The organism is Anaerotignum sp. (assembly GCF_017483025.1).
GTDB lineage: Bacteria > Bacillota > Clostridia > Lachnospirales > Anaerotignaceae > Anaerotignum_A.
The window spans coordinates 1-57,671 of record NZ_JAFUMA010000124.1; the positions used below are offsets into that span (position 1 = coordinate 1).

A 57,671-nucleotide genomic window follows, 5' to 3' on the forward strand; every position below is an offset into this window, starting at 1 on the left:
CGCTTCAAGATTTCCTATGCCAACTACACACGAACAGCCGGATTTTGCTCATTGCAAATTCCTTGTCTTTTGTAGCTTGCAGCCCACAAAATCCGCCTGTTCTGCTGCCGCCGAAAAGTGTCTGTCTGGCGTGGGCCAGCCCCTTTCCAGTGCATTTCTGCGAAATGCGGCGGTCGCAAAAGGTATAACACACTAGACTTTGCAAGCAAAATCGTGTGCCTACAGGGATGCTTCTCGCCCCTATTGGAAACCCAGAGCCGAGGGATTGCATCCCTCTGGACACCCACATATTTTCCTCGAAAATGGTACCCAAACTGTAAAAATGCAGTTTGACACCATTCCTCAGAAAATACAAAACCGCTGCAACTTCCATCCTTGCGAGGATGAAAATTACAGCGGTTTTATTATGGCTCAGACAAATCCACAACTCGTGTGGCAATTCTCTGAGCCAAATGCCGGTTATGGGTAACGGCAATAATACCCATGTTTTGCTTTTTGGCTTCTTCCAAAACAACATTCCAAATCTGTGCTTGCGTGATGACATCCAGCATAGTGCTGATCTCATCACAAATCAAATAATCAGCTCCGCTCAAAAGTGCTCTTGCCACGCAGAATCTTTGCAGTTCGCCGCCGGAAAGCTCTCTCGGAAAGCGATCCAGCCAAGCACGTTCGATCCCGAAAGCATCAAGCATATCTTCACGAAGCTGTCCGCTCTCCTCCAACACTCTTCGCAGACGCCAACGAGGATTGATTGCTTTTTCTGGATGCTGATAAATCAACTGTACCGGACAAACACCTTTTGAGGAAAGCGGGTTTCCGTCCAGCAATACCTCTCCCTGTGTTGGCTGCAAATATCCTGCCAGAAGCATGGCAAGCGTTGTTTTTCCGTAACCGCTGGGGGCAAACAGAGCAAGGCGCTCTCCCTTGCTGACAGTAAGACTTCTGTTTTCCAAAACCCACGGCATTTTTTTATCATAGCGAAAATAAATGTTTCTTGCTTCAAGTGACATGATAGCACCTCACTTCTCCACCGCGCACTTCTGTAACTGGCGGTATTCCTTCTTCGCACTTTGACGTCTTATAGGGGCAGCGAGGAGCAAACAAACAGCCCTTGGGAAGATTTCCCGCATACGGTTGGAAACCCTCGATGGAGTGAAATCCGTTTTGCGGCAACGCTCTCCACAGTGCCTTAGAATATGGATGACGCAGTGCATTCGGACCTTTTTTGAAATCAGAAGCAGGAGCTGTTTCCACAGTAGTACCGGCATAAAACACAGCAACCCGGTCGGCAAACTCAAAGGCAAGGTCAATATCATGGGTGATCAAAATAACTGCTTTCCCCTCATTCGCCATTTCCCGAAACATTTTAAGTGCTTCCAACGCCTGATTCAAACTCATGCCCGGTGTTGGCTCGTCAGCAATAATCAGTTCAGAATCGGTTATCAATGCTGTAGATACCAGCACACGTCTTGCCATACCGCCGGATAGTTGATAAGGATAAAGCTGCTCTGTTTTGTCCGGCAGACCAAAACGCTTGAACAAGCTGCGCCTTTTTTCGGTTGGATAAGGCTTCTTGTGTCCGTCTGCCTGTTGGCCGACTTTTAGCAGCGGGTCAAGATAGGCAACCGATTGAGGCACAAGTGCTATTTTAGTTCCACGAAGCTGTCTTTGTCGTTCGGCAGACAGTTGCTGCCCTTTGTAGCTAATATGACCGTAAACAGTGGCATTACCGGGAAGTATCCCCAGAATTGCTGACGCAAGGAGGCTTTTGCCGGAGCCGGAAGAACCGGCAATTGCTACGATCTCGCCGGGGTATACTGTCAGATGCAAATCTGAAATCACTTTCAGGTCTGTTTGCTCAAGTCCGTGATCATACATACGGAAAGAGACAGACAGATCATGTATTTCAAGTAGAGTTTCTTTTTTCTGTATCATGTACTGCCTCCTATTCCTGTGCGCTGTACGGATCTAAAATCGTGCGCAGATTGTCGCCCAACTTATCCACAAGAAGAACAATCAGTACCAATGTCAGACCGGGCAGCACAGCTTGCCACCACATTCCCGTGGAGATATAACGCATACTCTCAGACAGGATTATTCCGATAGCCGGCTGCTCCGGAGGCAGACCGAATCCAAGGAATGATATCGATGCTTCGTGAAGAACAGCATGAGGGAACAATAAAATCAAACCGACAAAAAACTGCGGCACAAGATGCGGTAATAAATGGTGAATCAAAATCCAACCGCTGGATTTTCCTAACTTTCGGGACACAGCAACATACTGTTGAGACCGCAGCTGCAAAACTTCTCCACGGATCAACCTCGCAAGACTGCACCAATGAGTAGAAGCAATTCCAACGAGAAGACCCTTCAATCCTCGTCCCAGCGCAAAAGAGATAAGAATAACCAAAATGGTATGTGGAACACCCATAACAAGGTCAATGCACCAGTTAATGAAGGCATCAAGCCGTTTTGAGCCTGTGGCTGCTGCAATACCAACGAAAACAGCAATCACAGCACTGATGACGGAAGCAGCAATGCCTACAGTGATACTGACGGACAATCCTTTCAGTGTCCGCATCAGCAGGTCTCGCCCCAATGCATCTGTTCCAAAAGGATGTTCCCACGAAGGCGCCTTTTTTGCATTGAGGAAACTGCCGGCAACTGCTTCCTCGGGAATGAATATCCCAAAAAGATAGATGGCAACAAAAACAATCGCCATGATGACAGTTAAAATCAAAACTTTGGTGCGGCGATTTATCTTTTTCATTCGCCCACCTCCCGAATCTGCGGGTCAATAATGCCGTAAAGCAGGTTGGCGATCATGTTACCCACACAAACAAACAATGCCGAAAACAGCGTGACACCCAAAAGCAATGGTACATCTGAATTAAGACCGGCTGCTGCAACCGCACTGCCAAGCCCAGGATAGCTGAACACATTTTCTGCCATAACCGAACCGCCAAACAACTCTGCAAAAGAAGCAAACTGCAAGGTCAATGCAGGAAGCAAGATATTCCGCAAACCGTGTCGGCACAGGATTGTCCATCTGCCTTCGCCTCGTGCTTTAGCAAACAATACATATTCGCTGTTCAATACATCCACCAGTTTTTGGCGGGTATGTAATGCGATATTGGCAAAGGACATCAGGCTTAATGTAAATGCCGGTAAAATCAGATGATGCAGCTTTTGCCAAATGGTGACATCTTTGCTGAGTACACCGATAGGACTGGAAAATCCAATAGGAAACCATCTGAATCCCACAGCAAAAATCAACAGAAATACAAGTCCCAACCAAAATGTCGGAACCGAACTCAAAATATAACATATCTTTTTCAGAATACGGTCCGGAAGCTTGTCCTTGTACATTCCCATGATACAGCCAAGACTGAAACCTATGATTGCTGACAAAATCCATGCACACAGCATCAATGCAAGAGAATTGACAAAGCGTTCCCCGATAATATCGGCAACCGGTCTGCGGTAAATTGCCGACTCTCCGAGATTGCCTTTAAGCAGCTCGGAAAGCCAGCTGAAATAGCGTTCGATCGGCGGTTCGTTTACGCCCCAATAATCTTCTATTTCAGCTCGCTGTTCCGGCGAAACTGCCGTTCCCAAGCCGAGAATATACTGCTGCACCGGATCTACCGGCGATGCACTGACCAACACAAAGGAAATGATGCTGACAGCCAATAACAGTGATATTATTTTTATACTGTATGTAAAGAAAATACGGATAACCCGTTTTAAGGTTCCGCTCATAAAAACACCTCACATTCTATCGGTTTTTATAAAGAAACGAGCCCCATTCCCTCATAAAAGCCGATAGAAAAATTTTAGAACAGCCTGCCACACCGTTTGTAATGCGGCAGGCTGTCCATTTGCTGATTCTAATTTATTTTTCCCAAGCCCAATCCTGCAGATTCTGAATCAGAGGCAGACCGTGACCATGACCGTGAATCGGCTGATCACCAATGGACAGACCGTCACGGACGTAGGTGACATGGTCAAGGTTGACGATCCATACCCAAGGGCATTCACCCTGCATAGCTGTGCCGGTAGTGCCGTCCCACTGAGCCTTCTGCCAGTTTTCATTCGCTTTTTCAACAGTGAGAGCTTCCATTGCAGCGTTCAAATAGCCGTCGGTCACCTCGTTCATGTAGCCTTCCGGATTATAGAAATCGTCCAGCAAAGCTCCCTCAGAGCGATACAGATAGTAGGTCTCATTCGGGATAGCAGAACCCCAACCCATCAGTACAGCTTCGGAGAACATGACATTCATGATTTCATCCCAGCCCATACCTTTGATGTTGACCTTGATACCGATCTCAAGCAACTGCTCAGCAGCAGCCATACCCACCGTCTGACGGACAGAGTCACCGGAAGGATATACGCAGTCAAACTCTGCTTTCAGGCCGTCTTTTTCAACGATTCCATCACCGTCAGTGTCTTTCCAACCTGCATCTGCAAGCAGTTTTTTGGCGTGCTCAACATCTGTTTCAATCTTAACTTCGGGGTTATTCCAAGGCATACCATCATTCTCGGAGTAAGCAGGACGACCAAAGCCGTTCAGAACAACATCAGCAATTAACTGACGGTCAATGGCATAAGCAATCGCCTGACGGATTTCAATGTTGCAGGTTACATCGTTGCCGATCGGAGCACCGCTCTCCGTAGTCTTACCTTCGGCAGGCAGAACAGGAAGTGTGAAACCACGGTTATCGGCAGAGGTAATTGCTTCTACATGATAACCTTCCACTTCCGTGGTGCCGAGAGTAGCAGTAGAGTAAGCAACATCAACCTGTCCGGCCTGTACAGCAGCCAGAGCAGCATCTTCGGACATAAAGACTACAGTTACATTCTTGATCGCAGGAACGCCGTCATAGTAATCTTCGTTGGCAGTGAAAATGATCTGTTCCTGTGCTTTCCACTCGACAAACTTGTAAGGGCCGGAACCGATCGGATTCATTCCGTAATCATCGCCGTAGGCATGCTCGGGAACGATACCCACAGAAGCAAGCGTGTTGAGGAAGATAGATGTGGGCTTGGACAGGGTGATCACAACTGTTTTGTCATCCTGAGCCACTGCACTTTCCATATATGTAAGGTCAACGGCACCTTGTGCAGCCTTTGCAGTCTCAAGCGTGAATGCAACATCGGAAGCGGTCAGCTTCTCGCCATCGGTGAATTTGACATCATCACGAATGGTAAAGGTCCAGGTCAATCCGTCAGGGGAAAGCTCATATCCGGTTGCCAGATCGTTTTCGAAAGACAGGTCGGAAGTATATCTGACCAATGTACTCTGCACGATCGGTGCGTTTCCGTGTCCCCATCCCTGTGTGGGGTCAAGGGTCTCCGGCTCAGATCCGATAGCGATCACTACGCTATCTTTGGTTTCTGCGGCTTCATTGCCGCAGGCTGCAAGGCTAAAGCACATAAGAACTGCCAGAAGCATTGCAATTAATTTTCTTGTGGTTTTCATGGGAATACTCCTTTCATTTTCAGGCAGTATCCACTATAATATAAGTGTCCGCCTGTTTTTGTTGTGATTTCGGGTGCGACAGCCCCGGTTTGGTGCCAGCCAGCCGGGGCATTTTTGCTTGTATATCGTCAGTTCTCGCCAATATCAGAAAGAATATCTGCAATTGAAATATCTTTGTTACGGGCAATATCAGCAAGATCCTCATACTCATATTTTTCTCGACGTACGCCATACCCACTGGATATCTTTTTTCTTACCGTGCCATGACTTGTCTCGACCGATTCAATGCTGCGTTTTAATGTGTAGCGATAGCTAATCTGTTCCCGTATACCGATGGTTGTGGTGTGCTTGAAAATAAGACGGATCATCTTGTCCTTATCGTCCACACGGCACATCGTACAAAGCAAGGTTCCCGGTCTTGATTTTTTCATGCCGACAGGAACGGTATAGACTTCCAAAGCCCCGGCAGAAAATAGTGCTTCCATTGCAAAGCTGATAGCTTCTGCTGTCATATCGTCAACATTGCAGGAAAGCTCAGCTATCGTATCTCCAGTGTCAGCAGTTTCACCGAGAAGAACACGGACACAGTTGGCGGCTTCAAAATCTTTTTTACCCATACCGTAGCCGATGGCCTTAGTGGTCATAACCGGCATATCGCCGAAGCGAGCCGCAAAGTGCTTGAGCAGGGCGGCGCCTGTTGGGGTACAAAGTTCTCCGCGGATATGTCCTCCGTAAATCGGTACATCACGCAGGATGTGTGCAGTTGCCGGAGCAGGCACGGGCAGAATACCGTGAGCGCATTTGACCTGTCCACTGCCTACATGAACAGGAGAAACCACTACCTGGTCAGGTGCGATCTTATTCATCAGCATACAGACTGCCGTAATATCCGCAATAGCATCCATCGTCCCAACTTCATGGAAATGTACTTCTGTGACAGGCTTGCCATGCGCCTTGCTTTCAGCCTCGGCTATCAGCATGTAGACGGCCATAATATCATCCTGCACCTTTTGAGGAAGATTCAGATGACCTCTGACGATATGCTCAATGTCATGAAGCCCACTATGATGGTGATGCCCATGGTCATGACTGTGCTCATGGTCGTGATGGTGGTGTTCGTGGTCATGACTGTGTTCATGGTCGTGGTGGTAATGTTCATGCTCATGGTCACCGCCGTGTTCATGGTCGTGGTGGTGGTGTTCATGCTCATGGTGATGGTGTTCATACTCATGGTCATGACTGTGCTCATGCTCGTGGTGGTGATGAACATCCATGCTTTCTTCTTCCTCACCGTGAACAGTCACAGAAATGTGCGTTCCGGTAATACCGCATTTCACCGATGTCTCTTTCTTCACATGAACACCCGGAATGCCAAGAGCGTTAAGTTCTTCGATAAAAGCTTCCTGATCGGGGATTAACTCAAGGAGAGCTGCGGTAAGCATATCACCGGCTGCACCCATTGAACAATCAAGGTATAAGGTTTTCATTGTCATCCTCCGTTATTTCTTTGATATATGATTGATCATACTGGCCAGATAGCCTGCACCAAAGCCGTTGTCGATATTGACAACAGAAACACCGCTGGCACAGGAATTAAGCATCGACAATAGAGCTGATAAGCCGTTGAACGATGCACCATATCCTACACTGGTAGGAACTGCAATGACCGGGCAATCTGCCAATCCGCCGATAACACTCGCTAAAGCGCCCTCCATACCGGCGATGGCAACGATAACCCTGGCACTCATGATCTCATCCAGATGAGCCAGTGTACGATGCAATCCGGCAACGCCCACATCGTACAGCCGCACCACTTCATTGCCGTGGACTTCCGCAGTCAGGGCAGCTTCCTCTGCAACCGGAATATCGCTTGTCCCTCCGGTAGCGACAATAATTTTGCCAATACCGCTTGGCGCAGGTATCTCACCGATAACGCCGCAGCGGGCATCCTGATGATATTGCAACGGATGCGCCGCACTGACGATTCCCGCTGCTTCCGCAGACAAGCGGGTGATCAATATGGTTTTCTGCCCGTTTTTCAGCATTGCATCTGCAATACCGATGATCTGTTCCGGCGTTTTGCCCGCACCGTAAATAACTTCTGCAGCGCCTTGCCGCAGTTTTCGATGCATATCCACTTTGGCATAGCCAATGTCCTCAAAGGGCTTCATTTTCAATTTCAGCAGTGCTTCATCAATAGAAACAGTGCCGTCACTGACACCCTCCAGTATGTTTCTGATATCGCTCATCATCTCACCTCCAAATCGAGAGAAATCGACTTGTAATACGGTTTCAGCTTGTCAAGAATATCCGTTCGATGGGAAAGTACCGTCTGAATCTGCTTTTCCGGCACCTGCAACCGTGCATGACCGTTTTGGGAACGCACCCGAAAATCCGTAAGTCCAAGGGAGAACAGGTAGTCCTCCGCAAGCTCGGTGGTTTGCAATTTATCGATTGTGATTTCCTCGCCTGTTGGGATTCTTGTAGCAAGACAGGCATAAGCCGGTTTGTCCCATGTAAATAACCCGGCTTCCTTGGAAAGTTCACGGATCTGCGCTTTTGTCAGCCCGCACTCACGCAAAGGAGACCGGACGGACATTTCTTGCAACACTCGCATACCGGGACGATCACCTGCATCGTCCGAAGCGTTTGAGCCGTCTAATATGAGGGAAAAACCATCCTCTGCGGCTGCTTTAACTATGGCAGAGAATATCTGCTTTTTGCAGTAGTAGCATCGGTCAGAAGGGTTTGCACGGACATTTTGATCGCATAAAACCTGCAAAGGTAGAATCTGCATATCTGCGCCAAGTTCTTCTGCCAGCCGTAAGGCGTCTCTCTTTTCAAACTCCGGTTGAAACTCCGATGCTACGTAGTAAGCCTTAACTTCTGCACCGAACGTCTTGGCAGCATACAATAGATAGGCAGAGTCCACGCCTCCGGAAAAAGCAATGGCTGCTTTGTGATTGTTTTTGAAAAAATCTTCAAGCTTCATACAAAACCTCAAAAAATAAAAGGTATATGAGCCACCCATTCTGGGAGGTCATATACCTTCGTAGTATACATTGAGAAATATAGTTTTCTGAATTATTGAAACCCGATTCTTCAGAACCGTTTAGCCAACTCGTGTTGGCCTCAAAACCAGATATTTAATTATAACATATTCTGCGTTGAAAGTCAATCAGCGCAATCAAGACAGTTTTGAATTTCAGTTATAACTGCCTCAATCAGTTTGCTGGTATTCAAGTCTTCAACGCCGACAATAATATTATTACAATGATTAATTGGAATTAAAATGCGTTTTGCATTGCTTTGACCAACAGCAGTTGCCATTTTAGGGGTAATTTCACCGAGCAAGGAATCCGCAATGGCAATGCCGACCGGTCCGACAATAATATCTGCTGATCGACATCCCACCACAACAGCGTTTTCACCTGTTGCTGCATGATCTGCTCCGGCTTTCAGCATTGAAGATGTTGCAAGACTATTTGCGCCAATAGCTGTAATGACCAACTCAGGAAGTCGTTTTTTTACAGCGGCAACAACTTGTTTTCCGATACCGCCGCCTTGTGCATCAATGACTAATATATTCATGGCTACCTCATTTTGAAAATCTTTTTATCATTATAGCAAAAAAATGTGAATTCTTCTACCTATAAATCCCGTTTGCTCTGTATAAAAGCATGAAACAAGGCAGACGGGATTGAGTTAATCAAGCGGTTTATATTCTGTGACAGTTTTCAGATATGTCTCCGGATCACCGTTCAGTATCAGCTCCGCATACGCCATCGGATCGTTGTAAATCAGATAATCCAGTTCTGACCGCTGATACATATTGTCGGCAACCTCGTTCTCCACGGTGATAGTATCAATGGCAATCATGCTGCCATCGGTAAATTTCAGCTCAACGCAAGCAGTATCTATGTTAAACTCACAAGAAATCAAATGCGTCATATCCGCCCTCCTTAAATCATGCCGAAGTGCTGGAGTGCCTCCTTGATTGCTTTTTCTTTATCCGGCGGGCATTGGGGCTGTTTAGCGTCCTCAGACTTCGGCTTGTTGTAATTCTCTCGCTCAATGATACCGCACTGCTGCTTTACCTGTGCGATATACAAGCTGCTGACTCTCAAGCCGCTGTGCTCCAGCACATAATCCTTGATTTCTTGATAGGTAGCTTTCTTCTCCGCATCGGTCAGATCCAGCTCGTCCATATCCAAGTTTATCTCGATATGTTGCTTTGCATTAAGTTTGGACAATAAACATACCGTCTCCACATGGACGGTTCTGGGGAACATGTCCATCAGTTTCACCTTTTCCACGCGATAGCCTTCCTGTTGGAAGATCTCCAGGTCTCTCGCCAGAGAAGTAGGCTTGCAGGAAACATATACGATCTCAGGAGCGCCAAAATCGATGATCTTACCGATGGCTTTGGGATGGATACCATCTCTAGGGGGGTCTACGATGATGAGGTCGGGCTTGTCCTCCAGTTCATCCACCATTTTCAGCACATCCCCTGCAATAAATGTGCAGTTTTCCAGACCATTGCGTTTTGCGTTTTCGTTGGCAGCCACAACCGCTTCTTCGATCAGCTCGATGCCGACCACCTTCTTGGAGCCTGCTTCCGCCATGATCTGACCGATGGTGCCTGTGCCACAGTAAAGGTCAAATACCATCTTGTTTTCCACATCGCCTGCAAATTCCTTTACGATGGAATAGAGCTTTTCAGCCCCTGCGGAATTTGTCTGGAAGAAGGAATATACAGAAACCTTAAATTCCAGATCGAAAAGTTTTTCCATGAAAAAGTCTCTGCCGTAGAGCAGGTGCATTTCATCGCTTTTTACTACGTCCGCCAGACCATCATTCACAGAGTGCAGGATGCCGCCGATCTTGCCTTCCAGTTGCAGCGCCAGCAGCATATCTTTGAACTCTTCCACAGAGAAATTCACTTCGGAAGAAGTCACCAAATTCACAAGGATCTCGCCCGTTGCTGCGCCTTTTCTGACTACCAGATGGCGCAGACAGCCATCGTGGCGGGCTTTATGATAGAAGGGTACGTTTCTTTCCTGGAAGAAAGCCAGTGTCCCTTCGATGACCTTCAAATAATCCTGATCGATGATATTACAATCTTTCAGGGTAACAACTTCGTAATAGCTCATGCGTTTACGCATACCCAGCGCCAGCGCGCCGTCTTTTTCTTCATCCCCAAAAGAAAATTCGCACTTATTGCGATAGCCTGTTTCAGAGGGAGCAGGCACGATACCTTCCCAGCTGTCGATATTGATGTTTGCGTTTTCCAGCAGGCGTTTTACCTGTCTTTCTTTCAGCTTCAGTTCTTCTTCGTGGCGCATGGTCTGATAGGTACAGCCGCCGCAAAGTTCATAATGGGAGCACATGCCTTCTGTCCGTTCCAAAGGGGATCGTTCGATGACCTCCTGCAGGCGGGCTTCCACCAGATTCGGTTTCTTTTTGAATACCTGGGCCTGTACCTTCTGCCCGGGTACAGCATTTTTTACAATGACCTTTTCCCCTTCGCATTCACCGTAGGCCTTATTGGGAAAATTCACATCCTGGATCTCCAGGGTGATGATATCTTTTTTCTTCATGGTTGCCTCCAAACTATATTTGAATTTTATTTGTATTCCGATTTCTTATATGGTATAATCAGTCCTGTATGTGATTTCCACATCCGCAATCATAAATCAATTCATAATTTCGAACAGGAGTGTATACAGGAATGTCTGAAAAATTAGAAGTAGGCAGTATCGTAGAAGGTAAAGTTGTCCGCGTGAAACCCTTTGGTGCCATCGTTTCCCTTGGCAATGTACAGGGTCTGGTGCATATCTCTCAGGTAGCCAACAGCTTCGTTCAGGATATCAATGATCATGTAAAGGTTGGCGATATGGTAAAGGTAAAAATCCTTTCCATCGATGAAGAAAATCATAAAATCGCTCTTTCCATCAGAGATGCTCTGCCGAAAGAAGAACGTCGCCCCAAAAATGACAAACCCTTCAATAAACCCCGCAGACAGCATAGCGAACAGGGTTCCAGCAATCCCGCTCAGGAATATTTCCGTCCCCAGTCCTCCGTCAATGCTTCTTCCGATTTCGAAGAAAAGATGAAGGAATGGATGAAACAGGCGAACGACCGCCAGACCAGCCTGAATAAGAGAGCCAACAAACGCTCTTACTGATTCCTGCCACACAATTATTTATTTTATCATGAAATAGGCTTGGGTGCAAGGTTTTGCCCCGCCCGAAAGGAGGAAAGAACGTCATGAGTCTGCTGTTTCTCGCAGGTATTTATTTCTATGCCAGAGGCGTTTTTGCCCTCTTTGGTCAAACAACTTTTTATACCAAACGGAATCTGGAAAACATCACAGAGGAAATGCTCCCCGCTTACCTGAAAGAAATCGGTCGAATGCATATGGTAGTCGGCACTGTTTTCGTGGGGAAAGCCCTGTTAGACGTGCCCTTTCCCGGCAGCCGTCCCATCCTGTATGGCTGGTTATTGCTGCTTTTGGTATGCGTATATTTCTTAAACAAAATCGATACAAAATATAAAAACCAATAAAAATGGAGCATATGGATCATCGGTCCATATGCTCTTTTTGCATCTATCCAAAAACGCTAAAAAGAATGGAGGTATCTCTATGCAAAAAACATTCAAAAAAATATTTGCTGCTCTTCTGACCTTCTCTTTGCTGTTTACCGCTTCCTGCGGCAGCGCAGTAAAGATCGAAGAAGAACAGGCACTGACCACCACCGTGGCAGAGATCGAAAAATACGGCAATCTCGTCCTTTCCATTTCCGGCACGGAATTTATGGCCGAAGGCTATACCTACGGTGACATCATCACCGCCGAAATCAATGACAAATCCTACGACATGCCCGTGGGCTCCAGCTATTCCGATGTAGACGACGGCGACCCCATCTGCCGCATCAAGATCGATGAAGCAGAAGAAGCCGATCATGTCATCCTCGCCTTTAATATGGGCGACCTGGCTACAGACACAGGCATTGCCACAAAAACAGAAATCGAAGAAGAGCCCGGCTTTCGCTGGGATTACAATGAAGGCGTGGAAGAGCCTGCAGAAATCACCATTTCCATGAAATCCCAGGGCGGCTATTATGAAGAATATGTCATGCATCATCTGGAACGCAGCAATGAAAGAGCCGACTATCCTCACCTGAGCGATGCAGAATTTGCCAACTTCCGCCCCATCACCACCACAGGCATGGGCGAAGGGAAGCTCTACCGTTCCTCTTCCCCTGTGAACCCCAAAATCGGCAGAAACAGCTACGCTGACGCGGAAGTAAGAGCCGCAGGCATCAAAACCATCATCAATCTGGCAGACACTGCCGAAGGCATGAAGGCCTACGAGGGCTGGGCAGATACCTATTACTCCACCTGCAATGTGATCGGTCTGAATCTGGGCATCGACCCCGATTCCGATGATTTCCGCCAGGGCTTTGCGGAAGGCATGCGTTTCCTTGCCGCTCAGAAGGAAGGTCCTTATCTGGTACACTGCACCGAAGGCAAAGACCGCGCAGGCTTCACCAGCGCCCTGCTGGAATGTCTGATGGGCGCTTCCGCCGAAGAAGTGGTTGCTGATTATATGACCACCTACTACAACTATTACGGCGTAGAAGCAGGCACCACCCAGTATGATGTCATTGCTTCCAGCAATATCGAAAAAACACTGGCGACCGCCTTCGAAATCGAGGATATCCACGCAGAAAGCATCGACCTTTCTGTCGAAGCCACAGAATATATGACAGACCGCCTGGGTCTGACAGCGGATGAAGTGGCAGCCATCAAAGCAAATCTTTCCTGAGCAAACAAAAAACCCTCTCCGATTGGAGAGGGTAATTTTTTGCTTTTAAAATCAGCCGTTGATGATCTTTGTCAGTGTTACGGGATCAACATATTTGCCGTCTTTGTAAACACGCATGTTGCCGGATGCGATTTCGTCGATCAGGATAACTTCATCATTGTTGAAACCGAATTCATATTTGATATCGTACAGTTCCAGACCCAGTTTTGCCAGTTCAGCAGCAACGATCTTTGTGATCGCCAGTGTCTGTTCTTTCATGCTGTCATACATTTCAGCGCTCATGATGCCCAGAACTACCAGACCGTCTTTTGTTACCAGGGGATCGCCCAGTGCGTCATTTTTGAATGTTGTTTCAACATAGCCGCCTTCGATGGGTGTGCCATCTTCGATATACTGGCCATAACGACGGATGAAGCTGCCTGTTGCTTTCAGTCTGCAGATAACTTCCAGGCCTTTGCCGAATACTGTTGCAGGCAGAACTTCCATTGTAGCATTATCTAAATCAGCGGAAACATAATGTGTTTTGATACCAGCTTCTTTCAGGATCTCGAAGAATTTGATGGATGTTTCCAGGTTTGCTTTACCGATGCCTTCGATTGTCAGGCCAACAGAGTTTTCACCGGGATCGAATACGCCGTCTTTACCTGTGCAGTCGTCTTTAAATTTCAGCAGCACATTGCCGTTTTCCAGTTTATAAACGTCTTTTGTCTTGCCCTGATAGATTTTTTCCATTTTGTTTCCGTCCTTTCATATTCTAAAAAAACACGATTTTTAGAGGGCTCATTTGCCCTAACATATTTACTGTACTGCAAAATTTCTCTATGTTCAAGCTTTTTTTAACCCTGAAGAAAAATCTTGTCAAATTCAGCAGATGATGGGTTTTCAGAAAAAAAAATTTTACAAACTGAAATTTTAAAAACGTCATTTATGCCAAAAAAACCATCAAATGAGGGCCTTTTTTTGTCGAATTCCAACTATATTATTTTTTCAATTTTTGCCATAAAAAAGGCTTATTACAGGCTCTTTGCGTCGCCCCAGACATGGTCCAGACCATAGAAATCTCTTTCTTCTCTGTTGAAGAGATGGATCAGCAGATTGCCGAAATCCAGCAAAATCCATGTGCCGCCGCTGTAGCCTTCGCTATGGTGCAGTTTAATGCCTTCCTTAAACAGCTTCTGTTCCACTTCATCAGCCATGGCGCGCAGCTGGTTCACGTTTTTACCGCTGGCGATGACGAAACAATCGGCGATATTGGACAGACCTCTCAGATCCAGCACTTTGATATCTTCACCCAGTTTATCTTCCAAAGCAGCCTGCGCCACTTTTGCAGCTTCCAATGCGTTCATTCTTTTTCCTCCTTCTCAACGATTTTTATAATATTCCAGCGCTTCCAGAGACAGGGGATGCAGCAGTCTGCCCCTTGCCTTCACGTAAGAGATGGTGTTTTCCAGGATATATTCCATTGCCTGATCCAGATCCAGATAAGCCAGACGTCTTGCTTCATCCAGCCCCGCAAATTTTTCGCGGTTGGGCTCGATATAATCGGCAATGAATACGATTTTTTCCAGCAGGGACATGCCCGCACGCCCTGTGGTATGGAAACGGATGGCATTCAGGATATCTTCATCCATCACCTGATATTCCCTCTTGGCAACCTCCGCGCCCAGGAAAGGATGGATCAGATCCGTCTGCTTCTGCATAATCTCGTCCGTTTTCACTTTATATTCCTTACAGAAACGCAGTCGCATGTTTTCGGGATAATCCTTGGCACAATCATGCAGCAGGCCGGCAACTCTTGCCTTCTGCTGATCTGCAGATGTACCATAAATTTCCGCCAGCTTCACCGCTTCATCCGCCACGCCCATGGTATGGATATAGCGTTTTACGGAAATGGCAGACTGCAGTTTTTCCTGCATTGTTTCAATAGGCAGCATAAATTTCACCTCATCTTTTGCATCATCCTGATACAGCCCAAATTTATGGATATAATCCTCTACCTCCTGGGGAAGCAGATACTTGATGGGCTCGCCCTTCCGGGCTCTTTCGCGGATATCGGAGGAAGAGATAGCCAAAGCAGGCACTTCCATATAGTGGATACGTGTGGAAAATTTTTCTCTGATCTCACCGATATCTTCAAACAATTTATTTCTATCGTAACCGGGTCTTGTTACCGCCACGAAGTCGCACAGGCTCAGCAGACGTTCCGGTTCTTTCCAGGTCATGATCTGATGGATGGCATCGGCACCAGTGATGAAATACAGGCGCACATCGGGTCTGCACATTTTTTTCAGGGCTTCGATGGTATCAATGGTATAAGTCACGCCGGGGCGGTCGATCTCGATACGGGAAACTTCAAAATTCTCATTTCTCATAGTCGCCAGCACCGTCATCAGGTAACGATGTTCGTTATGGGTCACCTTTTTATTGGTCTTATGGGCAGGCTGGCCTGCGGGCATAAAGATCACGCGTTCAACCTTGAATCTGTGCCGCACCGCTTCCGCTGTCACCAGGTGGCCATTATGGATCGGGTCAAAGGTGCCGCCCATGATGGCGATACTTTTGCAATCCTTAAAATTTGCGATTTCATTTCTCATTTTCGTTCCTTCTTTCCCAATTGCCTAATTTCGGCAGGGTATACTCTTCAACGGTTTTTCTTGCCGCCTGTATCAGCAGCTTCAAAGAATCCCCAATGAGCTTCTTCGTTTCCACATCCTCATCGCCCCAGGCCCGCAATGCCTGCAAAGCGCCTTTCGGAGAGATCTGTATTTCCCCAAATTCATCCATGGGCAGGATGGAAATGCCCTCATAAACGGTATCCACAAATTTTTCCCGCTGTTCCTCTGGCAGGCCGTTCAGCCATGCTTTCACCGTTTTATCCAGCAGACGGCTTTCTTCCGAAAGTGCCTCCAGCCGCACAAAATCCTTCCCGATGATCTTCCAGGAATAAGGATCATGCTGCATGATACCCTTCTGGCTGCTTTGGATGACGGTATATTCTTCCTCATGCTCCAGCAGCATACCGATGACAGAAGACCGGGGCACAAAGGTCTGCACGCGGGGCAAAATGGCACGATATCCTTCCCTTTGCAGCATCCCTTCCCGAAAACCAGGGCCATCATGGTTATAGACTGCCACGATGCGTTCCTGCACATCCTTCGGGCACATCGCCGCCGCAAAAACCGCCAGATTGCCACCCTTGGAATGGCCGCCTACCCGCAGCTTTCCGCCGAAATGCTCCGCCGCCTGGCAAAGATAGATGCCAGCATCCTGCTGGGCAGGAACCGTATCCATAAAGCTCATGTTAAAATCCTCTTTCCAACCCACGGAAGAGGAATCTGTTCCGCGATAGGCCACGAAAGCCATATCGTCCCCTGTCTGAATCGTCAGAGCAGAAAACTGCTTCTCTGCCGCAAAATCCAGCCTGTTCACATAGCCGCATAATTCCATTTTGGAAAAGCGCTCGCTTTCCGCCAGATAAGCCAGCAGCTCCAGATCCTGCTCCACTCTGGATCTCCAGGCTGTCTGGGGGCGGGCAAAATATAATTCCGATGCCTGGGCAATGGTAATGGTCTCTTCCCTGCTTTCCGGCACGATACCATCAAAAAATACATATGCCAATGTGGATAAAATCAAAGAATCCACATCCTGAAAGGGAGACTGAGACAATGTCAGGTCTCCCCGCCAAGTCAGATAGTCAAACATATTTGCCATAGTCTCCCCCTCTTTTCTGCTTTTATTACTTCTTTGCGGGAGGCAGTTCGATCACGGGTTTCTTTGCAGCTTTATACAGCACGAATTTGTTGCCGATGACCTGAACCACTTCGGCGCCTGTTCTGCTTGCCAGCATTTCAGCCGCTTCTCTTGCGCCCAGCATGTTGTTATCCAGCACGCTGATCTTTACCAGTTCTCTTGCTTCCAGTGCATTGAACACTGTGTCTCTCAGTTCAGGTGTTACGCCGTTTTTGCCCACCTGAAAAATTGCATCGATGCCATTTGCCATTCCGCGCAGGAATGCTCTCTGTTTGCTTGTTAACATAATATTCTCCTTCTGTACAGTCTTTCTCAATATAATCTTTCCTATCATAGCACAGAAATCCCCCATTTGCAACGAAAACAGGGAAAATCCCCCTCTGCCATGTTTCTGTAAATTCCTTCCACCTTCTTATAAAAAAGAGTTGTTCCGTTTTTTTAAAAGTGATAAAATATCATTAAGCATATTTTACCGAAGACAAGGGGGAGGCATTTATGGAAATTTTAATCGGCGGAAAATTAAAACAATTACGAACAGAAAAAAAATTGAGCATTGCCGAACTTTCCAGGCTCTCCGATGTCAGCACAGGCCTCATCAGCCAGATTGAACGAGATCTGGTCGTTCCTTCCGTCACCAGCTTATGGCGACTGGCAAAGGCGCTGGATACCAATATCAACTATTTCTTCCACGAAGAACCCCAGGAAGAGCATTTCATCACCCGTAAAGGGGAACATCGTACCATCGTCATGCATAACGACAGCAGTTATTATAAACTGCTTCATGCCAATAAGGATGACCGCTCTCTGGATATGATGGTCATTACCCTGAAAAGTGGCTATACATACGATCGTAAGCAGATCACCCATGAGGGGGAAGAATGTGGCTATGTGCTGAAAGGCACTCTGACCCTGCTGCTGAACGGCAAGGACTATATCCTGAACGAAGGAGACAGTATCTATTTTGACAGTACCCTGCCCCATAAATACATCAACAATGGTGAGGAAGACTGTGTCTCCATCTGGGCTATGACGCCAAAATTTTTCTGATATAAAAGCAAAGACCTCCGAAATTCGGAGGTCTTTTTTATGTCTTTTTCGATGCTTAGCCCATCACTCTCTGAATCAGGTTCAGCCAGTTGCCGCCGCTTACCATTTCCAGATCTTTATCTGTAAAGCCTGCTTTTTTCATCTTTTCGATCAGTACAGGAACTTTGGAGCAGTCTTCCAGTCCTTTCAGCAGGGAATCATCCTGGTCGCTGTAGCTCTTCATGAAGTCTGTGTTCAGGAATTCGAAGAAGTCAAAGCCGAAGCCCAGATGTTCCACACCGATCTTATCTGCGATGTAGGAAGCGTGTCTTACCAGACCGTCTACAGTCTGTTCTTCTCTGATATCGCTGACAAAATCATTGAAAGCATTCAGACCAACCAGACCCTTTGTATCTCTGATTGCCAGCAGCTGATCGTCTGTCAGGTTTCTCGCTGCGCTTGCCAGTGCCTTCGCATTGGAATGAGAAGCCAGGATAGGGCCATTAGAAACATCCATCACATCCCAGAAGGATTTTTCGTTGATATGGGAAACGTCCAGGATCATTTTCTTATCCTGAATTTTTTTGATAGCCTGTTTACCCAGTTCTGTTACGCCTCTGTCGGGGTTGCCCTTTACGCCTGTTGCCAGTGCGTTTTCTTCGTTCCATGTCAGCATGGCATGGCGTACGCCCAGATCATACAGTTCGTCGATCTTGCTCAGGTCTTCGCCGATACCAGCCAGACCTTCGATACCCAGCAGTACAGCAAATTTGCCTGCTGCTTCTGCCGCTTTGATTTCTGCTGTATTATGTACCAGAACGAAATCCTGTGTTTCTGCCATTTCTTCTTTCAGGCCTTTGATGATAGCAGCCATTTCATCCATGGGATCCAGGCCATTGAATGTATCTGCCCAGATTACGAAGCATGCGCCGCCGATGCCGCCCTTCTGCAGTCTTTCCAGATGACGGTTTTTCAGAACCTGTGTTTCGCCCGCTTCTCTTTTATATCTAACGTCACTGAAAATATCGCTATGTCCGTCAAAAATCATACTTATCCCTCTTTCCTCTTTCGTGTCAAAAAAAGCCGGAAAACAAAATTGTTCTCCGGCTTTTGGATTTTGAAGTTATTGCTTAGCCAACGACTCTCTTGATCAGATCAAACCAGTTGCCTGTGCAGATCATTTCCAGTTCTTTGTCGCTGAAGCCGGCTTCTTTCATTTTTTCGATCATGAAAGGAACATGAGATGCGTCTTCCAGACCTTTTGTAAATGTGTTTTCCTGATCGGAAAAAGCACCAGCAGCTTCATCATCCAGGAATTCACAGAAGTCAAAGCCCAATGCCAGATGTTCTACACCGATCTTGTTTGCGATGTAGTCAGCGTGTCTGATCAGGCCTTCTACTGTCTGTTCTTCGATTCTATTTGCTACCAGTTCATTGAAGGAATTCAGACCAATGATACCATTTGTATCTCTGATTTCCAAGAGCTGGCAGTCTGTCAGGTTTCTGGTATGGTTTTTCAGCGCCCATACGTTGGAATGGGAAGCCATCAGAGGGCCGCCGCCGATTTTTGCCATATCCCAGAAAGTACGTTCATTTGTGTGAGAAACGTCAACGATCATATGCTTATCATGCAGTTTGCGAACTGCTCTTCTGCCCAGTGCAGTCAGACCTCTGTTGGGGTCAGCTTTTGCGCCTGTTGCCAGATCGTTCTGTTCATTCCATGTCAGCATAGCATGACGTACGCCAAAATCGTACAACTCATCGATCTTATCCAGATCTGTGCCGATACCGGAAAGACCTTCCATACCGGGCAGGATATAGAATTTACCTGCTTTTTTCGCTTCTTCGATTTCTTTGTAATTTGTTACGATAACAGCTTCTTCACATTCAGCCATTTCGTCCTTGATGCACTGCATCAGTTCACCCAATCTCTTGGGAGGATTTGCATCGTGAGGAGGATCGATCCACAGAACGAAGCAGCTGCCTTCGATGTTGCCCTTTCTCAGACGAGGCAGGTGATGATTTTTCAGTACCTGTGTTTCGCCTTTCAGTCTACGAACGGTCACGTCCGTAAAAATATCACTATGTCCGTCAAAAATCATGTTGCTTGCCTTCTTTCTCATTCAGTCCTGTTGTTCAGCATATGCTTATGCGCCCAGGAACTGACCTACGAATGTACCGAAATATGTACCGATTACATAGCCCAGTGTACCAACCAGCATGATGGGGCCAATCAGTTTTACCCAGCCTTTGGAGATAGCCAGGGCTGCAGCTGTTGTGGGGCCGCCGATGTTTGCGTTAGAAGCCAGGATGATGTCTTCCAGGTCGAATTTAAACAGTTTACCGAATACAAAGCAGAACAGCATGTTAACGAATACCATGATTGCACAGAATACCAGCAGCAGGGGAGCATTCAGGAAGATCGCTTTGATGGAAGCGGGTGCACCTACTACGAAGAAGAACAGATAGATCAGGTATGTACCGATTTCCTGAGAACCGCCCAGGTTTTCCAGAGGTTTGGAGAATGCTGTTGCGATGATCATTGTGATTGTTGTCAGAACCAAGTATTTGTTACCCAGCATACCATTCAGCAGAGCCAGAACGGGGTTGCTTGTAGGGATCACAGCAGCCAGAACAGCAGCGATTTCTGTGGAAACCCAAACGATGATAACGGAGATTGCGATGTTGATAGCGATATCCTGCAGGGAGATGGGTTTTTTGCCCCAGTATGCAGCAGCCTGTGTTTTTGCTTCTTCATCCACGCCTCTTGCGTTTACTTCGTCAATGTGAGGATGTGTGAATTTGTTGTAGAAGAATTTGATGCTGGGGATCATGATCAGTACGAAGAAGTACAGAGTCATCAGCAGGTTATCAGCTACTACTGCAGCAGATACTGTTTCGCCAGGAACTTCGAATGCACTGGACAGAGCAGCAAAGTTTACTGTACCGCCAATGTAGGAACCTGTCATCATCGCAGCTACGCCAGCCAGGTTTTCAACGTGGTCGCCCAGCAGCGCGAAGCCCAGCAGCGCGCCTACGGTTGTACCAATGGAGCCGAACAGGAAAACGATCAGGATCTTGCCGGCTTCTCTACCGATTTTACGGATGTCGCAAGTCAGCAGCAGCAGAGGGATAGCCATAGGAACTACGAAGCCCCATACGATATCATCGAACCATACACAGTTTGTAGGGATGATACCCAGGTTTGTCAGGATCAGAGCGCCCAGCAGCGCAACGATCGCACCGGAAATTTTAGATGCCCATGCCCATGTCTGTTCTGCATAGATAGAGAATGCAGCCCAGCCACATGTGATAGCCATCAGTGCCCATGTGTTGTCAGCACTAATCAGTGGTGTACTCATAATATTACCTCCTTATCAAAATATAAAATTTTTTGTTGCAGTTCAGGAGATTATGTATAATAGCGCTATTCATTATGTTGAATTTTTTCAATATCCTGAATCTACACACACTATGTTAACATTCCGTAAAGATTTCGTCAATCCGCCATTTTGACAAAAAACTCTATGAAATATAGTATTTTTGGACAATTCTGCCATTGTGTTTTTTATCTTGTGCTCACAATTCAAAAATTTATTCATAATTTTGAACAAAGCAAAAGAGACCTCCCAAGGAGGTCTCTCTATTTTTAATCTTCTTTTGGAATACCCTTGTAAACAAAGCCTTTTTCTGCATCAACCGTGATCAGGGAATGGGCAGGAATAAAATCCACTACCTTGGCATTACATACGATGACGGGAATATCCAGCGCGCTGCCGGAAACTTCCGCATGGCTGTTCACGTTCTGATCCAGTGGTCCAACAACGATCGCCCCTGCCTTTCTGATATAGGGCATGAAACTGCTGTCAGTGGCCGTTGTTACCAGAATGTCCCCCTGATGAAAGGTACGTTCCACGCCGTCACGGGAGGTGATAACTCTGGCTGTGCCGCTGACTTTCTTTGTGCCAACGCCTTTCCCCTTGCAAAGGACATCGCCTACAATATCCACACGCAGGGTATTTGTAGCACCGCTGAAGCCCAGAGGCATGCCTAAAGCAGATACCACTGTATCGCCATTTTTCAAAAGCCCGCTGCTGATAGCAATCTTCAGAGCTGTGTCGAATACACCGCCCTTGGGCAGCTCTCCTGTATAGTGCATGGGCTTGCAGCCCCAGATCAGGTTCATCTGTCTCCATACTCTTTCGTCAGATGTGCTGGCGATCAGAGGACAGATAGGGCGATGTTTGGAAATCATTCTGGCTGTAAAGCCGGATCTTGTGATGGTGCTGATGGCTGCTGTGTTCAGCTCTGCCGCCGTGGCACAGGCTGCCATACTGATGGCATTGGTGATATTCACTCTGGCAGGTTCCGTGTTTACCATCTTTGTAGCATAATCCACGCCGCTTTCTGCTTTCACAGCAATACGCGCCATAGTTTCCACTGCTTCCAGAGGGTATGCGCCGGCTGCCGTTTCCCCTGAGAGCATGATGGCGTCGCTGCCATCAAAAATCGCATTGGCAACGTCATTGGCTTCCGCTCTTGTGGGGCGAGGGCTGTGTACCATGCTTTCCAGCATCTGTGTGGCTGTGATAACAGGCTTGCCGATGCGATTCGCCTTAGCGATCAGCATTTTCTGCACCAGAGGTACTTCTTCAGGGGGGATCTCCACGCCCAGGTCGCCTCTGGCAACCATGATACCGTCGGAAACCTCCAGGATCTTATCGATATTTTCTACCCCCTGCTGGTTTTCGATCTTGGAAATGATATGGATATTTCCGCCGCCGTTTTCCTCCAGCACCTTGCGGATCTTCGCAACGTCCTCAGCGGAACGGATGAAGGATGCCGCTACGATATCAAAGCCATTTTCCACACCAAATTTCAAATCTTGGATATCTTTTTCCATCAGGGAAGGCAGATTCACCTTTACACCGGGCAGATTCACACCCTTACGGGATTTGACAATACCGCCGTTGATAACTTTACAGATTACGTCTGTTTCCGTGATATTTTCTACCTTCAACTCGATCAGACCATCGTCGATCAGCACGCGGGAGCCCCTGCGCAGATCCTTTGGCAGATCTTCATAGGTCACGGAAACAATATTCTCATCCCCTTCCACCTCTCTTGTGGTCAGGGTAAATGTTGCATCCTCTTCCAGTCTTACTTTTTCTTCTTTGAATGTTTTTACACGAATTTCAGGGCCTTTTGTATCCAAAATCAGAGGGATAGGTGCATTTAATTCCTCTCTGGCCTGCTTCAATTTCGCAATGGTCTCTGCATGGCTTTCATAAGTCCCGTGAGAAAAGTTGACACGAGCGGCATCCATACCGTTTCGGATCAGCTGTTTCATAGTTTCCACATCGCTTGTGGCGGGACCCAGCGTGCAGACGATTTTCGTTCTACGCATATTGCGTTACCTCCTCTTTTCTTCTGTAAATCAAATCAGATAGACAGAATCTTGATTACATCATAGATCTCCTGATCCAGTGTTTTCTTCATTTCCATGGATTCAAACAGATCCAGTACTTCATACTCCCCTTTGTTGTATGCGATAACAACATTTTCTTTTCCTTCCAGGATGGATTTTACGGCATGATAACCCATCATGGAAGCATGCATACGGTCAACAGCTGTAGGGCTGCCGCCTCTCTGCAGATGGCCCAGGATGGTTGCTCTGGTCTGGATACCTGTGATTTCCTGGATATCCTTTGCCAGTTTCTGTGTGCCGCCTACGCCTTCTGCCACTACTACTAGATTATGGCGTTTCCCGGTGCTTCTATTCTCCAGGATCTGCTGGATAACTTTGTTACTGTCGATGTTTTCTTTTTCTTCAGGGAACATAACTTCTTCTGCACCACCGCACATACCGCACCATACGGCGATATAGCCTGCATCTCTGCCCATAACTTCCACAACAGAACATCTTTCGTGGGAGTTGGATGTGTCACGCAGCTTATTCAGAGCATCCATACCGGTATTTACCGCTGTATCGAAACCGATGGTATATTCTGTACCTTTCATATCCAGGTCGATGGTGGCAGGGATACCGATGCCGTTTACACCGCGTTTTGCCAGTTCCGCCAGACCACGGTAGGAACCATCACCGCCGATGACAACCAGCGCATCCAGACCCAGGATCTTATAGATGGCAGCTGCTTTATTCACGCCTTCTTCTGTCATCATTTCAGGACAGCGTGCTGTATGCAGGATAGTGCCGCCTAGGTTCATTACGTTGGAAACATCCTTGCTGTGCATTTCCTTGATCTCGCCGCCGATCAGCCCTGCGTAACCCTTGCGGATGCCTACGACATCAACGCCATAGTATTTTGCTGTTCTGACAACGGCACGGATGGCCGCATTCATACCGGGGGCATCGCCACCGCTGGTCAGTACGCCGATTTTTTTGATTTTTTTGTCTTTGTTCAATTCTGTCATAATTTGAAATCCTCCTCAATTGTAAAAGCGTCCCAATATCCGCTTCCCAATAAAATTTCTTATTTTTTCTCTACATCAATCTCTCCGGCACGGATCACACCGAACTGGGTGTATACTTCCGCATTGCCGCGGATCTTCATAGCAGAGGTATTGTCTGTAAACTGGGCGATCAGCACTTCACCCTGATCCAGTTTTTCCGTATGGTGGATCTTTGTCACCTCGCCGCGGGTCACGCCGATGATGTTTACCCCTTTTTCCAAGGCTTTCACACAGATATAGGATGTATCTGTTCCAATCTTTTCAGCCATACGAATTCCTCCTCAATATTTCAACGCAACGTTTTTTTCGCCAAGCAGAAGCCGCAGCTCCTCACAGAGTTCTTCTTCCCCTGTGACCCAGTTGGCACGGTCTGCCTTCATTTTCTGTTTTGTTTTTTCATCATAGATATATACAGGGATACTCCCGTGATATTTTCCCAAGATCGCCGTAATCTGCCCGAAAGGCACTTTCTGCCCTGCGGTCAGCTTCAGCCAGACGGATTTTGGCGGCTCTTTTTCCCCCAGCACCAAAGGCTTCATTTCCTGGGCAATGACTTTGCCTTCCCCATCGGCAGAAACATTGGCTCTGCCCTTTATGAGAAGGACTTCATCCTCCTTCAGGAAAGAGGCGCATTTTTCATAGACCTTGGGGAAAATGACAATCTCCATGCTGCCCTGGAAATCTTCCAGCGTTACAAATGCCATCTTATCATTGTTTCTGGTATATTTCACAGAAATGGCCGCCACCATACCACCAACAATGACCTTGGTTTCTTCTTCCACCTGCAGGCGATCTTCGCCCTCTTCGGGAGGGATAAAATCCAAGCTGCTGTGGCTGATTTTCCTTCTCAGCTGGTCTTCATATTCCGCCAGAGGATGGCCGCTGACATAAATGCCCAGCACCTCTTTTTCCATAGCCAGTTTTTCTCTGGGCGGATATTCAGGGATAGGCGGCAGTTCGTCCTGCTGCTGGAAGGCTTCGTCTCCGCCTCCCATATCGAACAGGTTCAGCTGGCCTTCGATATTATTTTTTCTGGACTGAATGATGCCGTCGATAACGCCTTTGTAGGCCACCATATACTGGCTGCGGAAGCCGCCCAGGCTGTCCATGGCGCCCCCTTTGATCAGACCCTCGATGCCGCGTTTGTTCCATTCCCCGCCTTCCATGCGGCTGCAGAAATCCGTCAGGGAAGTGAAGGGGCCATTCTTTTCTCTTTCAGAAACCAGCGCATCCACCGCGCCCTTGCCGACGTTTTTGATCGCCGCCAGTGCAAAACGGATCTTGCCGTCAGACACAGAGAACTGCCTGTAGCCCTCGTTGATATCGGGGGGCAAAAGCTGGATACCCATCTTTTTACATTCTTCCACATAGCCGGAAACCTTCGTGGCATTATCCATGACGCTGGTCATCAGCGCTGCCATGAATTCCACGGGATAATGAGCTTTCAGCCATGCTGTCTGATAGCCAACCACCGCATAGCAGGCCGCATGGCTCTTATTGAACGCGTATTTTGCGAAGTCTGTCATTTCATCGAAGATGGTCTCCGCCGCTTCTGCAGGGATGCCGTTCTTCACACAACCGGGCACTTCATCCCCATCGCCGTAGATGAATTTTTCCCGTTCTTCCGCCATGACGGAAGCCTTTTTCTTACTCATGGCACGGCGCACCAGGTCGCTTCGGCCAAGGCTGTAGCCCGCCAGATCTCGTACGATCTGCATAACCTGTTCCTGATACACGATACAGCCGTAGGTGTTTTCCAGGATAGGCTCCAGTTTCGGATGGGTATACTGTACGTTGCCGCCGGCATTTTTCCCCTTGATATATTTGGGGATGAAATCCATGGGGCCGGGACGATACAGGGCGATACCGGCGATCATATCTTCCAGACATCTGGGCTGCAGTTCCTTCATGAACTGCTTCATGCCGCCGCTTTCCAGCTGGAACACGCCTTCCGTTTTCCCCTGACAGATCATATCGTAGACCGCAGGGTCATTTTCAGGCAGGTTATCCATATCCAGCTTCACGCCATGGATACGTTCGATTTCCTGCACCGCAGACTGGATAACAGTCAGGGTTCTCAAACCAAGGAAATCCATTTTCAGGAGCCCCAGTTCTTCCAGCAAAGTCATGGTATACTGGGTATTGACCTGCCCGTCATTGGCACGGAGGGGCACATATTCCATAACAGGCTCACGGCAGATAACAACGCCCGCCGCATGGGTGGAAGAATGTCGAGGCAAGCCTTCCAGACGAAGGGATGTATCGATGAGGCGCTTCGTATCCTCTTCCTCCTCATAAGCCTTTCTTAAATCAGGGTTCATTTTCAGGGCTTTTTCAATGGTGATGCCCAACTCCGTAGGAATCATTTTGGAAATGCGGTCTACATCCGCATAAGGCATCGCCAGAGCGCGGCCAACGTCCTTGATGGCCGCCCTTGCCGCCATGGTACCGAATGTGATGATCTGGGCTACGTTGGCTTCGCCGTATTTTCGAATTACATAGTCGATGACTTCCTGTCTTCTTTCGTAGCAGAAGTCGATGTCGATATCAGGCATGCTGACACGTTCCGGGTTCAGGAAACGTTCGAAGATCAGGTCATATTTCAAAGGATCGATGGTCGTGATGGAAAGGCAGTAGGAAACCATACTGCCCGCCGCAGAGCCACGGCCGGGGCCAACGATGATACCGTTATCTTTTGCATATTTAATAAAATCCCAAACGATGAGGAAATAATCCACATAGCCCATGTTTTCGATGGTGGAAAGTTCATATTCCAGACGATCTTTCCATTCTTCCTTGGGTTCAGGATATTTTTCTTTGAAGCCTTTATAGCAAATTTCTCTTAAATATTCCTTTGCTGTTTTGCCGTCAGGCACGTCAAAACGAGGCAATTTCAAATCGTGGAAGGTGAATGTCACATTACAGCGTTCCGCGATCTTTGCCGTATTTTCGCAGGCTTCAGGGGCATAGGAGAAAAGATCATACATCTCCTCTGGGCTTTTCACATAGAACTGCCCCCCCTCATAGCGCATGCGGTCTTCGTCCAGAATGGTCTTGCCTGTCTGGATACAAAGCAGGATATCGTGGGGGTCTGCGTCCTCTTTATAGATATAATGGCTGTCATTGGTGCAGATGAGAGGAATGCCTGTTTCCTTGCTCAGCTTTACCAATGCCTGATTGACCACTTTCTGCTCTCGCATACCATGGTCCTGCAATTCCAGAAAGTAATTGCCTTCGCCGAAGATTTCCAGATGCTCCAGGGCCGCTTCCTTCGCCTTTTCGTAGGAAACATTCAGAATATTTCTGGGGACTTCCCCTGCAAGGCAGGCACTGGAAGCGATGAGCCCTTTACTATATTTCCGCAAAAGTTCCTTATCCACACGGGGTTTGTAATAAAAGCCTTCCGTGAAGCCATAGGAAACCAGTTTGATCAGATTCTGATAGCCCTCGTTATTTTCTGCCAGAAGCACCAGATGATAATATCCGCCGCCCTTGCCTTCTTTTTTGAAACGAGAACCTTCCGCCACATAGACCTCACAACCGATGATAGGTTTGATGCCTGCATCCAGCGCCGCTTTGTAAAACTCAACAGCACCATACATGGCGCCATGGTCCGTGATAGCAATGCTGTCCATCCCCAGCTCCTTAACCCGTTGCACCAGTTCCTTGATTTTTGCAGAACCGTCTAGCAGGCTATATTCTGTATGGACATGAAGATGCGTAAATGGTCTGATTTCCATATTCATTTCATCATTCTCCAATTTACGCACCTCCCTTATATACTAAAATTTCCTCTTTTTCAATATATACCAGTATATCATAATTTCTTTTCCCACAAAATATAATCGTCTCAAAAACCCCCTTCCAAAACAGAGAATGATTTTTTGAAAATTGCATTTTTTTCAGCAAAACGCATAAAAAACAGCCATTTTTAGTCCCATATGGTCAGTTTTTGTCCCACAGTGTAGAGCATGCCACCCTCACGGTATAAATTGCCACGAAATGGTTGACAAAATCTTTTGGAATGCTATAATTATTTTCAACAACTTCATAACTAAAAGCAATGACGAAGAGGGCTGAGTGCCTGCGTTTTCAGAGAGTCGGCGGTTGCTGCGAGCCGATAACAATTTCACTCAATAGCCTATGGCTTCCGAGCTGGAGGTTCGAAAGTGCATCTGCACCGGTAGGCTCCTCCCGTGCCTGCTACGTAAAAGCATAGGGCTTGTTGGAGCCCGAAGAGGTGGCATATTTTTCAAATATGCAATTTGAGTGGTACCGCGGTTAATATCCGTCTCAAAGGTTTCTTTGAGGCGGTTTTTTTCTATAAAAAACACGAATCCAATTCAAACAAAGCATTACATTCAAGGAGGCACAATCATGAGCAACTACCGTATCGAAACCAAATGTGTACAGGGCGGCTATACACCCGGAAATGGCGAACCCAGACAGATCCCCATTTATCAGAGCACAACATTTAAATACAGCACCAGCGAAGACATGGGCAAACTTTTCGACCTGGAAGCAGAAGGTTATTTCTACTCCAGACTGCAGAACCCCACATGCGACTGTGTAGCTGCTAAGATTTGCCAGCTGGAAGGCGGCACAGCTGCTATGCTGACATCTTCCGGTCAGGCTGCAAACTTCTATGCAATGTTCAATATCGCAAACTGCGGCGACCATGTCGTGGCTTCTTCTACCATTTACGGCGGTACATTCAACCTGTTTTCCGTAACAATGAAAAAAATGGGCGTTGACTTTACATTTGTAGCGCCCGACTGCTCCGATGAAGAACTGGCAGCCGCTTTTAAGCCCAATACAAAAGCAGTATTTGGCGAAAGCATTGCAAACCCTTCTCTGACAGTTCTGGATATCGAACGTTTCGCAAAAGCAGCTCACGAACATGGCGTTCATCTGATCGTAGACAACACATTCGCAACACCCATCAACTGCAGACCTTTTGAATGGGGCGCTGATATTGTTACACATTCCACAACAAAATACATGGATGGCCACGGCGCTGCAGTCGGCGGCTGCATCGTTGACAGCGGCAACTTCGACTGGATGGCACATGCAGATAAGTTCCCCGGTCTCTGCACTCCCGACGACAGCTACCACGGCATTACATACGCTGAAAAATTCGGCAAAGAAGGCGCATTCATCACAAAAGCAACAGCACAGCTGATGCGCGACTTCGGCTCCACTCCTTCTCCCCAGTCTGCATTCATCCTGAATCTGGGCCTGGAAAGCCTGCACGTTCGTGTTCCCCGCCATTGCGAAAACGGCCTGGCAGTTGCAAAATATCTGCAGGCTCACGATCAGATCGAATGGGTTACATACCCCGGTCTGGAAGGCGACAAATATTATGAAGTAGCTAAAAAATACATGCCCAACGGCACATGCGGTGTAGTAAGCTTTGGCGTAAAAGGCGGCAGAAAAGCAGCAGAAGCTTTCATGGGCCACCTGAAAACAGCCGCTATCGAAACACACGTTGCCGACGCAAGAACATGCTGCCTGCACCCTGCAAGCTCCACACACAGACAGATGAACGACGCGGAACTGGCCGCTGCCGGCGTTCCCGGCGATATGGTTCGCCTATCCTGCGGTCTGGAAAGCGCTCAGGATCTGATCGATGATATTGCTCAGGCTCTGGAAGCAATCAAGTAAGTAAAAGAAACGGAGGACATGCCAATGCCCATTAAAATCCCCAACGAATTACCCGCAGCCAAAGTGCTGACCGACGAAAATATCTTTATCATGACGGAGACCCGCGCGCTGACCCAGGATATCCGCCCTCTGAAAATCCTGCTGCTGAACCTGATGCCCACAAAGATTGACACGGAAACACAGCTTTCCCGCCTGCTGGGCAATACAGCACTGCAGATCGAACTGGAATTCATCCATACAAAAAGCCATGAGTCCAAAAATACACCCGAAGACCACCTGATCTCCTTTTACAAAACCTTTGATGAAGTAAGAGACAAAAACTGGGACGGCCTCATCATCACAGGCGCCCCCGTAGAACAGATGCCTTTCGAAGAAGTAGAATATTGGGGGGAACTGGTAGAAATCATGGAATGGAGCAAGACCCATGTACACAGCACCTTCCACATCTGCTGGGGCGCTCAGGCAGGTCTGTATTACCACTACGGCATCCAGAAACAACAGATGGATGCAAAAATGTTCGGTGTATTCCCTCACAAACTGGATAAGAAAAAATCTATCCTATTCCGCGGCTCCGATGACATTTTCTATGTACCCCACTCCAGACATACAACTGTGCTGAGAGAAGACATCGAAAAAGAACCCAGACTGAAGATCATCGCTTCCTCCGAAGAAGCTGGCGTTTATGCGATCCATAACGATGGCGGCAGCCAGGTATTCATTATGGGCCATTCCGAATACGATCCCCGCACATTGGAAAAAGAATACCTGCGCGATAAAAATGCAGGTCTGGAAATCGCAGTGCCTAAAAACTACTACCCCAACGATGATGACACACAGGAACCTCTGGTAACATGGAGAGCCCATGCAAACCTTCTCTACTCCAACTGGCTGAACTACTTCGTATACCAGACTTCTCCTTATGACATCACACAGATCAGTAAAGATCAGTAAAATGAACAAGAGCCTTGCAAATGCAAGGCTCTTTCTTATTCTTCTATTCCCATTTCCGCTTTAATGAAAACCTTCAGAAGCTTTTCACCATAACTTCCCAATGTTCCCAACATTTCGTCTACATTGATGAATTCCACTTTCACTTCACCCATCGCCGTCAGGCAGTCATAAAGAGCATCCAAATTGTTACCGTAATACGCAGGAAAACCAAATGTTTCTTTCAGATATGCATGCGTTTCATCTTTAGAAACCATCCTTTTTCCATCCAGAACATATTTCATCGACTCACCTCATCAATACAGCTGTTCAAAGCTTTCATAGTGATCGCCTGTGTAGTAGATATCGCCATCATCGGAAAAGATGATGCGTTCTGCACCACGATAGCCACCCTCATAGTTTACGTCACATTCTGTATATTCATCCTCTTCGGGCAGCAGGCCTTCATAATTGCCGAAGTAGTCACCGCCGATACACATGCCATCAGCCACTTCCCACAGGTTGCCTTTTTTGTTGTCCCAGCCCAGTTCCTGCGCTTCTTTCTTTGTGATAAAGTTATCGGGCAGTTCGCCGTAGGTGTACAGATACAGCGCTACATCTTCTGTGCTGTAATACCAGCCATCCTCTTCAATAGCATAAACCTCTGTCTGGCTTTCGCCGCCCTGCTCTACTGTGCTGCCGCAACCGCTGATAAAAGCCATGCAAAGCATCAGCATCGCCATCAAAAGGGCTGTCCATTTTTTCTTCATATTGCATCTCCTCCTTTTTCTTTGTTCCATCCTAACACGAAAAAGAATTCTTGTCATTAAAAAAACTCCAGACCCCGAGGGGTCTGGAGCAATTTTTTAAATCGCTAAGATAAAACTTTTAGGGTAAGAATTAGCCCTGAGCCAGTTTCTTGTAGCCTTCCAGTCTTTCTTTTGCTGTCTTTTCTGTCTGTTCGAACAGTTCTTCAGCGATTTCAGGGAATGTTCTCTGCAGGGAGCTGTAACGAACTTCGCTCAGCAGGAATTCTCTGAAGTTGCCTGTAGGTTCTTTGGAGTCCAGAGTGAAAGGATTCTGACCTGCTTCTTTCAGTTCAGGGTTGAATCTGTACATCTGCCAGTAACCTGCTTCAACTGCACGTTTGATTTCGTTCTGAGCACCGGACATGCCGCCTTTCAGACCGTGGTTGATACAAGGAGCGTAAGCGATGATCAGGGAAGGACCATGGTATTTTTCAGCTTCTGTCAGAGCTTTTACCAGCTGGTTCTTATCTGCGCCCATAGCTACCTGTGCAACGTATACATAACCATAGGACATAGCGATCATGCCCAGGTCTTTTTTCTTCACTCTCTTACCGGATGCAGCGAACTGAGCAACTGCACCAACGGGAGTGGATTTGGATGCCTGACCACCTGTGTTGGAGTAAACTTCTGTATCGAATACCAGAACGTTTACATCTTCGCCGGAAGCCAGTACGTGGTCCAGACCGCCGAAGCCGATATCGTAAGCCCAGCCGTCACCACCGAAGATCCACTGGGATTTTTTAACCAGCTGATCTTTATTTTCCAGAACATATGCAACGATGTTCTTAGCTTCTGCATCTGCACCAGCGTAAGCTTCCAGAGCAGCTACCAGAGCGTCGGATGCTTCTCTGGATTTGTCGCCATCGTTCATTGTTTCTACCCAAGCATCAACAACACCAGCAACGGATGCATCGATTGCTTTCAGGTTTTCCAGTTTATCTTTCAGACCGTTTCTCATCTGTTTTACAGCGGAAGCCATACCCAGACCATATTCTGCGTTGTCTTCGAACAGGGAGTTTGCCCAAGCGGGACCACGGCCGTCTTTATTTGTTGTGTAAGGCATAGAAGGTGCGGAACCACCCCAGATGGAGGAGCAGCCTGTTGCGTTTGCAACATACATTCTATCACCGAACAGCTGAGTTACCAGTTTAGCGTAAGGTGTTTCACCACAACCTGCACAAGCGCCGGAGAACTCAAGCAGAGGCTGTTCGAACTGAGAGCCTTTTACGGAAGCTTTGCTCATAGGGTTAGCCTTAGAAGCTACTTCATCGATAGCGAAATCCCAGTTAGCAGCTTCAGCTTCCTGAGTTGCCAGAGGTTTCATAACCAGAGCTTTGTTAGGAGCAGGACATACTACAGCACAGCTGCCGCAGCCCAGGCAGTCCAGAGAGGATACCTGCATTCTGTATTTCAGGCCAGCAAATGCAGCGCCGCCTTTTGCTTCAACTGCTTTGAATGCTTCGGGTGCTTTTGCCAGTTCTTCATCTGTAACCAGAACGGGTCTGATTGCAGCGTGAGGACAAACATAAGAGCACTGGTTACACTGGATACAGTTTTCAGCCTGCCATTCGGGTACATCAACTGCTACACCACGTTTTTCGTATGCAGCTGTACCGCAAGGGAATGTACCGTCTTCCATACCGGAGAATGCGGATACGGGCAGTTTGTCACCTTCCTGTGCGTTCATGGGTTCAACGATATTCTTAACGAAATCTGTTGTCTTTCTTGTGGATGCAACTGCTGTATCTTCAGCTGTTGCCCATGCAGCGGGGATTTCAACCTTAACAGCGCCGTCTACACCACGGTCAACAGCAGCGTAGTTCATGTTCAGGATTGTGTCACCCTTCTTGCCGTAGGATTTTGTGATAGCTGCTTTCATGTATTCTACAGCCTGATCAATGGGGATGATGTTAGCCAGTTTGAAGAATGCAGCCTGCAGAACTGTGTTGATTCTGTTGCCCAGACCGATTTCTTTAGCGATTTCTGTACCATTGATGATGTAGAAGTTTGCATTTTTAGCAGCCAGCTGTCTTTTCAGTTTAGCGGGCAGTTTTTCATCCAGTTCTTCTACGGACCATTCTGTGTTCAGCAGGAATGTACCGTTGGGGTTCAGTTCAGTAACCATGTCATACAGGTTTACATATTCCTGTTTGTGGCAAGCTACGAAGTCAGCTGTTTTTACCAGGTATGTAGATCTGATGGGTGTGTCACCGAAACGCAGGTGGGACTGAGTGATACCACCGGATTTTTTGGAGTCATAGCTGAAGTATGCCTGAGCATATTTGTCAGTATGGTCACCGATGATCTTGATGGAGTTCTTGTTAGCACCTACTGTACCGTCAGCGCCCAGACCCCAGAATTTGCAGGAGATTGTGCCGTCATCGCCTGTAACGTTCACTTCTTCGCCAACTTCCAGGGATGTGTTTGTAACGTCATCAACGATACCCAGTGTGAAGTGGTTTTTGGGTTTGTCCAGAGACAGGTTAGCATATACTGCCAGGAACTGTGCAGGTGTAACGTCTTTGGAACCCAGACCGTAACGGCCGCCAACTACAACAGGAGCTTCTGCAGCTTCGAACAGTGCTGTACATACATCCATGTACAGAGGTTCGCCCTGTGCACCGGGTTCTTTTGTTCTGTCCAGAACAGCGATCTTCTTAGCTGTTTTAGGGATTACTTCCAGCAGTTTGGAAGCTACGAAAGGTCTGAACAGGTGTACTTTAACCAGACCAACTTTTTCGCCTTTTGCTGTCATGTAATCGATTGTTTCTTCGATTGCTTCACAAGCGGAACCCATAGCGATGATTACTCTGTCAGCATCGGGAGCGCCGTAGTAGTTGAACAGTTTGTAATCTCTGCCTGTGATTCTGCTGATTTCGCCCATGTATTCTTCTACTACTGCGGGCAGAGCTTCATAGAATTTGTTAGCTGCTTCACGGCCCTGGAAGTAGATGTCGGGGTTCTGTGCTGTACCTCTGATTACGGGATGTTCAGGGTTCAGAGCGTTTCTCTTGAATGTGTTAACTGCATCCATGTCGATGATCTTAGCCAGTTCATCATAGTCGATGCATTCGATCTTCTGGATTTCGTGGGATGTACGGAAACCATCGAAGAAGTGAACGAAAGGAACACGGCCTTTGATTGCGGACAGATGAGCTACGCAAGCCAGGTCCATAACTTCCTGTACGGAGTTGGAAACCAGCATAGCGAAACCTGTCTGACGGCAAGCCATAACGTCGGAGTGATCACCGAAGATGGACAGAGCGTGTGCAGCCAGAGCACGTGCTGTTACGTGGAATACGCAAGGCAGCAGTTCGCCGGCGATTTTGTACATGTTGGGGATCATCAGCAGCAGACCCTGAGATGCTGTGTATGTTGTTGTCAGAGCACCAGCTGCCAGGGAGCCGTGTACTGTACCGGAAGCACCAGCTTCGGACTGCATTTCTACTACTTTAACTGTCTGACCAAAAAGGTTCTTTTTACCATTCGCTGCCCAGTCGTCTGTTTTTTCAGCCATGGGAGAGGAAGGTGTGATGGGGAAGATACCAGCTACTTCTGTAAACGCATAGGAAGCGTATGCAGCAGCTTCGTTACCGTCCATCGTTTTCATTACTTTAGACATTTCTTTTCCTCCTTTTTTATTAGAGAGTTTTGTTTTTTTGAGGGCAAGCCCTCTTTAATCTTTTGCAGCCATCAAAAATGGCGGCATACCCTTTTTCCGGCAAAGGGAAAAAGTTTATCAAACTCTTTGTCTGACAAGACCTTTATTCTCATTTGGCCGCAAAACGGGAATTATTACTTGATTATTATACAATCAATTCAAATCCTTTTCAACAGCAAAATGAAAAAACACCCGTTATGTTTATAACAAGATACCTTTTGTTACTTTTTTCCCCATATTTCGTGTTTTAATAAATATTTTTATGCATTTTTCATTTCTTTTGCAGTTTTCTCTTCTTTTCGTTGTCCGACAAGATTAAATTTTGTACAAAAATTTGTACTTAAAAATTCTTTCCGCAAAATAGTTCGTTAACAAAAAGACAACTAAAGTGTATACAGTGTATCTATATCCAAACAAACCAGAAAAATGTAGCCCTTTTTCTGACAAAATCATACAAAAGAAGTGGCAAACCAACAAAATCAGATGTCTGATTTCACAAATTTGGTCATTTCTTTTTCGCTTCGTTCATCTCCTTTCAAACAAAAAAAGAAGAGAGCGAATCCGTTTCCTTCTCGCTCTCTTTTCATATGATTCTTCCGTTTTATTTATGGAGCAGCGCCTTATAGCTGTCCTTCCAGACGGGTTGTTTGCCCTCTGTTGTCCAGTGATGCATTTCCAGGCTGCTTTCGTTGCTGCCCTTCAGCAGCACCAGACCACCTTCGGAAGTCAGACAGAATCTATCCTCTGTCCAGCCTTCTCCGGCAACCGCCTTCATTTCCTCCAAAGAGGCTTCTGTCAGCATATCCGCCAGTGTCACTGTCTTCTGTCCCATCAGGTCGAAGTTTTTCGCAAACTTCACAGAAACGCCGTCTTTTGTCCCTTCCCACCAGATGGAAAGGAAATCCTTCGTATACATACCGGTTTTTACTCTCAGCTGCAGCAGACCATCGCCATCTTCTTTTGCTTCTGCCGTCATGAAATCATCGGCATAAGCCTGCATTTCCTGCATATTTTTATCATTCAGGCTGGCTTCATATTTACCATCATTCAGACCAACGATGACCGGTACTTCTATCGTATAAGATTTGCCCTCTTTTTTACCGGAAATTTCTTTCATCGCCAGTACAGGTACTGTGTTATCCTTCGTCTGCAGGGTCACCTGTCTGGTTTCATGGTTGAAATCCACTTCCCCTGTATAGTATGCGGAGATGACCTTTTCATCAGCATACAAGCAACCGTTGATCATTTCCACTGCCTCAGGCAATGTCACTTCATAGCCATTCAATGTGGCTTCCTTTTCCCCCGGCTGTACCGCCAGCGTTCTGCCGCGATAGGAAACCTCTACAGCTCTTGTTTCCCCGTTCCATTTTACAGAACCGCCCAAACCTTCCATCACGTTGCGCAAAGGCAACAGCAACTTATCCTGGTCATCAAAATAAATGGGCATGTTTTCCATGTTTTCCAGGGTCTTGATACCTTCTTCCGTTATTTCCGTTCCCTGCTCCACGGGAGCTTCAGGAACCTCTATTTCCATTTCATTGGGGCTTGTCAGACTCATGGCGATGCCAATGGCACCTGCCAGCAGGGCCGCCCCCGCGATCGTAATGATCGAAACTTTTTTAAATGTCATGTTTCTCCCTCTTTCTGTTTCAACTCAGAAAGCATACCATAAAGTAGTACAAAATGCAATCTTTCCGCATAAAATCAGCTTTTCTCAAGGAAATAAGATGCAATTTTCATTGGCAGGGATACGGCATCCTTGACCAAAGGCGCACGGCTGACCGTGATTTCTTTCTCTCCGCAGCTGATACCAATTTCCTTTGTCTCCTTATCCCAGGTCATTTCTGCACCGACCATCGTCGCCACATCTCTCATTTTGTAATACACTGCCCCATCCTTCACGCGGCAGGTCAGCTGGTATTCTGCCCCTTCATAAGAAACGGTCATTTCATCCTCAACGACCTGTTTCGCTTCTTCCGGCAGACTTACAGACACGCCCAGTTTGGAGAACACCTGCTTTGCATCTTCCGCTGTCAGATAATACGTATTATTTTCATGGTAAGCTTTCACGATGCATTCCAGGAAGGAGGGCTGTACCATCATTTCACGCAGTTCGCCCTTTCTCCAGGGATTTGCAGAATCTGGGTCTGTAGGGTCCCAGCCGCGGCGGTTTTCGTCACCCGTGTTGAGCTTCTGCACAGCAGCAGGCTGCAGAGGTTCTTCCACCTCCCCGCGGTACATTTTCACCGTTGTGCCGATGGGACAATTATCATAGATCCATTTTGCATCCTTCACTGTAATACGGATACAGCCTGCGGAGGCAGTTGTCCCTAATTTGTTATATTCTTCATATTCCAATGTACTTTTATCCTTTTCAAAATAAGGCACAGAATGGAACAGATAGTGCCCTGTGATGCGTGTGGCATACTGGCCCCATACGTCACCAAACAAATATCTCCAATCGTACTTCACCATCGTCTGGAAAGTGCCTTCCGGCGTATCCTCACCAACACTGCAAAGGAACGCTTTGATCGGGACATTGTATTCCCCTGTTTCGTCCTGTTCATAAACAGTCACGATGTTATCTGTCAGATTTACTGTTACATAATAAGGAAGCTCTTCTTTTTCTGCTGCAAAAGCAGCTGTACCAAAGGCACACAGCAGCAGGCAGAAAATCAGAATCCCCATGAGTTTTTTCTTCATTTTCATTTCCCCTTATACAAAATTCTCTTTTGTGTCAAACTTCGTCTTTCTTCTCATGGTGTATTATAAGAAAGAAATCTGCCAGATACAAGGGATGTTTTCTTAAGATTTTCTGAACTTTTTTTGAACAAAAAAAGAGACCCCTAACGAGGTCTCTTAAATCACTTTACTGAATGTTCTTCAAATCCTTGAAACTGCTGAACAATGTATGATACAGCTCCTTATACAGTGTAAAGAACTTCGCATATTCGCCGTTCGCCGCCATATCAGGCTGGGAAACATCTTTTTTACGCACCAGTTCATTACAAGCAGATTCCAGATCAGAATAGATGCCTGCGCCTACGCCAGCCAGGATCGCAGCGCCCAGTGCGCCGCCCTGATCAGACTGTACTGTACTTACAGGACAGCCATACATATCTGCCAGCATCTGTCTCCAGAAGGGGCTTCTGCCGCCGCCGCCGCAGATCATCATGTCTTCGATGGGTACGCCCATTTCACGGAATACTTCTACACATTCCCACTGGGAGAAGGAGATGCCTTCCATTACGGAACGGATCAGGTGAGGTCTCTGATGCATTGCAGACAGGCCGAAGAACACACCACGACAATCGGGGTCGGGATGAGGAGAACGTTCCCCCATCAGATAAGGCAGATACAGCAGTTTTTCGGAGCCGATAGGAACCTGTGCTGCTTCTGCTGTCATAATTTCATAGGGGTCAACGCCTTTTTCTGTTGCTTCTGCCATTTCTTCTGTGCAAACGTTATTTCTCAGCCACTGCAGAGACAGGCCAGCCGCCTGTGTACAGCTCATTACCGTCCATTTGCCGGGAACGGATGCACAAAGAGTATGTACTCTGCCCTTAGGATCCAGCGCCATCTGGTCGGAAACTGCGTATACTACTGCAGATGTACCAATGGTCGTAAAGGCTTTGCCCTGAGAAACGATACCAGTACCGATTGCCGCCGCAGGGTTATCGCCAGCACCACCGACAACGATGGTACCTTCTGCCAGACCTGTCAGTGCAGATGCTTCTGCATGAACAGCACCTGTCACATCCTGGGATTCATACATTTTACCCAGCAGGTTTTTATCGATACCCAGACCTTCCAGGATTTCATCAGACCATGTGCGTTTTGCAACGTCCATCAACTGCATACCGGAGGCATCGGAAACTTCTGTGGCATATTCGCCTGTCAGTTTATAACGGATATAGTCCTTAGGCAGCAGGATATGGGCGCATTTTGCATACAGTTCGGGTTCGTGTTTTTTCACCCACAGGATCTTCGCTGCTGTAAAGCCTGTTACCGCGGGGTTTGCTGTGATCTGGATGATCTTATCCGCGCCGATCATGCGGTTCATATCGTCTACTTCTTCGCCTGTTCTCTGGTCACACCAGATGATGGAACGACGCAGGACTTCACCTGCCTCATCCAGCATAACCAGACCGTGCATCTGACCGGAAAGACCGATACCCTTGATATCTGCAGGGTCTACACCGGATGCTTCCAGAACACCTTTAACACCGGCTACAGTTGCTTCCCACCAATCATTGGGTTCCTGTTCTGCCCAGCCGTTCTGTTCCTGATACAGGGGATATTCAAATGTTTTTGCTGTGATTGGATTGGCATCACGGTCGAAAAGAACTGTCTTTGTGCCGGAAGTGCCAATGTCAATACCCAGTAAATATTCCATAGCTACACCGCCATTCTGTGTAAATCGAATTACAGTTTGATGACTGCTTTTACAACGTTTTCTTTATCGTGGATTGCAGTTTCATATGCTTCCTGAATGTTTTCGAAATCGAATTCATGGGTTGCGATTCTGCCAATATCCAGGCCATTTGCAGCTGCTGCGATGGCTTTTTTGTACAGGTTTCTGTAACGGAATACAGATTCGATTCTAGCTTCTTTCGCCATGATCTGACCGAAGTTGAATGTGATTTCAGGATTTGCGGACAGACCTACCAGAGTAATGGTACCGCCATTTTTAACCAGATAAGGTGTCTGCGCGATCGTAACAGGAGAACCTGCTGTTTCGAATACTTTTTCAATACCCATACCGCCTGTCAGTTCTTCTACTACTTTCAGAACATCCTGTTCTTTTGCGTTGATGACACGTGTTGCGCCCAGTTCCATAGCGAAATCCAGACGTTTCTGCGCCATATCTACCACTGTGATATCTGTAGCGCCGCATGCTTTACAAGCCAGCAGAGTCATCAGACCGATGCAGCCGGAGCCCAGAATGATACACTGATCGCCCATGCCAACCTTGCCCTGATGTGCAGCGTGCAGACCAACTGCGAAGGGTTCGATCAGAGCGCCTTCTTTTGTTGTCATGCCTTCAGGCAGTTTGAAGCACATATTTGCAGGGAATGCAATATAATCTTCGTTACAGCCCTGTACGGGAGGTGTAGCCAGGAAAACAACATCAGGACACAGGTTGTATCTGCCGGATTTACAGAATTCACACTGACCACATGTGATACCGGGTTCCAGTGCTACTTTATCGCCTACAGCCAGATCTGTTACGCCTTCGCCCTGTTTTACAACTACGCCGCCAGCTTCATGACCCAGCATCAGTTCGCCATCAACCACGAAGTCACCACATCTGCCGTCTTTGAAATAATGAACGTCAGAACCACAGATGCCAACGTATTCAACTTTAACCAGAACTTCGCCTTCCTTAGGTTCGGGAACGGGCGCTTCGCGGATTTCCATTTTGTTCAGTCCTACCATATATGCCTGTCTATTTTTCATGTTTATCTCCTCGCTTTCGCTTAATAGAAATACATTCTTTTAAATTTGCTTATGCAAATCCTCATTTTTAATCATAACAGTATCGAGGGAATTATGCAATATTTACAATCCCTCAAGGGAAAGATTTTCTTTACAAAAAAGGAGGTACCACCTCCGACCAAACCGAAGATGGTACCTCTGAAAATTCGAGATTATATCAATCTGTCATTACGAGTTTCGTAATTAGATCTGACCTCTTTCTCTGTACATTTCAACATATTCGGAAGCATTTTCTTTTGTGATCAGTACTTCAGCGATATCTGTGTCGATCTGTGTTTCTTCGCCTGTCAGCAGTTTATGTACTGTATCCAGGTTCAGAGCAGCCAGGTCAATAGCGGACTGCAGGCATGTTGCTGTCATCAGGCCTTCTTCGATCAGCAGGCAAGCTTCAGCTGTACCATCAACGCCGTATACCAGCAGGTCAGCGTACATATCATTGCCTTTTACTACTTCCAGAGCACCAGCAGCCATGTTATCGTTTGTGGAGATAACTGCATCGATGTCGCCGTAAGCTACTGTCCAGTCTTCCATCAGAGCCATAGCTTCGTCTTTGTTCCAGTTAGCGAAGTCTTCAGCCAGGATTGTTACGTCAGGTCTTGCATCGAAGAATACTTCCTGCCATGCAACACGTCTTTCGTCAGCGTGGAAGTTACCGGAAGGACCATTGATAACTACTACTCTGCCGTTTTCGGGAACCTGTTCCAGAGCCAGTTCAGCGTTAACCTGAGCCTGTTTGTAAGGGTCAGCATCGACGGAGGATGCACCTTCAATGTCTTCGATTCTGGAGTTTGTTGTGATAGCAACGATACCGTTTGCTACGATCTGTTCTACGTAAGGTCTCTGAGCTTCACCGTTGTTGGGCTGAACGATGATTGCATCATAGCCGTTAGCGATCGCATTTTCGATTGCTGCGTTTTCTTTTGCATCGTCAGCCTGGCCATCGAATACATCCAATGTGATGTCATCGTATTCTTCTGCTGCTGCGATCATTTCGTTTGCCAGCCATGCTGCGAAGGAGTCAGACTGTGCTCTAGCGATAAACGCTACTTTGTAGCCTTCTGCTGCATCGTCAGCTGCGGGTTCGGAACCACCGCCACAGCCTGTCAGAGCTGTTGCTGCCATAGCCAGTGCCATAAATGCTGCTAAATACTTTTTCATGTTACTCTCTCCCTTTCTTGTTTAAAAATTTTGTGAGAATTTTTTTGCTCTATTTGAATTTGAAAGCTCAAATAAAAGCCTTTTTCATGTTACGAAAAACTTATGCCTTTGCTGCAGGCGCTTCATCTTTCTTTTCTTCATCCTTTTTCTGCAGGATCACTTTAGGTGCTTTTTTGTTTTTGAATTTAATATCATACAGTACCGCTGCTACAATGATGATACCTTTAACGATCTGCTGTACATAGGAGTCTACGCCCTGCAGGTTCATGATATTGTTCAAGCAGCCGATGATGAAGGAACCTACCAGAGTACCCAGTGTTGTACCAACACCGCCGGAGAAGCTTGTACCGCCGACGATAGTAGCTGTCAGACCTTCCATTTCGTAGCTGACTGCACCGTTGGGCAGGCCGGCATTTACACGAGCCATGAACAGTACGCCTGCAATACCAACCAGGATACCATTGATCAGGAATGCCAGATATTTGCTTCTTACAACGTTGATACCGGAAGCGATGGATGCTTCTTCGTTACCGCCGATGGCATAGAAGGAACGGCCCAGTTTGGTATGGTTCATGATATATGCGATGATGATCGTTGCAACGATCATAAAGATGACAGGGATGGGAATAACGCCGCCGATCTTGCCCTGACCTACAACTGCGTAATCGCCGATCTGAACGATGTTCTGGCCGGATGTATACAGCAGCGCCGCACCTCTGGCAGCCATCTGCGTCGCCAGTGTTACGATGAAGGCAGGCAGATTACAGTTTGCTACAAAGAATGCATTGATCATATTGAAAGCTACTGCAACACCGATGGCTACTGCAAAAGCTATTGCCATGGAACCCGTTGCTTTATACAGGCTGACAGACAATACACCGGCCAGCGCCAGAACCGCACCAGAGGACAGGTCCAGCAGACCGGATACGATCAGTACCATTTCACCATAAGCCAGAATCGTTGCAACTGCCAGCTGTGTTGCGATATTTGTGATATTTCTTGTACTTAAGAAGTTGTCGTTCATCATCATGGAAATCAGAATCAGAACCAACAGTACAAAAAAGATAGAATACTTGGACATTACCTGTCCCAGACTTTTATTTTTCACGTTTGATCTCCTCCTTTAATTATTCCTGAATAATGCTATGTGTACCAGTTGCATAAACCATGATCGCTTCCTGAGAGAATTCGTCTCTCTTCAGTTCGCCAGCGATATGTCCCTGGTTCATAACATAGATTCTGTCACACATACCGATCAATTCGGGCAGCTCAGAGGAAACCATTACTACTGCTTTACCTGCCTGTGCCACTTCAGTCATCAGTTTGTAAATTTCAAATTTTGCACCTACGTCGATACCTCTGGTGGGTTCATCCAGAATCAGCACTTCAGGATCTCTCATCATCCATTTTGCCAGCAATACCTTCTGCTGGTTACCGCCGGACAGAGACTGGATAGGTGTTTCCAGCGTGGGTGTTTTTACGCTCATTTTCTTGAAATATTCGCCTACGACCTGTTCTTCTTCTTTTCTATGGGCATGACCGCCATAGAAGAATTTTTCCAGAGCAGACAAGCTGGCATTTTCACGAACGCTTCTCATGGGAATGATGCCATAGCGTCTGCGGTCTTCAGACAACATTACCATACCGGCCTTTGTCGCATCGGATACCTTCTTGATCGTCAGTTCCTTGCCGTGTACCTTTACCGTACCGCCATCGATGGGATCCAGGCCAAACAGACAGCGCATCACTTCTGTACGGCCTGCGCCTACCAGACCGGCAAAACCAACGATTTCACCTTTGCCGACATGGAACGTAACGTCTTCGAACAACTGGCCGCTCTTCAGATCTTTTACTTCCAGCAGAGGTTCACCGATTTCAATTTCTTCTTTCGGGTATACATTTTCCATACGGCGGCCTACCATCAGCGCGATGACTTCGTCGATATCAGTATCTTTCGCTCTCATGCTCTTTACAACAGTACCGTCACGGAATACTGTGATGTCATCGGCAATACGGAATACTTCATCCATCTTATGGGAAATATAAACGATAGCACAGCCTTTTGCTTTCAGGATCTCGATCTTTTTGAACAGCAGTTCAACTTCCTTCTGTGTGATAGAGGAAGTGGGCTCGTCCATTACGATGATGGACGCATCATTGGAGATCGCCTTCATGATCTCCAGCATCTGGATATCAGATGTTGTCAGTGTTTTCAGTTTATCTGTAGGTTTATAGGGAAGGTGTTCATCGTGCAGCAGTTTTTCTGTTTTTTCACGCACTTCTTTCCATTTTACTCTGCCCATGCCATCTACAGGCAGACGCCCCAGAAAAATATTTTCTTCTACAGACATTTCGGGGATGTAGTTCAGTTCCTGAGCGATCATAGCGATACCCAGAGATCTTGCTACAATAGGATCTTTGATTTTTACCGGCTTTTCATCGATAAAAATTTCGCCGGCATCGGGTTTATAGATCCCGTTGATGATTTTCATCAGTGTAGACTTGCCTGCGCCATTTTCGCCGCAAAGCGCATGCACAGTCCCTTTTCGAACTGTAAAGTCAATTTGATCCAACGCCTTTACACCCGGAAAAGATTTTTCAATTTTTGAAACCCGAAGTTTGATATCGTCCCCCATAGGTTCCTCCCTTCCGTAATACAGAGCTTATCAAAGCCCGTTAGTACTTTTTGATGATGCTACTTATAAATAAAATAAGCTGCTGCAGGTCACGTTTTGCAGGGGCTGCATTTCAACGTTTTCTACATCACGCTTATTTTCGGCAAAATTTTTATATAACATTTAGAATTTTTACCTATTTTAATTAAGTATATACTCAAATATGCCAAAATGTCAATACTCTCAGCGAAACATTATATTCAATTTGAATAAAAATTTCCGCCATATCAACGAGTTATTAGGAACACTTTCTCTATAATAAAAATAGAGTTTTCTTCTTTTATGTGACAATTTTTTCCGGCACATGCTGTCTTTTTTTACAAAAAAAAGCACATATCAACCTCAGTTGATATGCGCTTTCGCGTGAATGTGAAAAAACACATCCTTCATTTTATTCTATACCAAATTCATCCAAAGCGAGCTTAAATGCGCCATAGACCCCCGCATCATTCCCCAATGCTGCCGTCAGGATCTCCGTAGAGCTGCATGCATGGAAAGCATATTTTCGGAAATACCTTGTTGCTCCTTTGATCAGCGGTTCGCCGGCTTTGCTGACACCGCCCCCCAGAATGATCACTTCCGGATCTGTCACGCAGCACACATTGGCGAGGAAAAGTCCCAGATATCTGTATACCCGTTCCAGGATCGCCAGAGCAGCCAGGTCTCCCTTTTCCGCAGCTGCAAAAACATCTTTACATTCTATGGTTTCCAGATCACGCAGACCGCTTTCGTCTGTATAATCCCGCAAATAGCGTTTGGCGACCCGTACCACGCCTGTAGCAGAACAATATTGCTCCGCACAGCCATAATTGCCGCAGTTGCAGGGTTCCGTCTCGCCGGGATCCAAAATCATATGGCCGATCTCCCCACCGGCTCCATGGGAACCATTGACGATCTTCCCTTTCACTACAATGCCACCACCGATGCCGGTCCCCAATGTTGCCAGCACCATATTCTGGCAGCCTCGGCCGCTGCCTTTCCAGCATTCCCCCAGGGCAGCCACATTGGCATCGTTGCCGCCTTTAATACGAAAACCCGTAAGTGCAGAAAGTTCTGCATGCAAATCCGTAACTCCCCAGCCCAGATTCACACATTTATTCACGATCCCCTCATCACTGACCGGGCCGGGAACACCGACCCCAATGCCAATGATCTGATTATCACAGATATTTTTGTTTTTCAGAAACGATCTGATGGAAGATGCGATATCCGAAAGAATGGTTCGGCCGCCATTCCCGGTATTTGTGGCGATTTCCCATTTTTCAAGCATCGTGCCTTCCTGCCCAAAAAAAGCGATCTTGATAGTGGTTCCGCCGATATCTACGCCAAATCCATATTTCATATCTATTACCTTCTCTTTTATTTTTTAACATTCCAATGCGTCTAATGTGCAGGTTTTTGCAATGGAGCTGCGGATGGCTGCCCGCAGAGGCAGCACAGCGTTGGGAGAAACGGACAATTCATCCATACCCATGGCAAGGAACGTAGGCAGCATGCTCAGATCCGCCCCCAGTTCGCCGCAGATACCAATCCAAATGCCGGCGTTATGGGCTGCATCTGCAGCCATTTTCAGGGCACGCAGCACTGCAGGATGGTGTGGATCGTAGAATTTGCCCAGATCGTTCGCCTGTCGGTCACAGGCCAGAGTGTACTGGGTCAGGTCGTTGGTACCGACGGAGAAGAAATCCACTTCTCTTGCCAGTTCTTCCGCTACAAAGATGGACGCAGGCGTTTCCAGCATGATACCGATCTCTGTGTCTTTGTTGAAGGGAATGCCTTCCTTTTCCAGTTCCGCCATGACCTTCTGGCAGGCCCGTTTACATTCCTTTACCTCCCAGACGGAAGTGATCATAGGGAACATGATGGCAACCTTGCCGTAGGCAGATGCACGATACAGGGCTCTTAACTGAGGCTTAAATACCTCGGGGCGATTCAGGCAGATGCGGATGGCACGTACGCCCAGAGCAGGGTTTTCTTCCTTATTCATGTTAAAGTAGCCCACCTGTTTATCTGCGCCGATATCCAGAGTACGGATGATGACGCGCTTGCCATTCATGGCAGCAGCAACAGTCTTGTATGCCTGGAACTGTTCCTCTTCCGTAGGGTAATCGGAAGCCGCCAGATAGAGGAATTCGCTGCGGAACAGGCCGATACCCTGCCCATCGTTGGCAAGGACGGCCGATACATCCTCGGGAGAACCAATATTGCAGTAAACATTGACTTTTTTGCCGTCCAACGTAATGTCCTCCTGGCCTCTCATGGTCAGCAGCAGTTCTTTCATTTCCTGCTGCTTCGCATATTTTTCATTGAACTGTGCCAGTGTCAGTTCATCGGGGTCGATATAAACACAGCCTACTTCGCCGTCTACACAGGCGATTCTGCCTGCATATTCTTCTTTTAATTCTTCCCCCAAGCCGCAAATGGCAGGGATGCCCATGGTGCGGGCAAGGATAGCTGTATGGCTGTTGCTGGAACCGCCTTGCGTCACAAAGCCAAGGATCTTGCTCTTATCCAGCTGGATGGTTTCGGAAGGAGCCAGGTCATCCGCCGCCAGAATAACAGGCACATCGGAATCGATGCCGCCTTCCACAATGCCCATCAGATTATTAAGGATACGCTTGGAAACATCACGGATATCTGCCGCGCGAGCCTGCATATAGGCATCATCCATGGCGGCAAACATAGCAGCGAACTGTTCGCCCGCTTCCTGCACAGCATATTCGGCATTACACTGTTCCTCTTCCATACAGGAATAAATGCTTTCTACATAATCTTCATCCTCAACAAACATGGCGTGCGTCTCAAAAAGAACAGCTGCTTCATCGCCGGCCTCTTCCCTGCATTTTTCCGCCAGTGTTTCCAGCTGAGCGATGGTTTTTTCCTGGGCCTGTACCAGGCGTTCTTTCTCTGCCTGCAAATCTTCCACATGCCACTGCTTTACAGCAGCATCCTGGCGACAGAAGAAATACAAAGGGCCTTTGATGACGCCCTTGGAGACGCCCTTTCCCTGCATCATAATCATACCGTTATCCCCCTCTGTTACTGTTGCTTACAGATTTTCTTTAATGGTGTCTTCCATGGCTTCGATGGCCGCATCTTCGGAAGGACCTTCTGCTGTCACGGTGATCACATCGCCTTCTTTTACCCCCAGACCCATCAGCTTCATCAGCTGTGTTGCTTTTACGGATTTGCCTTCCTTAGCGATCATTACGGTTGTATCGGCAAAAGTTTTGGCAGTCTTTGCCAGGATACCTGCGGGACGTGCATGGATCCCCAGGGGATCTGTGATTGTGTAAGTAAACTGTTTCATAGTAATTTCCTCCTAATATTTTTTCAAAATCAACCTTTATAATTGTTCCAGTTCATGCGTCCATAGCGCACGGTTCCTTCTAAAATTTCCTGCTGCAATTCTGCCGTCAGCTGCTCCGCTGCGACCCTCCAGCGCCAGTTGATGCCGATGGTAGAGGGCGTATTGATGCGGCATTCATTGCCAAGGCCCAGATAGTCCTGCATGGGAATGATACAGGTTCTGGCTGCGCTGCGCATGGCCAGCGCGATAAAGGATTTATGCAGTAATTTCAGCGGGGTACGTTCATCGCAGAGATACTTTCTTGCAAGCATCTGTTCTTCTTTTGTAATAGATTTGAACCAGCCGGCCAGTGTTTCGTTGTCATGGGTGCCTGTGTAGACCACGCTGTTTTCTGTATAGTTATGGGGCAGATAGTCGTTGGCGGAGCCGGAATCGCGAGAGTCGAAGGCAAATTCCAGTACCTTCATGCCGGGGAAGCCACTGTCGCGCACCAGCTGACGCACAGAATCCGTTACATAACCCAGATCCTCCGCAATGACCTCATGCCAGCCCAGATTCTGTTCTGCACAACGGAACAGATCGATGCCGGGGCCTTTTTCCCAGTGGCCATCAATGGCAGAATCTGCGCCGTAGGGGATGGAATAATATTCGTCAAAGCCGCGGAAATGGTCGATGCGTGTTACATCGTAAAGCTGGAACACATACCACAGACGGCTCATCCACCATTGATAGCCTGTCTCTCTGTGATATTCCCAGCGATAAAGGGGATTGCCCCAAAGCTGGCCTGTTGCGGAAAAACCATCAGGAGGGCAGCCTGCCACCGCCAGAGGAACGTTATTTTCATCCAACTGGAACAGTTCAGGATGTGCCCATGTGTCAGCGGAATCCATGGCAACATAGATAGGGATATCACCAATGATCTTGATATTCTGCTGCTGTGCATAATGTTTCAGCTGCCAGTACTGCTGGAAGAATTTGAACTGCAGATACATCTGGAATTCGATCTCGAAATACAGTTCTCTGCGGTAATAATCCATGGAATAGCCATAGCGCAGGCGAATATCTTCGGGCCATTCGTACCAACACTGCCCATCAAAGAAATTTTTCAAAGCCATAAACAGGGCATAATCGGAAAGCCACCAGTTGTTTTCCGCCACAAATCTCTGATAATCAGGGTTTTCGCTGATATTGCTGCGGTCGTAAGCTTTTTTCAGCAGTTTGTAGCGGCTGTGATACAATGCTTCATAATCAATATCTGTAGCATCCTTCCCAAAGTCCATCTTATCACATTCTTTTTTCGTCAGCACGCCTTCTTCGATCAGGGCTTCCAGATCGATGAAATAAGGGTTGCCTGCAAAAGTTGAAAAAGACTGATAGGGAGAATCCCCATAGCTGGTGGGATGGATGGGCAGGATCTGCCAATAGGTCTGCCCCGCCTCCTTCAGCCAGTCGATAAACTTATATGCTTCCTTTGAAAAACAGCCGATGCCGTATTTGCCCGGCAGGCTTGTAATAGGCATCAAAATGCCTGCTTCTCTCTTCATACTCATTTCTCCTTTGTATTGATCAGTACACCAAAATGGTCGGACACGACAGGTCTGTTGCTTCCATTGAAGATAACACGGAAAGAACGAACACATACATTTCGGCTGCACCAGATATAATCCAGACGCATTCCTGTTCTCTTGATATCGTTCAGCTTATCCCGCCAACCGTCGATGACATCGGGAACGGTGATGCCAAAATCTTTTTCAGCTGCAACCTGATAGGTATCTACCCAGCCGCAGTGCAGGATATGCTCGTAGCTCTGGCCGGGAACGATATCAGGTGCATTGAAATCGCCCATCAGCCAGACAGCAGCCTGTTTGCGCTTATGCGAAATGCGCTGGGTAAGTCTTTCCCATTGTTCCAGGAAGGGCTCTTCTGCATCATCCCACCAGCCCATATGGATGGTGTAAAACCAGTCATCCATGCCTTCCACCTGTACGCCCAGCACAGCGCGGGTGCGCCAGTTGTGGTAATCATTGGCCTTGCTGATGGGAAAGGCTTCTGCTGCGCTGATCTTCTTGCCAAGGCTTAAGATGGCAACGCCTTCGTCATACTTCCCGTAGCCCAACTTGATGGGCAGCCACGCCCAGCTGCAGTCGATGCCTGCCTGACGCAGGCGGTAAACTACCTGCGCCGCATGGTTGTCCTGACGGACAGGCTTGCTGCCGGGGATGGGAACCTGTCCCTCCAGCAGTTCCGCTCCCGCCAGTTCTGCATCAGCTGTCTGATTCACCTCCTGCAAGGCGATGATGTCAGGTCGTTCTTCCAAAATGCCCTCAATGAACCAATCCAGCTTTTTTTCATAATTTTCTTCCTGCAGGGAATGGGTATTCAGTGTCAGCAGTTTCATAAAAATCCTCCTTCCCCTTACAGGATGTCGTTGATATCAGATTTCAAAACATCTGCCTTGGGGCCATAGACCGCCTGGATGCCGTTGTCTTTCTTGATGAGGCCCAGGGCGCCTTCCGCCTTCCATTCAGCCAGTTCGGCAACCTTGCTCAGGTCTTTTACTGTGACACGCAGACGTGTCATGCAGGCATCCACCAGAGTGATGTTTTCACGACCGCCCAGGAGAGCGATGATTCGTTCTGCCTGTGTGCCGCCTGCTGTTGTGTTGCTTACGGAAGCGGAAGCTTCTTCGCTTTCTGTTTCGTCTGTATAGTTACCCAGTCGGCCAGGTGTGGCAAATTTAAATTTGCCGATCATAAAGTATGCAACAAAGTAGCCGATGACAAAGAATGCCACGCAGCAGATCAGGAAGTTGACGATATCGCCGTTGAGGCCCGCTTTCAGGGACATGGGCACACGTGTCATGAATTCCAGATTACCGAAGGAATGCAGGCGCAGGTCGATGATGCCCGCCATAGCGAAGGCACAGCCCTGCAGCAGTGCATATACCACATACAGAGGCAGTGCACAGAACATGAACATGAATTCCAGAGGTTCTGTTACGCCTGTCAGGAATACTGCCAGAACAGTGGAGATGAACATGGAACGGTAGTTTCTGCGTTTATCCGCATCTACACGGCGATACATTGCCAGGGCGATACCCAGCAGCAGACCTGTTGCACCGATCATCTGGCCAACTTTGAAACGGGCAGGTGTAACTGTTGCCAGCAGGTTTTCGTATGCTGCCATGTCACCCATATCCTTGAAGTTGATCAAGTCTGTTACCCATGCCAGCCACAGAGGGTCCTGACCGAATACTTCGGCGCCGGCGTTGATGCCTGTCTGGATGAGGTATGTGCCGCCGAAGGATGTGTAGTTCATGGGGATGGTCAGCATATGATGCAGACCGAAGGGCAGCAGCAGACGTTCCAGTGTGCCGTAGATAAAAGGCGCCAGAATAGGAGATGTTGTGGAGGAGTTGGCAATCCAGATGCCAAAAGCATTGATGCCAGCCTGTACCACAGGCCATACGACTGCCATGATCAGGGAAACGATGGTGGAATAGAAGATAACAGCCAGTGGAACGAAGCGTTTGCCGTTGAAGAAGGCCAGTGCTTCGGGCAGTTTGCGGAAATTATAGTATTTATTGTAGACAGTACCGCCGACGAAACCGGAGATGATGCCTACGAAAACACCCATATTCAGCGCAGGAGCGCCCAGAACAGAGGTGAAGTAGTTTTCTACCAGCATTTCCTGACCAAAGAAGGAGGAGACCACAGCGCCTTCTTCGGAAAGCATTGCGCTGTTTACGCCGAATACTGCACCTGTGATGCAGTTGATCAGGATGAACGCGATGATGGCTGCGAATGCGCCGCCTGCTCTTTCCTTCGCCCAGGAACCACCGATGGCAGCAGCGAAGAGAATGTGCAGGTTATTGATGATGGCCCAGCCGATGTTTTCCATGGTGGAACCTACGATCATCAGGAAAGAAAGATCTGCCATCTGGAACAGCTTGCCTACGCTCAGCATAATACCTGCGGCAGGCATAACGGCGATAACTGTCATCAGCACCTTGCCAAGCTTCTGCAGGAAGTCGAAATTGATGCCGCCTTTTTTCTTGGGTTCTTCTTTTACTGTTTCTACTGCGGCGGGCTCTTCTGCTGCAATTTCCGCTGCAGGAGCTTCACCACCCAATGTGATGACACTGTCTTTACCAGCCACTACATTGCCGCTTGCTGTGTACAAAGGCAGGTCGTCTGCACCATCGCAGATCAGCACGGGAGTGATAGTAGGAACGTTTTTGCTTTCCAGGAATTTCAGGTCTACTTCTGCAATCAGATCGCCAGCCTTGACCATGTCGCCCACATTGACATGGCTGACGAAGCCTTCGCCCTTCAGGGCAACGCTGTCCAGACCCACATGGATAAGAATCTCCAGATCGTCTTCGGAGATGAAGCCGTAAGCATGCAGGGTATCTGCCACGCTTGCCACTTCGCCGCTTACGGGTGCGTAAATTTTGCCGTCCTCAGGGATGATAGCGATGCCGTCGCCCAGGATCTTCTGGGAAAAAACTGCATCAGGAACCTGTTCCAGAGGAACTACTTTGCCGCTCAGCGGCGCCAGGATGGATTTTACCATTTCGGTATTTGTATTGCTGCTCATTTTTTGACCCCTTCTCAATTTTATTTTTCTGTAATCATTTCAGAAACTTTCTGCAATCATAATATATCTATTGCATAGAAATTTCAAGACGAAATCACTTCTTATTTATAAGGTTCTCCGTTATACACAAATTCGCCATATCCATTTTGTGCAAAAATCCTCAAGCATTTGCACAAAAGTTGCACAAGAGCACAAACAGAGCCGCCCTTTATTTGACATTTCGAAAAATCGTCGTTACAATAGAATGAAAAGAAACTATTTGCATAAAACAAATATTATGTTTCATGAAAAGGATGTGCAACTATGGCAGTTACAATAAAAGACGTAGCAAAACTGGCGGGCGTTTCCCCTTCCACGGTTTCCCGCGTTTGCAACGACAACCCCGCGATCAGCAGAGAGACCCGTGAAAGAGTACAAAAGGCCATGACACAGCTGGGCTATGAACTTCCTGCGGCAAATGACGCCCAGACATCTACTTCTATGAAGATGGTAGGCATCATTCTGCCCCCTTCTCCCCAGGATGCTTATGACAACACTTTTTATCTGAAAGCGATCCGCGGGATCAGCCGCCTTTGCAATCAGCAGCAGGTGGCCAGCAATGTCATCACCGGGAAAGATTACGAAGAGATCCTGCAATCTGTCCAAGCCCTTCACCGCAGCGGTATGGCAGATGGGTTTATTATGCTTTATTCTAAAAAAGATGATATCGTAGTGGATTATTTATGCGAGCATGGTCTGCTGTATGTGATCGTCGGCAAAGCAAACGAACTGGCAAATCAGACCATCTGTATCGATAACGACAATCTGCTGGCAGGCAGAGAAGCAACAGATTATCTGTATGATCTGGGACATCGCCGCATAGGATACCTGGGCGGCAGGAGCGACTTCTTATATGCTTCCGACCGAAAATCCGGCTATCAGCTTTCCCTCCTGCAGCATGAACTGCCCGTTCGGGCAGAGTATTGCTTTGAGCTGGAAAGTATTCATTCTGACACACTGGATACTTTACAGGAGCTGCTGGCCAGAGAGGATCGCCCCACCGCTTTTGTTGTCAGCGATGATATGCTGGCATTGGCACTGGAAAGAGTGTGCCTACAGATGCAGCTTTCCATCCCTGATGATATTTCCATTATTTCCTTCAACAACTCTCTCTATGCTCAGTTGTCCTCCCCCCAACTGACTTCTGTAGATATCAATCCTTTCCAGCTGGGTCACGAAGCCGCTGCACAAATCATCAATCATGCAGAATACCCCAACTTGATGGCAACGAAAATCGTTGTCCCCCACCGTATTATAGAACGGGACAGCTGTAAAAAAATCGAATCATAACACAAAAAGCACATATCAAGTCCTTGATATGTGCTTTTCTTTTATATGCATTTTACGCGTATTTATTTATGCATCTGTTCCCTACTCTGTTCTTTTTCATTGGCACGAGCCATCAGATCCGCTGCAATCGCAGCGGAAATATTATGCCATGCACGGAAGATCGCGCCAGGTAATGTTGCCAGTGCCAGGGAGGGGAAACAAGAAGCTGCCAGTGTTGTCCCCATGCCGGAGTTCTGCATGCCAACTTCGATGGCGATAGCCTTTCTCTTTGCAACAGACATCTTCACAATCTTGCCTGCCAGAAAGCCCAGACCATAACCACAGCATATACCTGGATCGCCGCTTCTGCAGTGGTACCTGTATCTGCTTTTTACGAATCAACTTTCTGCTCTGATTTATTTTTTCAGATATTTCATCAGCATCTGTGCCGTATGGGCTCTCTGGGCATGCCCATCGGGGTTCAGTGTGCCATCCTCATTGCCGCTGATGATGCCTGCGCCACAGGCCCACTGCATGGCAGGGATTGCATATTCGCTGATATCAAAGGCATCCTCGTAGGAAAGGATATTTGTATCTTCGCCTACGCTCACATCATAGCCTTTGTATTTTGCATATCTCCAGAGGATGGATGCCAGCTGTTCTCTTGTCACTGCATCCGCTGCGCCGAAAGTATTGCCGTCATAGCCGGACATAACGCCGGTTTCTGTTGCCCAGATTATAGCATCTCTGGAAGGATGGGCTTCCCCCACATCCTGGAAAAAACACTGTGTATATGCTTTAGGGTTGCCTTCTGCCGCCCACAGTGCTTCCGCTATCATGGCGCGGGTAGTCACATCATGGATGCCGAAAGTACCGTCTGCTTTGTTTTTCAAGATGCCGTTTTTCAGACAATATGCAACGCCGTCATGATACCACTGCGTATCAGGGAAACCGTACTCCTTGCCGTCCAGTTTCGCATAACAGGGCATAAAGGCTTTGTTCAGGGCTTCCATCCATGTTTTGCCATTGGCGCGTTTCACATCCAGCGTATTGATCATGACATCTCTGGTATTCAGCCTGTTGCCTGTGTCGGGGCTCATGATGGTGCCAACTGCGCTGACAACATAATATTTCCCATCTACCTTACCCAGATAGATCATTTCATGTCCGGGGAAGCACAGAGCAGAACCCAGAGGCATTTCATCCAGGATCAGGCATTTCTCTTCAATAGACATATTTGTCATGTCGATTTTTTCCATATTCATGTTCCACTGCCAGTTACCGTTTCTGGCAACTTCCAGACCAAAGCAGGAATACACCGTACGCACCAGACCGGAGCAATCCTCTACATCCAGCATGCCGCCCCAGCCATAGGCATCGCCCAAATTATTGAAGGTGATCATAGCGATATTTTCCATGGTCAGAGGCAGATAACCGATATTAACCTTTGCTGTTTCAGGAATCAGCGCCATCTGTTTGCTGTAACTGCCGTCATCATTGCGTACCGGCAGATAAACGACATAGTTATGGTAGGGAGAACGGTTGCCGATCATCTGATCGGGGGCCAGCTCTGTCACCAGCTCCAGAGCCGTGCCTGTGGTCAGCATTCTTCTGGAGGTCTGGGGTGTTTCATAAGAAGCATCGGTATAAACCTTATTGCCGTAAACCACCAGCAGGTCTTCGGAGGGCAGATCCCACGCTGAGAGCCATTCTTCCTTATTGGCACAGAGGGCTACATCCTCTGCAGGCACCCAGCCGGAACAGCTGGCAATACGCGCCAGATAATATTTCCCGTCAGCAGAAGTATTATAAATGATCAGAGGTTCATTGACAGGCACTGCGCTGAGGGCCATATTGTCAGAATCCTTGTCATTGGGGTCATCCAACAGAAGATTTTCGCTGGGGAACACCTGCACAACAGTCCTGTTGACGGCAATGCCATAACGGGTTGGCATCACTTCCGCCGCATCGGCGTCCTGTGTATTGTCGATCATTTCCTGAAAATACGCCCAGTCGGTTTTATTGCCATCCTTATCATATGTCCAGCTCAGGTAATACTGGGCATCAGATGCAGCGGACGAAATCAGAGAAGCATTTCGGGAAATGCCATTGTATGTTTCTGCGGCTGTTTTCAGATCCATCACCATAGTTCCATCGGCAAGAAAAGTGTCCTCATTGAACGCCTTAATCTCTTCCGGTGTCAGGATCACATCTCTGTAGCCTTCATGGTAATCCGCCCAGTAAGATGCCTGAGACATTTCCGCCGTTACATCGGGCATATAGGTGACCCCTGCCAGCGCAGGCTGCACCATAGACACCGAAAGCGCCAGAGCCAGAGACAGGCTCAGTATTTTTTTCGGTTTATGTAACATTTCCAACTCCTCCTTTGCAGTCATATCCTGTTTGTATTGTACCACCCTTTTACATTGCTGTCATGCAAAAGACAGAAAACCGACGGCGTAGATTGTGTTCCCATGAGAAAACCGAAAAAACGCACTGATGGGGTGCAGTATCCGGGCAGGAAAATCCTACACAGCAAAACATACTGAAGAATAAGCAACAAAAAAACACTTTGGCGCAATGGCCAAAGTGTTTTTTTACTTTGAACATCAATTAAAAATCCGAGGTAAAGTTAACAGGAATTGTCATTGTTGTGGATGTCGTTTCGGAAGTTGCTGTATCAGTTACTGTGATAGTACCTGTCCATTGGCTGCCGGAAATATCAAAGTCGCCATTGCTGGTCGCTGCTGCGAAAGATGTATCTTCAAAAAGCCATGTAATATCTTCCATGATCGCCGCAGAAACATCTTCTTCCACAGCGCCGTAATCTACATATACGCCATATGCAATATTTTCCAAAGCCAGATTCATGGCTGTTTCCAGTGTAGGCGCAGTTACAGTCAATGTTGTGGGAATGATCACATCTTCTTTTGTATCTGCAAACCATTCTGCGGGCAGTGTCCAGGAAATGGGATATGTACCGGGTTTTACAGACAGGCTGGGCTGCAGATCAGGAATCAGATAACCTTCTTCAAAATCATAGCTCATGCCCTGGCTGAATAATTCAATATCAGCATTCAGTTCATAATGATATTCGAAGAAATCGGGTTCTTCCTTGAAAGTTACGCCATCTATAGAAATGATCGTGTCCATTTCCACACCGGCTTCTGTTGTAACAGGGAATGCAGAGGCCACTTCTCCTGCGGGAACTTCGGGCAGTTTGATGGGTTCTTCTTCCTCTTCAAAGCCTTCCGCTTTTACGATGATTACGGATTTTGTCGCTTCTTCCCAGCCAACGTCATAGCCAAAGGCTTCTGCCAGATATCTGGCAGGGGCGTAGATACGGCTGTCGGCAATCACGGGTGTCGTATCCATTTCGATAAATCCTTCAACGGTTGAATAATCATTGAGGAAAGCGTGATATTCATCGACACCGACAGTGAACTCAACTGTTCCAATACCATCAGTAAAGGATGCTGTATTAGTATCATCATTCCA

The 57,671-nt window shown here is 47.4% G+C and carries 49 protein-coding genes and 1 other annotated feature (1 of these 50 running past the window's edge); of the genes, 7 read left to right on the top strand and 42 right to left on the bottom strand.

Going from position 1 to position 57,671, the window contains the following annotated elements; genetic code table 11:
• Positions 1-404 precede the first annotated feature (404 nt).
• The 11 genes from IJ369_RS10395 to rlmD all read right to left on the bottom strand — a co-directional run bounded on the left by IJ369_RS10395 (position 405) and on the right by rlmD (position 11,082).
• Entirely contained in the window at positions 405-1,010 is a 606-nt protein-coding gene (locus tag IJ369_RS10395; protein ID WP_290718787.1) for an ABC transporter ATP-binding protein, read from the bottom strand.
• The gene (locus IJ369_RS10400; RefSeq protein WP_290718789.1) at positions 1,000-1,935 is read right to left on the bottom strand and encodes an ABC transporter ATP-binding protein; all 936 of its coding nucleotides are present in this window, start codon (positions 1,933-1,935) and stop codon (positions 1,000-1,002) included. The genes IJ369_RS10395 and IJ369_RS10400 overlap by 11 nt, the downstream gene beginning before the upstream one ends.
• A gap of 10 nt (positions 1,936-1,945) precedes the next feature.
• The gene (locus tag IJ369_RS10405) at positions 1,946-2,770 is read right to left on the bottom strand and encodes an ABC transporter permease (RefSeq protein ID WP_290718791.1); all 825 of its coding nucleotides are present in this window, start codon (positions 2,768-2,770) and stop codon (positions 1,946-1,948) included.
• Positions 2,767-3,762, bottom strand: a complete 996-nt coding sequence (locus IJ369_RS10410) for an ABC transporter permease (RefSeq protein ID WP_290718793.1) — start codon at positions 3,760-3,762, stop codon at positions 2,767-2,769. Before IJ369_RS10410 ends, IJ369_RS10405 begins: the two co-directional genes overlap by 4 nt.
• Positions 3,763-3,895: 133 nt before the next feature.
• Positions 3,896-5,308, bottom strand: a complete 1,413-nt coding sequence (locus IJ369_RS10415; protein WP_290718795.1) for an ABC transporter substrate-binding protein — start codon at positions 5,306-5,308, stop codon at positions 3,896-3,898.
• A gap of 302 nt (positions 5,309-5,610) precedes the next feature.
• Complete coding sequence (gene larC / locus IJ369_RS10420) at positions 5,611-6,975, bottom strand: nickel pincer cofactor biosynthesis protein LarC (protein ID WP_330613001.1); 1,365 nt, start codon at positions 6,973-6,975, stop codon at positions 5,611-5,613.
• A 6-nt stretch (positions 6,976-6,981) separates the two neighbouring features.
• A complete protein-coding gene (gene larB, locus IJ369_RS10425; RefSeq protein ID WP_330613002.1) occupies positions 6,982-7,731 on the bottom strand; it encodes a nickel pincer cofactor biosynthesis protein LarB in 750 nt (249 codons plus the stop codon).
• Complete coding sequence (gene larE, locus IJ369_RS10430) at positions 7,731-8,474, bottom strand: ATP-dependent sacrificial sulfur transferase LarE (RefSeq protein ID WP_290718801.1); 744 nt, start codon at positions 8,472-8,474, stop codon at positions 7,731-7,733. Before larE ends, larB begins: the two co-directional genes overlap by 1 nt.
• 182 nt (positions 8,475-8,656) lie before the next feature.
• The gene (locus tag IJ369_RS10435; RefSeq protein WP_290718803.1) at positions 8,657-9,073 is read right to left on the bottom strand and encodes a DUF3842 family protein; all 417 of its coding nucleotides are present in this window, start codon (positions 9,071-9,073) and stop codon (positions 8,657-8,659) included.
• Positions 9,074-9,187: 114 nt separating this feature from the next.
• Positions 9,188-9,433 carry a DUF6061 family protein gene (locus IJ369_RS10440; RefSeq protein ID WP_290718805.1) on the bottom strand — a complete coding sequence of 82 codons (246 nt, stop codon included), beginning with the start codon at positions 9,431-9,433 and terminating at the stop codon, positions 9,188-9,190.
• 11 nt (positions 9,434-9,444) lie between these two features.
• Positions 9,445-11,082 carry a 23S rRNA (uracil(1939)-C(5))-methyltransferase RlmD gene (rlmD, locus tag IJ369_RS10445; RefSeq protein ID WP_290718807.1) on the bottom strand — a complete coding sequence of 546 codons (1,638 nt, stop codon included), beginning with the start codon at positions 11,080-11,082 and terminating at the stop codon, positions 9,445-9,447.
• A 131-nt stretch (positions 11,083-11,213) separates the two neighbouring features.
• Here rlmD and IJ369_RS10450 point away from each other — a divergent pair, with 131 nt between their 5' ends.
• The 3 genes from IJ369_RS10450 to IJ369_RS10460 all read left to right on the top strand — a co-directional run bounded on the left by IJ369_RS10450 (position 11,214) and on the right by IJ369_RS10460 (position 13,313).
• Positions 11,214-11,669 (top strand): S1 RNA-binding domain-containing protein, encoded by a 456-nt coding sequence (locus IJ369_RS10450; protein WP_290718809.1) that lies wholly within the window; start codon positions 11,214-11,216, stop codon positions 11,667-11,669.
• Between the two features lie 83 nt (positions 11,670-11,752).
• Complete coding sequence (locus IJ369_RS10455; RefSeq protein WP_290718811.1) at positions 11,753-12,049, top strand: hypothetical protein; 297 nt, start codon at positions 11,753-11,755, stop codon at positions 12,047-12,049.
• A 79-nt stretch (positions 12,050-12,128) separates the two neighbouring features.
• The gene (locus IJ369_RS10460; protein WP_290718813.1) at positions 12,129-13,313 is read left to right on the top strand and encodes a tyrosine-protein phosphatase; all 1,185 of its coding nucleotides are present in this window, start codon (positions 12,129-12,131) and stop codon (positions 13,311-13,313) included.
• A gap of 51 nt (positions 13,314-13,364) precedes the next feature.
• On the opposite strand, the gene IJ369_RS10465 is transcribed toward IJ369_RS10460, so the two are convergent.
• From IJ369_RS10465 to IJ369_RS10485, 5 genes are all read right to left on the bottom strand, one after another.
• Positions 13,365-14,045, bottom strand: a complete 681-nt coding sequence (locus tag IJ369_RS10465) for a phosphoribosylaminoimidazolesuccinocarboxamide synthase (protein WP_290718815.1) — start codon at positions 14,043-14,045, stop codon at positions 13,365-13,367.
• A gap of 281 nt (positions 14,046-14,326) precedes the next feature.
• Positions 14,327-14,659, bottom strand: coding sequence for a ribosome silencing factor (gene rsfS, locus IJ369_RS10470; RefSeq protein ID WP_290718817.1), 333 nt, complete (start codon positions 14,657-14,659; stop codon positions 14,327-14,329).
• Positions 14,660-14,674: 15 nt separating this feature from the next.
• Positions 14,675-15,907, bottom strand: coding sequence for a nicotinate-nucleotide adenylyltransferase (gene nadD, locus IJ369_RS10475; protein ID WP_290718819.1), 1,233 nt, complete (start codon positions 15,905-15,907; stop codon positions 14,675-14,677).
• Positions 15,897-17,024 (bottom strand): DUF2974 domain-containing protein, encoded by a 1,128-nt coding sequence (locus IJ369_RS10480; protein ID WP_290718821.1) that lies wholly within the window; start codon positions 17,022-17,024, stop codon positions 15,897-15,899. The genes nadD and IJ369_RS10480 overlap by 11 nt, the downstream gene beginning before the upstream one ends.
• Before the next feature lie 25 nt (positions 17,025-17,049).
• Entirely contained in the window at positions 17,050-17,349 is a 300-nt protein-coding gene (locus IJ369_RS10485; RefSeq protein WP_290718823.1) for a YhbY family RNA-binding protein, read from the bottom strand.
• 209 nt (positions 17,350-17,558) lie between these two features.
• On the opposite strand from IJ369_RS10485, the gene IJ369_RS10490 reads away from it, so the two are divergent.
• The gene (locus IJ369_RS10490) at positions 17,559-18,110 is read left to right on the top strand and encodes a cupin domain-containing protein (RefSeq protein ID WP_290718825.1); all 552 of its coding nucleotides are present in this window, start codon (positions 17,559-17,561) and stop codon (positions 18,108-18,110) included.
• Positions 18,111-18,165: 55 nt separating this feature from the next.
• On the opposite strand, the gene IJ369_RS10495 is transcribed toward IJ369_RS10490, so the two are convergent.
• From IJ369_RS10495 to IJ369_RS10525, 7 genes are all read right to left on the bottom strand, one after another.
• On the bottom strand, positions 18,166-19,137 hold the full coding sequence (locus IJ369_RS10495; protein ID WP_290718827.1) for a dipeptidase: 972 nt from the start codon (positions 19,135-19,137) through the stop codon (positions 18,166-18,168).
• Positions 19,138-19,219: 82 nt separating this feature from the next.
• On the bottom strand, positions 19,220-20,191 hold the full coding sequence (locus IJ369_RS10500) for a dipeptidase (RefSeq protein ID WP_290718829.1): 972 nt from the start codon (positions 20,189-20,191) through the stop codon (positions 19,220-19,222).
• A gap of 45 nt (positions 20,192-20,236) precedes the next feature.
• The gene (locus tag IJ369_RS10505) at positions 20,237-21,451 is read right to left on the bottom strand and encodes a DUF819 family protein (RefSeq protein ID WP_290718831.1); all 1,215 of its coding nucleotides are present in this window, start codon (positions 21,449-21,451) and stop codon (positions 20,237-20,239) included.
• Between the two features lie 287 nt (positions 21,452-21,738).
• On the bottom strand, positions 21,739-23,496 hold the full coding sequence (gene pyk / locus IJ369_RS10510) for a pyruvate kinase (protein WP_290718833.1): 1,758 nt from the start codon (positions 23,494-23,496) through the stop codon (positions 21,739-21,741).
• Positions 23,497-23,531: 35 nt separating this feature from the next.
• On the bottom strand, positions 23,532-24,524 hold the full coding sequence (gene pfkA / locus IJ369_RS10515; RefSeq protein ID WP_290718835.1) for a 6-phosphofructokinase: 993 nt from the start codon (positions 24,522-24,524) through the stop codon (positions 23,532-23,534).
• Between the two features lie 59 nt (positions 24,525-24,583).
• Complete coding sequence (gene mtrB / locus IJ369_RS10520; RefSeq protein WP_290718837.1) at positions 24,584-24,832, bottom strand: trp RNA-binding attenuation protein MtrB; 249 nt, start codon at positions 24,830-24,832, stop codon at positions 24,584-24,586.
• Positions 24,833-24,844: 12 nt separating this feature from the next.
• The gene (locus IJ369_RS10525) at positions 24,845-28,303 is read right to left on the bottom strand and encodes a DNA polymerase III subunit alpha (RefSeq protein WP_290718894.1); all 3,459 of its coding nucleotides are present in this window, start codon (positions 28,301-28,303) and stop codon (positions 24,845-24,847) included.
• A 314-nt stretch (positions 28,304-28,617) separates the two neighbouring features.
• Positions 28,618-28,862: a binding site (T-box leader), on the top strand.
• Positions 28,863-28,940: 78 nt separating this feature from the next.
• On the opposite strand from IJ369_RS10525, the gene IJ369_RS10530 reads away from it, so the two are divergent.
• A complete protein-coding gene (locus IJ369_RS10530) occupies positions 28,941-30,227 on the top strand; it encodes an O-acetylhomoserine aminocarboxypropyltransferase/cysteine synthase family protein (protein WP_290718839.1) in 1,287 nt (428 codons plus the stop codon).
• Positions 30,228-30,251: 24 nt separating this feature from the next.
• The gene (gene metA / locus IJ369_RS10535) at positions 30,252-31,178 is read left to right on the top strand and encodes a homoserine O-acetyltransferase MetA (RefSeq protein WP_290718841.1); all 927 of its coding nucleotides are present in this window, start codon (positions 30,252-30,254) and stop codon (positions 31,176-31,178) included.
• Positions 31,179-31,213: 35 nt separating this feature from the next.
• Here metA and IJ369_RS10540 read toward each other — a convergent pair whose 3' ends face one another.
• The 16 genes from IJ369_RS10540 to IJ369_RS10615 form a co-directional block, all read right to left on the bottom strand.
• Positions 31,214-31,459, bottom strand: a complete 246-nt coding sequence (locus tag IJ369_RS10540) for a barstar family protein (protein WP_290718843.1) — start codon at positions 31,457-31,459, stop codon at positions 31,214-31,216.
• Between the two features lie 12 nt (positions 31,460-31,471).
• Positions 31,472-31,924, bottom strand: coding sequence for a ribonuclease domain-containing protein (locus IJ369_RS10545; RefSeq protein ID WP_330613004.1), 453 nt, complete (start codon positions 31,922-31,924; stop codon positions 31,472-31,474).
• Between the two features lie 130 nt (positions 31,925-32,054).
• Complete coding sequence (nifJ, locus tag IJ369_RS10550; RefSeq protein ID WP_290718844.1) at positions 32,055-35,585, bottom strand: pyruvate:ferredoxin (flavodoxin) oxidoreductase; 3,531 nt, start codon at positions 35,583-35,585, stop codon at positions 32,055-32,057.
• Positions 35,586-36,225: 640 nt separating this feature from the next.
• On the bottom strand, positions 36,226-37,254 hold the full coding sequence (locus IJ369_RS10555; protein ID WP_290718847.1) for a copper amine oxidase N-terminal domain-containing protein: 1,029 nt from the start codon (positions 37,252-37,254) through the stop codon (positions 36,226-36,228).
• A gap of 74 nt (positions 37,255-37,328) precedes the next feature.
• Positions 37,329-38,327 (bottom strand): L,D-transpeptidase, encoded by a 999-nt coding sequence (locus IJ369_RS10560; protein WP_290718849.1) that lies wholly within the window; start codon positions 38,325-38,327, stop codon positions 37,329-37,331.
• A 166-nt stretch (positions 38,328-38,493) separates the two neighbouring features.
• Positions 38,494-40,020 (bottom strand): xylulokinase, encoded by a 1,527-nt coding sequence (xylB, locus tag IJ369_RS10565; RefSeq protein WP_290718851.1) that lies wholly within the window; start codon positions 40,018-40,020, stop codon positions 38,494-38,496.
• 29 nt (positions 40,021-40,049) lie between these two features.
• A complete protein-coding gene (locus IJ369_RS10570; protein WP_290718853.1) occupies positions 40,050-41,084 on the bottom strand; it encodes an NAD(P)-dependent alcohol dehydrogenase in 1,035 nt (344 codons plus the stop codon).
• A gap of 222 nt (positions 41,085-41,306) precedes the next feature.
• Positions 41,307-42,281 carry a sugar ABC transporter substrate-binding protein gene (locus tag IJ369_RS10575; protein ID WP_290718855.1) on the bottom strand — a complete coding sequence of 325 codons (975 nt, stop codon included), beginning with the start codon at positions 42,279-42,281 and terminating at the stop codon, positions 41,307-41,309.
• 100 nt (positions 42,282-42,381) lie between these two features.
• Positions 42,382-43,389, bottom strand: a complete 1,008-nt coding sequence (locus tag IJ369_RS10580) for an ABC transporter permease (protein ID WP_330613005.1) — start codon at positions 43,387-43,389, stop codon at positions 42,382-42,384.
• A gap of 19 nt (positions 43,390-43,408) precedes the next feature.
• Positions 43,409-44,854 (bottom strand): sugar ABC transporter ATP-binding protein, encoded by a 1,446-nt coding sequence (locus IJ369_RS10585; RefSeq protein WP_330613006.1) that lies wholly within the window; start codon positions 44,852-44,854, stop codon positions 43,409-43,411.
• A gap of 493 nt (positions 44,855-45,347) precedes the next feature.
• The gene (locus IJ369_RS10590; protein WP_290718859.1) at positions 45,348-46,298 is read right to left on the bottom strand and encodes an ROK family glucokinase; all 951 of its coding nucleotides are present in this window, start codon (positions 46,296-46,298) and stop codon (positions 45,348-45,350) included.
• Between the two features lie 24 nt (positions 46,299-46,322).
• The gene (gene ptsP, locus IJ369_RS10595) at positions 46,323-47,978 is read right to left on the bottom strand and encodes a phosphoenolpyruvate--protein phosphotransferase (RefSeq protein WP_290718861.1); all 1,656 of its coding nucleotides are present in this window, start codon (positions 47,976-47,978) and stop codon (positions 46,323-46,325) included.
• Positions 47,979-48,005: 27 nt separating this feature from the next.
• Entirely contained in the window at positions 48,006-48,266 is a 261-nt protein-coding gene (locus IJ369_RS10600) for an HPr family phosphocarrier protein (protein ID WP_290718863.1), read from the bottom strand.
• A 29-nt stretch (positions 48,267-48,295) separates the two neighbouring features.
• A complete protein-coding gene (malQ, locus tag IJ369_RS10605; protein ID WP_290718865.1) occupies positions 48,296-49,810 on the bottom strand; it encodes a 4-alpha-glucanotransferase in 1,515 nt (504 codons plus the stop codon).
• Between the two features lie 2 nt (positions 49,811-49,812).
• On the bottom strand, positions 49,813-50,664 hold the full coding sequence (locus IJ369_RS10610; protein ID WP_290718866.1) for an endonuclease/exonuclease/phosphatase family protein: 852 nt from the start codon (positions 50,662-50,664) through the stop codon (positions 49,813-49,815).
• A 17-nt stretch (positions 50,665-50,681) separates the two neighbouring features.
• Positions 50,682-52,865: a PTS transporter subunit IIBC gene (locus IJ369_RS10615; RefSeq protein WP_290718868.1), complete on the bottom strand. Its 2,184-nt coding sequence runs from the start codon at positions 52,863-52,865 to the stop codon at positions 50,682-50,684.
• Positions 52,866-53,168: 303 nt separating this feature from the next.
• Here IJ369_RS10615 and IJ369_RS10620 point away from each other — a divergent pair, with 303 nt between their 5' ends.
• Positions 53,169-54,194: a LacI family DNA-binding transcriptional regulator gene (locus IJ369_RS10620; protein ID WP_290718870.1), complete on the top strand. Its 1,026-nt coding sequence runs from the start codon at positions 53,169-53,171 to the stop codon at positions 54,192-54,194.
• Between the two features lie 62 nt (positions 54,195-54,256).
• Here the strand turns inward: IJ369_RS10620 and IJ369_RS10625 are convergent, their stop codons facing one another.
• From IJ369_RS10625 to IJ369_RS10635, 3 genes are all read right to left on the bottom strand, one after another.
• Complete coding sequence (locus tag IJ369_RS10625) at positions 54,257-54,481, bottom strand: hypothetical protein (protein ID WP_290718872.1); 225 nt, start codon at positions 54,479-54,481, stop codon at positions 54,257-54,259.
• A 108-nt stretch (positions 54,482-54,589) separates the two neighbouring features.
• The gene (locus IJ369_RS10630; RefSeq protein WP_290718874.1) at positions 54,590-56,545 is read right to left on the bottom strand and encodes an S-layer homology domain-containing protein; all 1,956 of its coding nucleotides are present in this window, start codon (positions 56,543-56,545) and stop codon (positions 54,590-54,592) included.
• A 241-nt stretch (positions 56,546-56,786) separates the two neighbouring features.
• On the bottom strand, positions 56,787-57,671 hold the 3' portion of the coding sequence (locus IJ369_RS10635; protein WP_290718876.1) for a copper amine oxidase N-terminal domain-containing protein. 198 nt of this gene lie beyond the right edge of the window; only the last 885 of its 1,083 coding nucleotides appear in the window; its start codon lies beyond the right edge, outside the window; it ends in the stop codon at positions 56,787-56,789.

What these genes read in the sequence shown, in the direction of transcription:
- IJ369_RS10395 (WP_290718787.1), bottom strand. Translation starts at nt 1,010, where the DNA reads ATGTCACTTGAAGCAAGAAACATTTATTTTCGCTATGATAAAAAAATG.
- IJ369_RS10400 (WP_290718789.1), bottom strand. Translation starts at nt 1,935, where the DNA reads ATGATACAGAAAAAAGAAACTCTACTTGAAATACATGATCTGTCTGTC.
- IJ369_RS10405 (WP_290718791.1), bottom strand. Translation starts at nt 2,770, where the DNA reads ATGAAAAAGATAAATCGCCGCACCAAAGTTTTGATTTTAACTGTCATC.
- IJ369_RS10410 (WP_290718793.1), bottom strand. Translation starts at nt 3,762, where the DNA reads ATGAGCGGAACCTTAAAACGGGTTATCCGTATTTTCTTTACATACAGT.
- larC (WP_330613001.1), bottom strand. Translation starts at nt 6,975, where the DNA reads ATGACAATGAAAACCTTATACCTTGATTGTTCAATGGGTGCAGCCGGT.
- larB (WP_330613002.1), bottom strand. Translation starts at nt 7,731, where the DNA reads ATGAGCGATATCAGAAACATACTGGAGGGTGTCAGTGACGGCACTGTT.
- larE (WP_290718801.1), bottom strand. Translation starts at nt 8,474, where the DNA reads ATGAAGCTTGAAGATTTTTTCAAAAACAATCACAAAGCAGCCATTGCT.
- IJ369_RS10435 (WP_290718803.1), bottom strand. Translation starts at nt 9,073, where the DNA reads ATGAATATATTAGTCATTGATGCACAAGGCGGCGGTATCGGAAAACAA.
- IJ369_RS10440 (WP_290718805.1), bottom strand. Translation starts at nt 9,433, where the DNA reads ATGACGCATTTGATTTCTTGTGAGTTTAACATAGATACTGCTTGCGTT.
- rlmD (WP_290718807.1), bottom strand. Translation starts at nt 11,082, where the DNA reads ATGAAGAAAAAAGATATCATCACCCTGGAGATCCAGGATGTGAATTTT.
- IJ369_RS10450 (WP_290718809.1), top strand. Translation starts at nt 11,214, where the DNA reads ATGTCTGAAAAATTAGAAGTAGGCAGTATCGTAGAAGGTAAAGTTGTC.
- IJ369_RS10455 (WP_290718811.1), top strand. Translation starts at nt 11,753, where the DNA reads ATGAGTCTGCTGTTTCTCGCAGGTATTTATTTCTATGCCAGAGGCGTT.
- IJ369_RS10460 (WP_290718813.1), top strand. Translation starts at nt 12,129, where the DNA reads ATGCAAAAAACATTCAAAAAAATATTTGCTGCTCTTCTGACCTTCTCT.
- IJ369_RS10465 (WP_290718815.1), bottom strand. Translation starts at nt 14,045, where the DNA reads ATGGAAAAAATCTATCAGGGCAAGACAAAAGACGTTTATAAACTGGAA.
- rsfS (WP_290718817.1), bottom strand. Translation starts at nt 14,659, where the DNA reads ATGAACGCATTGGAAGCTGCAAAAGTGGCGCAGGCTGCTTTGGAAGAT.
- nadD (WP_290718819.1), bottom strand. Translation starts at nt 15,907, where the DNA reads ATGAGAAATGAAATCGCAAATTTTAAGGATTGCAAAAGTATCGCCATC.
- IJ369_RS10480 (WP_290718821.1), bottom strand. Translation starts at nt 17,024, where the DNA reads ATGGCAAATATGTTTGACTATCTGACTTGGCGGGGAGACCTGACATTG.
- IJ369_RS10485 (WP_290718823.1), bottom strand. Translation starts at nt 17,349, where the DNA reads ATGTTAACAAGCAAACAGAGAGCATTCCTGCGCGGAATGGCAAATGGC.
- IJ369_RS10490 (WP_290718825.1), top strand. Translation starts at nt 17,559, where the DNA reads ATGGAAATTTTAATCGGCGGAAAATTAAAACAATTACGAACAGAAAAA.
- IJ369_RS10495 (WP_290718827.1), bottom strand. Translation starts at nt 19,137, where the DNA reads ATGATTTTTGACGGACATAGCGATATTTTCAGTGACGTTAGATATAAA.
- IJ369_RS10500 (WP_290718829.1), bottom strand. Translation starts at nt 20,191, where the DNA reads ATGATTTTTGACGGACATAGTGATATTTTTACGGACGTGACCGTTCGT.
- IJ369_RS10505 (WP_290718831.1), bottom strand. Translation starts at nt 21,451, where the DNA reads ATGAGTACACCACTGATTAGTGCTGACAACACATGGGCACTGATGGCT.
- pyk (WP_290718833.1), bottom strand. Translation starts at nt 23,496, where the DNA reads ATGCGTAGAACGAAAATCGTCTGCACGCTGGGTCCCGCCACAAGCGAT.
- pfkA (WP_290718835.1), bottom strand. Translation starts at nt 24,524, where the DNA reads ATGACAGAATTGAACAAAGACAAAAAAATCAAAAAAATCGGCGTACTG.
- mtrB (WP_290718837.1), bottom strand. Translation starts at nt 24,832, where the DNA reads ATGGCTGAAAAGATTGGAACAGATACATCCTATATCTGTGTGAAAGCC.
- IJ369_RS10525 (WP_290718894.1), bottom strand. Translation starts at nt 28,303, where the DNA reads ATGGAAATCAGACCATTTACGCATCTTCATGTCCATACAGAATATAGC.
- IJ369_RS10530 (WP_290718839.1), top strand. Translation starts at nt 28,941, where the DNA reads ATGAGCAACTACCGTATCGAAACCAAATGTGTACAGGGCGGCTATACA.
- metA (WP_290718841.1), top strand. Translation starts at nt 30,252, where the DNA reads ATGCCCATTAAAATCCCCAACGAATTACCCGCAGCCAAAGTGCTGACC.
- IJ369_RS10540 (WP_290718843.1), bottom strand. Translation starts at nt 31,459, where the DNA reads ATGAAATATGTTCTGGATGGAAAAAGGATGGTTTCTAAAGATGAAACG.
- IJ369_RS10545 (WP_330613004.1), bottom strand. Translation starts at nt 31,924, where the DNA reads ATGAAGAAAAAATGGACAGCCCTTTTGATGGCGATGCTGATGCTTTGC.
- nifJ (WP_290718844.1), bottom strand. Translation starts at nt 35,585, where the DNA reads ATGTCTAAAGTAATGAAAACGATGGACGGTAACGAAGCTGCTGCATAC.
- IJ369_RS10555 (WP_290718847.1), bottom strand. Translation starts at nt 37,254, where the DNA reads ATGACATTTAAAAAAGTTTCGATCATTACGATCGCGGGGGCGGCCCTG.
- IJ369_RS10560 (WP_290718849.1), bottom strand. Translation starts at nt 38,327, where the DNA reads ATGAAGAAAAAACTCATGGGGATTCTGATTTTCTGCCTGCTGCTGTGT.
- xylB (WP_290718851.1), bottom strand. Translation starts at nt 40,020, where the DNA reads ATGGAATATTTACTGGGTATTGACATTGGCACTTCCGGCACAAAGACA.
- IJ369_RS10570 (WP_290718853.1), bottom strand. Translation starts at nt 41,084, where the DNA reads ATGAAAAATAGACAGGCATATATGGTAGGACTGAACAAAATGGAAATC.
- IJ369_RS10575 (WP_290718855.1), bottom strand. Translation starts at nt 42,281, where the DNA reads ATGAAAAAGTATTTAGCAGCATTTATGGCACTGGCTATGGCAGCAACA.
- IJ369_RS10590 (WP_290718859.1), bottom strand. Translation starts at nt 46,298, where the DNA reads ATGAAATATGGATTTGGCGTAGATATCGGCGGAACCACTATCAAGATC.
- ptsP (WP_290718861.1), bottom strand. Translation starts at nt 47,978, where the DNA reads ATGATTATGATGCAGGGAAAGGGCGTCTCCAAGGGCGTCATCAAAGGC.
- IJ369_RS10600 (WP_290718863.1), bottom strand. Translation starts at nt 48,266, where the DNA reads ATGAAACAGTTTACTTACACAATCACAGATCCCCTGGGGATCCATGCA.
- malQ (WP_290718865.1), bottom strand. Translation starts at nt 49,810, where the DNA reads ATGAAGAGAGAAGCAGGCATTTTGATGCCTATTACAAGCCTGCCGGGC.
- IJ369_RS10610 (WP_290718866.1), bottom strand. Translation starts at nt 50,664, where the DNA reads ATGAAACTGCTGACACTGAATACCCATTCCCTGCAGGAAGAAAATTAT.
- IJ369_RS10615 (WP_290718868.1), bottom strand. Translation starts at nt 52,865, where the DNA reads ATGAGCAGCAATACAAATACCGAAATGGTAAAATCCATCCTGGCGCCG.
- IJ369_RS10620 (WP_290718870.1), top strand. Translation starts at nt 53,169, where the DNA reads ATGGCAGTTACAATAAAAGACGTAGCAAAACTGGCGGGCGTTTCCCCT.
- IJ369_RS10630 (WP_290718874.1), bottom strand. Translation starts at nt 56,545, where the DNA reads ATGTTACATAAACCGAAAAAAATACTGAGCCTGTCTCTGGCTCTGGCG.